Annotated in this window: 52 protein-coding genes, 1 tRNA gene, 1 other RNA gene and 1 pseudogene; 29 read left to right on the top strand and 26 right to left on the bottom strand. The window is 70.0% G+C overall.

Translation table 11 applies throughout. The features are described from left to right. The coding region (locus ACV530_RS34090) for an AbfB domain-containing protein (RefSeq protein WP_494336579.1) at nucleotides 1-194 on the top strand (194 nt) is incomplete at its 5' end. Nucleotides 195-206: 12 nt separating this feature from the next. Here the strand turns inward: ACV530_RS34090 and ACV530_RS34085 are convergent. The 3 genes from ACV530_RS34085 to ACV530_RS34075 all read right to left on the bottom strand — a co-directional run bounded on the left by ACV530_RS34085 (nucleotide 207) and on the right by ACV530_RS34075 (nucleotide 2017). After that, nucleotides 207-836, bottom strand: coding sequence for a hypothetical protein (locus tag ACV530_RS34085; RefSeq protein WP_494336578.1), 630 nt, complete (start codon nucleotides 834-836; stop codon nucleotides 207-209). Between the two features lie 114 nt (nucleotides 837-950). Beyond that, the gene (locus ACV530_RS34080) at nucleotides 951-1205 is read right to left on the bottom strand and encodes a DUF397 domain-containing protein (RefSeq protein ID WP_494336577.1); all 255 of its coding nucleotides are present in this window, start codon (nucleotides 1203-1205) and stop codon (nucleotides 951-953) included. After that, nucleotides 1202-2017, bottom strand: a complete 816-nt coding sequence (locus ACV530_RS34075; protein ID WP_494336576.1) for a helix-turn-helix domain-containing protein — start codon at nucleotides 2015-2017, stop codon at nucleotides 1202-1204. Before ACV530_RS34075 ends, ACV530_RS34080 begins: the two co-directional genes overlap by 4 nt. 192 nt (nucleotides 2018-2209) lie before the next feature. Here ACV530_RS34075 and ACV530_RS34070 point away from each other — a divergent pair, with 192 nt between their 5' ends. Then, the gene (locus tag ACV530_RS34070) at nucleotides 2210-2638 is read left to right on the top strand and encodes a hypothetical protein (protein WP_494336575.1); all 429 of its coding nucleotides are present in this window, start codon (nucleotides 2210-2212) and stop codon (nucleotides 2636-2638) included. An 8-nt stretch (nucleotides 2639-2646) separates the two neighbouring features. Here ACV530_RS34070 and ACV530_RS34065 read toward each other — a convergent pair whose 3' ends face one another. Continuing rightward, a complete protein-coding gene (locus tag ACV530_RS34065; protein ID WP_494336574.1) occupies nucleotides 2647-3051 on the bottom strand; it encodes a MerR family transcriptional regulator in 405 nt (134 codons plus the stop codon). Between the two features lie 72 nt (nucleotides 3052-3123). On the opposite strand from ACV530_RS34065, the gene ACV530_RS34060 reads away from it, so the two are divergent. Then, entirely contained in the window at nucleotides 3124-4047 is a 924-nt protein-coding gene (locus ACV530_RS34060) for an LLM class flavin-dependent oxidoreductase (RefSeq protein WP_494336573.1), read from the top strand. A 27-nt stretch (nucleotides 4048-4074) separates the two neighbouring features. Here the strand turns inward: ACV530_RS34060 and ACV530_RS34055 are convergent, their stop codons facing one another. Both ACV530_RS34055 and ACV530_RS34050 read right to left on the bottom strand, forming a co-directional pair. Then, nucleotides 4075-4653: a Uma2 family endonuclease gene (locus ACV530_RS34055; protein WP_494336572.1), complete on the bottom strand. Its 579-nt coding sequence runs from the start codon at nucleotides 4651-4653 to the stop codon at nucleotides 4075-4077. 25 nt (nucleotides 4654-4678) lie between these two features. Next, complete coding sequence (locus ACV530_RS34050) at nucleotides 4679-5539, bottom strand: hypothetical protein (protein ID WP_494336571.1); 861 nt, start codon at nucleotides 5537-5539, stop codon at nucleotides 4679-4681. A 461-nt stretch (nucleotides 5540-6000) separates the two neighbouring features. Here ACV530_RS34050 and ACV530_RS34045 point away from each other — a divergent pair, with 461 nt between their 5' ends. Then, nucleotides 6001-6999, top strand: coding sequence for a PLL family lectin (locus ACV530_RS34045; RefSeq protein ID WP_494336570.1), 999 nt, complete (start codon nucleotides 6001-6003; stop codon nucleotides 6997-6999). Nucleotides 7000-7063: 64 nt separating this feature from the next. Here the strand turns inward: ACV530_RS34045 and ACV530_RS34040 are convergent, their stop codons facing one another. Further along, nucleotides 7064-7807, bottom strand: a complete 744-nt coding sequence (locus ACV530_RS34040; protein ID WP_494336569.1) for an alpha/beta hydrolase family protein — start codon at nucleotides 7805-7807, stop codon at nucleotides 7064-7066. Between the two features lie 152 nt (nucleotides 7808-7959). Beyond that, nucleotides 7960-9102, bottom strand: coding sequence for a Gfo/Idh/MocA family protein (locus ACV530_RS34035; RefSeq protein WP_494336568.1), 1143 nt, complete (start codon nucleotides 9100-9102; stop codon nucleotides 7960-7962). Nucleotides 9103-9213: 111 nt separating this feature from the next. Between ACV530_RS34035 and ACV530_RS34030 the strand changes: the two genes are divergently transcribed. Then, a complete protein-coding gene (locus ACV530_RS34030; protein WP_494336567.1) occupies nucleotides 9214-9852 on the top strand; it encodes a TetR/AcrR family transcriptional regulator in 639 nt (212 codons plus the stop codon). On the opposite strand, the gene ACV530_RS34025 is transcribed toward ACV530_RS34030, so the two are convergent. From ACV530_RS34025 to ffs, 6 genes are all read right to left on the bottom strand, one after another. Next, entirely contained in the window at nucleotides 9834-10631 is a 798-nt protein-coding gene (locus ACV530_RS34025) for an aminotransferase class IV (RefSeq protein WP_494336566.1), read from the bottom strand. The genes ACV530_RS34030 and ACV530_RS34025 overlap by 19 nt on opposite strands. A 25-nt stretch (nucleotides 10632-10656) precedes the next feature. After that, on the bottom strand, nucleotides 10657-11313 hold the full coding sequence (locus tag ACV530_RS34020; RefSeq protein WP_494336565.1) for a DUF5063 domain-containing protein: 657 nt from the start codon (nucleotides 11311-11313) through the stop codon (nucleotides 10657-10659). Beyond that, nucleotides 11306-11905, bottom strand: a complete 600-nt coding sequence (gene recR / locus ACV530_RS34015) for a recombination mediator RecR (protein ID WP_494336564.1) — start codon at nucleotides 11903-11905, stop codon at nucleotides 11306-11308. The genes ACV530_RS34020 and recR overlap by 8 nt, the downstream gene beginning before the upstream one ends. A 55-nt stretch (nucleotides 11906-11960) precedes the next feature. Continuing rightward, on the bottom strand, nucleotides 11961-12308 hold the full coding sequence (locus ACV530_RS34010; RefSeq protein WP_494336563.1) for a YbaB/EbfC family nucleoid-associated protein: 348 nt from the start codon (nucleotides 12306-12308) through the stop codon (nucleotides 11961-11963). A gap of 144 nt (nucleotides 12309-12452) precedes the next feature. Next, nucleotides 12453-14723 carry a DNA polymerase III subunit gamma and tau gene (locus ACV530_RS34005; protein ID WP_494336562.1) on the bottom strand — a complete coding sequence of 757 codons (2271 nt, stop codon included), beginning with the start codon at nucleotides 14721-14723 and terminating at the stop codon, nucleotides 12453-12455. A gap of 75 nt (nucleotides 14724-14798) precedes the next feature. Beyond that, nucleotides 14799-14893: signal recognition particle sRNA small type (gene ffs / locus ACV530_RS34000), an RNA gene on the bottom strand. A gap of 110 nt (nucleotides 14894-15003) precedes the next feature. On the opposite strand from ffs, the gene ACV530_RS33995 reads away from it, so the two are divergent. After that, nucleotides 15004-15091, top strand: a tRNA-Ser gene (locus ACV530_RS33995). A gap of 96 nt (nucleotides 15092-15187) precedes the next feature. Here the strand turns inward: ACV530_RS33995 and ACV530_RS33990 are convergent. Next, on the bottom strand, nucleotides 15188-15781 hold the full coding sequence (locus ACV530_RS33990; protein WP_494336561.1) for an NAD(P)H oxidoreductase: 594 nt from the start codon (nucleotides 15779-15781) through the stop codon (nucleotides 15188-15190). Nucleotides 15782-15786: 5 nt separating this feature from the next. Beyond that, on the bottom strand, nucleotides 15787-16827 hold the full coding sequence (locus ACV530_RS33985; RefSeq protein ID WP_494336560.1) for an NADP-dependent oxidoreductase: 1041 nt from the start codon (nucleotides 16825-16827) through the stop codon (nucleotides 15787-15789). Between the two features lie 136 nt (nucleotides 16828-16963). Here ACV530_RS33985 and ACV530_RS33980 point away from each other — a divergent pair, with 136 nt between their 5' ends. Beyond that, nucleotides 16964-20269: an AfsR/SARP family transcriptional regulator gene (locus ACV530_RS33980; protein WP_494336559.1), complete on the top strand. Its 3306-nt coding sequence runs from the start codon at nucleotides 16964-16966 to the stop codon at nucleotides 20267-20269. Nucleotides 20270-20304: 35 nt separating this feature from the next. Next, on the top strand, nucleotides 20305-20793 hold the full coding sequence (locus ACV530_RS33975) for a carboxymuconolactone decarboxylase family protein (protein WP_494336558.1): 489 nt from the start codon (nucleotides 20305-20307) through the stop codon (nucleotides 20791-20793). Here ACV530_RS33975 and ACV530_RS33970 read toward each other — a convergent pair. The 4 genes from ACV530_RS33970 to ACV530_RS33955 form a co-directional block, all read right to left on the bottom strand. Further along, the gene (locus ACV530_RS33970) at nucleotides 20771-22144 is read right to left on the bottom strand and encodes an MFS transporter (protein ID WP_494336557.1); all 1374 of its coding nucleotides are present in this window, start codon (nucleotides 22142-22144) and stop codon (nucleotides 20771-20773) included. The genes ACV530_RS33975 and ACV530_RS33970 overlap by 23 nt on opposite strands. Before the next feature lie 118 nt (nucleotides 22145-22262). After that, the gene (locus ACV530_RS33965; protein WP_494336556.1) at nucleotides 22263-22619 is read right to left on the bottom strand and encodes an ArsR/SmtB family transcription factor; all 357 of its coding nucleotides are present in this window, start codon (nucleotides 22617-22619) and stop codon (nucleotides 22263-22265) included. A gap of 74 nt (nucleotides 22620-22693) precedes the next feature. Then, entirely contained in the window at nucleotides 22694-24082 is a 1389-nt protein-coding gene (locus ACV530_RS33960; RefSeq protein ID WP_494336555.1) for an MFS transporter, read from the bottom strand. A 49-nt stretch (nucleotides 24083-24131) separates the two neighbouring features. After that, nucleotides 24132-25094: an NADP-dependent oxidoreductase gene (locus ACV530_RS33955; RefSeq protein WP_494336554.1), complete on the bottom strand. Its 963-nt coding sequence runs from the start codon at nucleotides 25092-25094 to the stop codon at nucleotides 24132-24134. Nucleotides 25095-25209: 115 nt separating this feature from the next. Between ACV530_RS33955 and ACV530_RS33950 the strand changes: the two genes are divergently transcribed. After that, nucleotides 25210-26217 (top strand): GlxA family transcriptional regulator, encoded by a 1008-nt coding sequence (locus tag ACV530_RS33950; protein WP_494336553.1) that lies wholly within the window; start codon nucleotides 25210-25212, stop codon nucleotides 26215-26217. Between the two features lie 22 nt (nucleotides 26218-26239). On the opposite strand, the gene ACV530_RS33945 is transcribed toward ACV530_RS33950, so the two are convergent. Then, on the bottom strand, nucleotides 26240-27334 hold the full coding sequence (locus tag ACV530_RS33945; RefSeq protein WP_494336552.1) for an alpha/beta hydrolase: 1095 nt from the start codon (nucleotides 27332-27334) through the stop codon (nucleotides 26240-26242). Nucleotides 27335-28010: 676 nt separating this feature from the next. Between ACV530_RS33945 and ACV530_RS33940 the strand changes: the two genes are divergently transcribed. The 10 genes from ACV530_RS33940 (at nucleotide 28011) to ACV530_RS33895 (ending at nucleotide 37532) form a co-directional block, all read left to right on the top strand. Beyond that, complete coding sequence (locus tag ACV530_RS33940; RefSeq protein WP_359365886.1) at nucleotides 28011-28145, top strand: hypothetical protein; 135 nt, start codon at nucleotides 28011-28013, stop codon at nucleotides 28143-28145. A 112-nt stretch (nucleotides 28146-28257) separates the two neighbouring features. Beyond that, entirely contained in the window at nucleotides 28258-29181 is a 924-nt protein-coding gene (locus ACV530_RS33935; protein ID WP_494336551.1) for a SagB/ThcOx family dehydrogenase, read from the top strand. A gap of 47 nt (nucleotides 29182-29228) precedes the next feature. Further along, nucleotides 29229-30278 carry a TOMM precursor leader peptide-binding protein gene (locus tag ACV530_RS33930; RefSeq protein WP_494336550.1) on the top strand — a complete coding sequence of 350 codons (1050 nt, stop codon included), beginning with the start codon at nucleotides 29229-29231 and terminating at the stop codon, nucleotides 30276-30278. Beyond that, the gene (locus tag ACV530_RS33925) at nucleotides 30271-31641 is read left to right on the top strand and encodes a YcaO-like family protein (RefSeq protein WP_494336549.1); all 1371 of its coding nucleotides are present in this window, start codon (nucleotides 30271-30273) and stop codon (nucleotides 31639-31641) included. The genes ACV530_RS33930 and ACV530_RS33925 overlap by 8 nt, the downstream gene beginning before the upstream one ends. A 3-nt stretch (nucleotides 31642-31644) precedes the next feature. Further along, nucleotides 31645-32466 carry a CPBP family intramembrane glutamic endopeptidase gene (locus ACV530_RS33920; RefSeq protein WP_494336548.1) on the top strand — a complete coding sequence of 274 codons (822 nt, stop codon included), beginning with the start codon at nucleotides 31645-31647 and terminating at the stop codon, nucleotides 32464-32466. A gap of 7 nt (nucleotides 32467-32473) precedes the next feature. Continuing rightward, a complete protein-coding gene (locus tag ACV530_RS33915) occupies nucleotides 32474-33115 on the top strand; it encodes a hypothetical protein (RefSeq protein WP_494336547.1) in 642 nt (213 codons plus the stop codon). A 28-nt stretch (nucleotides 33116-33143) separates the two neighbouring features. After that, on the top strand, nucleotides 33144-34202 hold the full coding sequence (locus ACV530_RS33910) for an LLM class flavin-dependent oxidoreductase (RefSeq protein ID WP_494336546.1): 1059 nt from the start codon (nucleotides 33144-33146) through the stop codon (nucleotides 34200-34202). Between the two features lie 51 nt (nucleotides 34203-34253). Then, nucleotides 34254-35042 (top strand): TetR/AcrR family transcriptional regulator C-terminal domain-containing protein, encoded by a 789-nt coding sequence (locus tag ACV530_RS33905; protein ID WP_494336545.1) that lies wholly within the window; start codon nucleotides 34254-34256, stop codon nucleotides 35040-35042. 141 nt (nucleotides 35043-35183) lie between these two features. Then, the gene (locus ACV530_RS33900; RefSeq protein ID WP_494336544.1) at nucleotides 35184-36413 is read left to right on the top strand and encodes a cytochrome P450 family protein; all 1230 of its coding nucleotides are present in this window, start codon (nucleotides 35184-35186) and stop codon (nucleotides 36411-36413) included. A 120-nt stretch (nucleotides 36414-36533) separates the two neighbouring features. Then, nucleotides 36534-37532: a methyltransferase gene (locus ACV530_RS33895; protein WP_494336543.1), complete on the top strand. Its 999-nt coding sequence runs from the start codon at nucleotides 36534-36536 to the stop codon at nucleotides 37530-37532. A gap of 79 nt (nucleotides 37533-37611) precedes the next feature. Here ACV530_RS33895 and ACV530_RS33890 read toward each other — a convergent pair whose 3' ends face one another. Continuing rightward, entirely contained in the window at nucleotides 37612-38373 is a 762-nt protein-coding gene (locus ACV530_RS33890; RefSeq protein WP_494336542.1) for a class I SAM-dependent methyltransferase, read from the bottom strand. A 110-nt stretch (nucleotides 38374-38483) separates the two neighbouring features. Between ACV530_RS33890 and ACV530_RS33885 the strand changes: the two genes are divergently transcribed. The 5 genes from ACV530_RS33885 to ACV530_RS33865 all read left to right on the top strand — a co-directional run bounded on the left by ACV530_RS33885 (nucleotide 38484) and on the right by ACV530_RS33865 (nucleotide 43354). Continuing rightward, entirely contained in the window at nucleotides 38484-40211 is a 1728-nt protein-coding gene (locus ACV530_RS33885; protein WP_494336541.1) for an MFS transporter, read from the top strand. Nucleotides 40212-40345: 134 nt separating this feature from the next. After that, nucleotides 40346-41263, top strand: coding sequence for a replication-relaxation family protein (locus tag ACV530_RS33880; RefSeq protein ID WP_494336540.1), 918 nt, complete (start codon nucleotides 40346-40348; stop codon nucleotides 41261-41263). A gap of 11 nt (nucleotides 41264-41274) precedes the next feature. Further along, nucleotides 41275-41928: a class I SAM-dependent methyltransferase gene (locus ACV530_RS33875; RefSeq protein WP_494336539.1), complete on the top strand. Its 654-nt coding sequence runs from the start codon at nucleotides 41275-41277 to the stop codon at nucleotides 41926-41928. Between the two features lie 74 nt (nucleotides 41929-42002). Continuing rightward, nucleotides 42003-42173 carry a 50S ribosomal protein L32 gene (rpmF, locus tag ACV530_RS33870; protein ID WP_494336538.1) on the top strand — a complete coding sequence of 57 codons (171 nt, stop codon included), beginning with the start codon at nucleotides 42003-42005 and terminating at the stop codon, nucleotides 42171-42173. Nucleotides 42174-42178: 5 nt separating this feature from the next. Then, nucleotides 42179-43354 carry a GTP-binding protein gene (locus ACV530_RS33865; RefSeq protein WP_494336537.1) on the top strand — a complete coding sequence of 392 codons (1176 nt, stop codon included), beginning with the start codon at nucleotides 42179-42181 and terminating at the stop codon, nucleotides 43352-43354. On the opposite strand, the gene ACV530_RS33860 is transcribed toward ACV530_RS33865, so the two are convergent. From ACV530_RS33860 to ACV530_RS33845, 4 genes are read right to left on the bottom strand one after another with little or no spacing between them, the layout of a single operon-like run. Further along, a complete protein-coding gene (locus ACV530_RS33860) occupies nucleotides 43323-44147 on the bottom strand; it encodes a metal ABC transporter permease (RefSeq protein WP_494336536.1) in 825 nt (274 codons plus the stop codon). The two genes, ACV530_RS33865 and ACV530_RS33860, sit on opposite strands and share 32 nt — an antisense overlap. Next, nucleotides 44144-45040 (bottom strand): metal ABC transporter permease, encoded by an 897-nt coding sequence (locus tag ACV530_RS33855; protein WP_494336535.1) that lies wholly within the window; start codon nucleotides 45038-45040, stop codon nucleotides 44144-44146. Before ACV530_RS33855 ends, ACV530_RS33860 begins: the two co-directional genes overlap by 4 nt. Continuing rightward, nucleotides 45027-45851 carry a metal ABC transporter ATP-binding protein gene (locus ACV530_RS33850; protein ID WP_494336534.1) on the bottom strand — a complete coding sequence of 275 codons (825 nt, stop codon included), beginning with the start codon at nucleotides 45849-45851 and terminating at the stop codon, nucleotides 45027-45029. Before ACV530_RS33850 ends, ACV530_RS33855 begins: the two co-directional genes overlap by 14 nt. Beyond that, the gene (locus ACV530_RS33845; protein WP_494336533.1) at nucleotides 45848-46822 is read right to left on the bottom strand and encodes a metal ABC transporter solute-binding protein, Zn/Mn family; all 975 of its coding nucleotides are present in this window, start codon (nucleotides 46820-46822) and stop codon (nucleotides 45848-45850) included. The genes ACV530_RS33850 and ACV530_RS33845 overlap by 4 nt, the downstream gene beginning before the upstream one ends. A gap of 188 nt (nucleotides 46823-47010) precedes the next feature. Here ACV530_RS33845 and ACV530_RS33840 point away from each other — a divergent pair, with 188 nt between their 5' ends. From ACV530_RS33840 to ACV530_RS33820, 5 genes and pseudogenes are all read left to right on the top strand, one after another. Continuing rightward, the gene (locus tag ACV530_RS33840) at nucleotides 47011-47973 is read left to right on the top strand and encodes a GDSL-type esterase/lipase family protein (protein ID WP_494336532.1); all 963 of its coding nucleotides are present in this window, start codon (nucleotides 47011-47013) and stop codon (nucleotides 47971-47973) included. 86 nt (nucleotides 47974-48059) lie between these two features. Further along, nucleotides 48060-49220 carry a macrolide family glycosyltransferase gene (locus ACV530_RS33835; protein ID WP_494336531.1) on the top strand — a complete coding sequence of 387 codons (1161 nt, stop codon included), beginning with the start codon at nucleotides 48060-48062 and terminating at the stop codon, nucleotides 49218-49220. An 82-nt stretch (nucleotides 49221-49302) separates the two neighbouring features. Continuing rightward, nucleotides 49303-50427 (top strand): NADH:flavin oxidoreductase, encoded by a 1125-nt coding sequence (locus tag ACV530_RS33830; RefSeq protein ID WP_494336530.1) that lies wholly within the window; start codon nucleotides 49303-49305, stop codon nucleotides 50425-50427. Nucleotides 50428-50473: 46 nt separating this feature from the next. Further along, a pseudogene (locus tag ACV530_RS33825) lies at nucleotides 50474-50569 on the top strand (heme-binding protein); the annotation flags it as partial. Between the two features lie 73 nt (nucleotides 50570-50642). After that, nucleotides 50643-51524 carry an NAD(P)-dependent oxidoreductase gene (locus ACV530_RS33820; protein ID WP_494336529.1) on the top strand — a complete coding sequence of 294 codons (882 nt, stop codon included), beginning with the start codon at nucleotides 50643-50645 and terminating at the stop codon, nucleotides 51522-51524. Nucleotides 51525-51833: the final 309 nt, after the last annotated feature.

Here is a 51833-nt window from a genome sequence, read left to right as displayed (position 1 = left end):
ACGCCACGTTCTGCCCGCAAGCGGGTAAGAACGGCCAGGGCCTCTCCCTCCAGTCCTACAACTACCCGGACCATTTCATCCGTCACTACTACTACGGCGCCTACATCGCCAGCGAGGGCGGACCGAATGCCTGGGACACCCCGACTCTGTGGCGGGATGACGTGAGCTGGGACCTCGCCGGGCCCTGGGCCTAGCGTCCTGCGCCACTAGGCGACAGCCGTCAGGCTCCCGGCCGGCCGGGGGGCGGCAAGGGCGCGGGCCAGCGGGGAGAGGGCCGCGCAGAAAAGGACGGCACCGAGCGGTATCAGATCGAGGCTGACGGCCATGGTGGCAGTGCCGAGCACCACCATGACGGGACGCCAGGGGCTGATACGGCGCTGGACGGCGAGCTGGACCACGATCCAGATCAAGCCGACGTAGAAAAGCATCGGTCCGACGGTGTAGACGGCGGGCATCACGCCGGGGTGGCTCTGGATCTGCTCGAAGAGCCGGTTCATGGCCGGGCGGTCGGCCGAGCGGAAGCCGACGATGAGGTCGATGGTCGCCTGGGCGACGACGGCCAGCGTGCCGGCCAGGCCGAGGAAGGTCGCGGCGCCAGCGCTCAGCCGCCCCGCGCTGGTGGCCGGCTCGGCCAGACGATGCAGGCCCGAGAAAACCGCACCGAAGAGCACCACCCCAGCGATCAGGGCGAGATGGCCGGAGGTCCAGGCGAGGCCCGGACCGTGACCCGGGTCAGAGAGTCGGATGGCCCCGTATGCCAGCATGCACAGTGGTGCGGTGATGAAGGCGGTCCGCGTAAGAGCGGTCCAGCCGGGCCCCCAAGGTCGGTTGGTCATGGCTCGATCCTGCCCGCCGCAACCGCATCCCGGCACCCGGGATCACCCCGAGTGCACCCCGACCTACCCCTGACTATCCATATGGGGACCGCCCACCCTCGATGAACGGGCGTCTCACGAGCCAACGGCGAAGTTGACGAACTCCGCCCATACGGCAACGGTGACTTGGAGCTTCGGGCCTTCCTTGCGCTTGGAGTCCCGGACGTAGACGCCTTCGGGGAGGCAGGCGGCGACTTCGACACAGTCGCCGCCTTCGTCACTGCTGTAGCTGGACTTGCGCCAGGCGAAGGCGACTTCGATGCATGCCCCGCCTTCGTCACTGCTGTAGCTGGACTTGAACCAGTCCGTTATTTCGCAATCTCTGTTCACAGCTCCCCCAGCATCTTTCCCAGCAGACTCACCGTGTCCTCGGGCGTGAGCGCCTGCGAGCGCAGAACGCCGAAGCGCATGTTCAGCTCCGAGACGTCCTTGGCATCGGAGAGCAACACGCTGCCCTTCTGCCCTTCGAAATAGACCAGCCGCTGCTGCTCCGGGGTCTCCACCAGCCACATGGGCCCAGCGAGCCCTGCATGGGTTTCCCGCCGAGTCGGCATGACCTGGATGTCGACGTTGCGCAGCTCGGTCAACTCCAGCAGATGCCGTAGCTGTCCACGCATGACCTCCCTGCCGCCGATCCACCGTTCGAGGACGACCTGTTCAATCACGGCACTGATCAGTGCGGGCGGGTTGCGCCGCAACAACTGCTGGCGCTCCAGGCGATTTGCGACCCGGTTCTCGATCTCGTTGTCGTCGAGCAGCGGTCGGCCGCTCCGGAACACCGCCCGCGCATAGTCCTCGGTCTGGAAAAGGCCTGGCAACACGTGAGTCTCATAGATGCCAAGCGCAGCGCACTCAGCCTCGTATCGGGCGAACTCCTCGAACCAATTGGGGTATTTGACGCCACCAATATGCTTGGCTGCCTCCCGCAGCATCCCGCACGCACCACACAACTCCTCGGCGATGTCGATCAACTTGACCGACGGCTTCCGTCTCCCCTGCTCCACCGAGGACACCGTGTCTACCGAATACCCCGAGGCATCCGCCAGTTGCTCACGGCTGATACCCGCGATCCTGCGCCAGCCCTGCAACACACCACCGAACATCCGCATCGTCGCCGACCTGGATTGCCTGCCACCGGACATATGTTCCCCTCCCCGGCTTTCCCCGACAGTCGCGCCTCACACCCATCGGTCAGCGTATGCAGGCTCACACATCGCGTTCGGCGTAAAGCCGGAAATCCCTCCACGGCGTGGATCTACCCGGGTCGTACCCGAGCGGAGAGTACGACCCCGGTCGCTTCCCGCACCCCACAACACCCGCGCATCGTGTGCATCGTGAGAGACGACAACCCCCCGTACCGCTCCGACTGGATCCCCCGGTCCGGCCACCATCTCTGGCGCTGCGGCGTGTACTTCGACGCGCTGCGTCTGCACGGGGTACGCGGCGCGGCGGTGGCCGAGTGTCTGGCCACGGTCGCGGGGCCCGACGCCGGGCCGGTCGTGTGCGAGCTGACCGGATTCCGGCCGGTGTACTTCCTGTTCCGCCCTGGCGTCGTGCGCGAGCACCAATGGCCCGCTGACGTACAGCAGTTGACGGGTCCGTACGCAATCGCGTACGTCGGCATCCCCGCCCTCACGGGCAACACGTGGCCGCTGTACTGGCACACGCCTCCGACACGCACCGCTCCGTACATCGGGCCGGAGGCGATGCGCCAAGCGCTCGAAACGTGCCCCGTTCCGGCACCTGCGTTGCCGTCTTTATGAGCGGCGTGTCACTGGTGGTCCTTCGCCGGGAGGGCGACCTGGGCGCGGAAACCTTCGCAGAGCTCATGCACATCGTCGTTGGGGCATGCGAGCAGGTCGCGCAGGTAGCTGCGTGCAGTGTCCAGCTGGGTCATCTGGGCTTCGATGGCGGAGATTCGAGCGGTGACGGTGTCGCGCCAGTCGGGGATTTTCGCCTGCCCGGAAAGGACCGCGGCGATCTCGTTGAGGGACATCTGTCCGGTGGTTCGCCACAGACGGATCAGCGCGATCCGGTAGATCTGATCGGCGCTGTAGTAGCGATGGCCGAAGCGTCGGTGGGGCGCGATGAGTCCGCGGCGCTCCCAGTAGTGCAGCGTCGAGATGGGCAGATCGAAATGGTCGGCGACTCGCCGGATCGAAGTCAGATCGTCCATAGGGCCAGTTGAGCTCAACCCCGGTTGAGCGGGCAAGGTCGACCTCACCAACCCCCTCGGGAAAGGATCGACATGCCGGTGAATATTGGTGTCAGTCTTCCGACCTACGTCGAGCGTGGCGATGAGGGCATGAGGGAGATCCCCTTGTTGGCCCGGCATATCGAGCAGGTCGGGCTGGACATGGTGTGGGCAGGCGACCGCCTGTGTGCGCGCACCCCGTTCCTGGAGAGCGTGGTCGCGCTGAGCGCGGCCGCCGCGGTCACCGAGCGCGTGCGGATCGGCTTCGGGGTCATGCAGCTGGCACTGCGGGAACAGGCGTGGGCGGCAAAGCAGTTGTCGTCGTTGCAGTACCTCTCCGGCAACCGCGTGGTCCTCGGGATCGGCGCGGGCGTACACCCGGAGGACTGGCTGGTGGGCGGGGTTCCGTTCTCCGGGCGGGGCCGCCGGACCGAGGTGATGCTGCGAGCGTTGCCCGATCTGTTCGCGGGCCGGCCGACGACATTGCTGACCGTGCCGGGTGAGCCGGTCATGACGCTCGAACCCGCCGTTCCCGCGCCACCGGTGTGGGTGGGCGGCATGTCCGACCGCGCGTTGCGGCGCGTCCTCGACCACGGCGTCGGATGGCTTGCCTCGCTGCTCGAACCCGCACAACTGGGCGAGCGGGCTGCCGAACTGGCGGCGATGGCAGCCGAAGCGGGCACGCAGACACCCGAGGTCGGCACCACGGTGTTCGCCGCGCTGAGCACCGATCCCGAGGAGAGCCGCCAGGGTCACCGGCGCCTGGTTCGTTTTCTGCGCTCGCTGACCGGTGAACAGGGGCTGTCCGAGCAGCAGGCGACCCGCCTGGTGGTCAGCGGACCTCCCGAGAAGCTGGCCGAACGGCTTGACCAATACGTTCAAGCGGGTGCAAGCACGTTCGTCATCAACCTCTCGGGCAACGGCCTGCGCCGACAGTACGACCTGCTCGCTCGTACCCGCGAACTACTGCTCGGCTGAGTCACCGCAAACGAGCCGCGCCCGTGATCAGTGGACGTAGTTCTTCAGCCGCTCTGTTTCCAGGGTGATGCCGACCGGGTCGGGGATCTTGACCGTTTCTCCGTACGGGTGCGAGGCGCGGCTCAGGTACTTGCCGTTCCGGGGCTCGCTGTAGACGGTGACCATGCACTCGTCACGATCGACGAGGAGATACACCGGGATGGCGACAGCAGCATAGCCGTCACGCTTGTCCTTGCGGTCGCGGCGGTCGATGCCGTTGTCGTGCGAGGTCACCTCCACAGCCATCAGGACGCCATCGGGCTCAGCCCACTCCCCTTGCCCGACAAAGTGCTCCTCGGGTACGAGCGCTCCATCCGGACGGGCCCGGCCCTTGCAGTGGCTTTCGACCTTCAGCCCTTGATACGGATACAGCGCGAGCTCTGAACGTTGCTGCATGCACTGCTTGATGAGCCACATGACAATCGCTCCGTGATCCCCATCCAGCACCGGCTTGACCTCAAGCTTTCCGTTGATGAATTCCAGCCACACGGTCTCCGGTGCGGTGCGGGCAATCTGCTCGAACTCTTCGACGCTCATCTGGAACAGGCGGGGATCACTGGGTGTCATGGTTTCACCTCCTCGGCTCCCTCAACTAGCCGTGCTTCAGAGGCAATCCTGCCGCTCGCCGCAGCTCCTCGCAGCGACGGATCACGTTCTCGTCGGGCGAAGGCGGTCCTGGGCGGAACGTGTCCGAGAGTGACAGCTCTTGTTCGCATCGCTTGCAGAATCCCCTGGGCATGGCCGCCGAACTGCCAGGCCGTTCACAGCGGTAGCACTCGATGAGCCGCTGGACGACGATCTCCGATTCGCGCACGGGCGGCATCTTGTCCTCAAGTCGGCTGCGTACGAACGCTGCTGGGCTGTGCACCTGCGGCGGCAGTCCCGCCGTGAGCGTCGCGCGCATGCGCTCGGCGCTGGCGTCGCGTTCCAGCCATTGCCTGGCCAGCGGCTCCAGGGCCTTGCAGTCGGCGGCCGACAGGGTCAGGCGGGGGTCGGTGCAGCCCAGCGAGGCGAGGGTCCGATGGGCGAGCGAGGGCTGCGGGTCGGGCTCGGGTACGGGCTGGTCGCCGCGCTCGAAGCGCTGCCACCACTCCTCGTCGCGGGCGGTACGGGAGAAGTACGTACGGGTCACCCACCGGGCGCCGTCCTCGTTGATCACGTTCACCCGGGTACGGCGCAAGTGGCCTGCGGCGACAAGGTTGTTGAGGGCGGTGCGGCAGGCTGCCTGGCCGTAGTCCGGCAGCACAGCAGCCAGCGTCTTCGCGTCCATCGCGGCGCCTTCCGGCAGCCGGTCGACGAAGGCGGCGATGGATGCCTCGCGCCGGGGGAGGTGCCCGAAATCGTGTGCGGTACGCGGCAGCTCGTCAGGCGCACGGCGCTTGCCGAAACCCGGGTTGGCCATGGGATGAGCTGCGGGAGCAGGCAGGACGGCGGTAGCCTTGGCGTCAGCCACGGATCGACTCACTTCGATCTTGTAGGTCAGACCCCGGTTTGGTGTTCTAGCACCGCCGGGGTCGTTTGCTGTTCCGGACGCTAAAGGGCCAGTACGGGCCGTCGCAACCTGATCGCGAATAGTCATATCGGTTGTGATGTACGAGACTTGGAGGAACGGCCAAGGCGGGTGGGTGGGCGGGAAAAGACCCTCCACCCATTCCTTGAAAAGAGCGCTCGGACATCGAGTCTCGAAGCTCAAGGTCGCAACACCAGTGCCCCACCTGCAGAGTTGAACACCTCCGCCCCTGGGCCGAGGGAACTTCGAGCTTCGGGTCGTCCATGCGCTTCGAGCCCCGGACCGGCCGGAAAGAACCCCGTGGGGTGCACGGGCCTGTGCGGGGGCACAGGGGCGGCTGTAGCGTGCTCAGCGTTTCACACCGGCATGGCACCGTTCCTTAGCAGGAAAGGACAGTCGAGTCGATGAAAATGCTGAGAACACAGGGGAGTTCGAGAAGGCGGCACAGACGCCTCGGCCGGCTGGTCGGCACCGTGGTGGCGATCGTCACGGCCCTGGCGGTCGTGGGCGCCGCGCCGGGCCCCGCGGCCGCAGGGAACAAGACCCGTACCGTCGCCTTCGGTTCCTCCATAGCCGCCGCCCGCAATTACGACGGCCGCCTGGAACTCTTCGGTACCAACAGCGGGGACGCGGTCTTCCACCGCTTCCAGGGCCGCCCCGGGGCCGACTGGTCGCAGTGGTACCAGTTCGACGGCGGACTGCGCGCCGTGGCCGCCGAGACCAACGCCGACGGGCGCATGGAGCTGTTCGGCGTCAACGGCGCCGGGTACGTCTACCACCGCTGGCAGACCTTCACCGCGGGCAAGCCCTGGTCGGACTGGGAGCAGTTGGACGGCTCCCTGACCTCGATCGCCGCCGCCCGCAACGCGGACGGCCGACTGGAGATCTTCGGCACGAACAGCGATGGCAGGGTGTTCCACAAGTGGCAGACCGTCCTCGGCGGACTGTGGTCGCCCTGGGAACAGCTGGACGGCCTGGCCACCCAGATCGCCGCAGAGACCAACGCCGACGGCCGCATCGAGATCTTCGGCGTCGACAGCAACGGCGGGGTGTCCCACAAGTGGCAGACCGTCCTGGGCGGACTGTGGTCGCCCTGGGAGCCGATGGGCAGCACCCTGACCTCGATCGCCGCCGCCCGCAACGCCAACGGCCGACTGGAGATCTTCGGCACGAACAGCGCCAACCAGATCTTCCACCGCGCGCAGGCCGGGATCGGCGGCCCATGGGCCGGGTGGGAACAGCTGGACGGCCAGCTCACCCAGGTCGCGGCCGAGACCAACGCCGACGGCCGCGTCGAACTCTTCGGCGTCACCAGCAGCGGCTCCCCGTATCACCGCTGGCAGACAGCCATCGGCGGCCCGTGGTCGGGCTGGGAGCAGTTCGACGGACTGCTGCGGCCCTGACACCGGTGACAGCACGTGCGTGCCGTCGGGGCTTTCCGTCCCGACGGCACGCGTCCAGCGGCGTCTACCTCAGATGCCGGACGAAGAACCTGACCGCGCTGTCGGCCTCGAACCTGGGCAGGTCCATATGCCTGCCCGCATTCGCGTGCAACGTCTTCTCCTTCGAGGCGAAGGCGTCGAACAACGCGAGACCGGATTCGCGCGGGATGTGCTCGTCGTCCCACTGGAGCGCGAACTCGACCGGGATGGTGATCTGCCGTGCCGTCTCGGCCAGGCGATCGGGCCAGTGCTGGCCGAAGACCGCGGCGGTGATCCTGGGTTCGGCCGCCACCAACGGCACGCCGATCGCGGTGCCCAGGTTCAGGCCGAAGTAACCGACCGGCCCTTCGGCACCGATCTCCGGCAACTGCTGGAGCGCGTCCAGGGCCGCCTGCCACTCCGGCACGGCGCGCTCCGCCAGTTCGGCGTTGTACCGGACGACGATCGGGCCGAGCGGTTCGCGCGCCTGCTGCGCCTGCCGCAGTGCGGCGACCTCCTGCTCGTCGTACGCCGTGCGCGGCCGGTCGCCGTGACCGGGTGCGTCGATGACGACGACGTGGAAACCGCCGTCGTGCACGAGGCGTTGGGCCCGGCCCACCATTCCGGGCCACTTCTTGTGCGTACCGCCGCCGTGGCCCATCAGTACCAGGGGCGCGCGCTCGGCGCCGGAAGCCGGCGACCAGAGCACGCCGGGGACCTCACCCACGGTGAAGTCGCGTTCGCGGATACCGTTCGCCGATGTCTCCGCAGTGAAATGCACAGAATTCATAGGAATTGCCTCTCGGGAGTGCCTTGTTGTCGAGGCGCTCCCGGCGACACCTATGTCAATCGCCCGACCGTGGCGGAGAGGGGAGCACCCATACGGATACAGCGTTCACGGGTCTCACCTCCTGGTTCGGCTTCACGGTCGCCCGCACACTATCAGGCGCTCAGGGGCCGGCGGACGCCCGTCTCCGCGGACCGCCTGATCACGTCCAGGAGCCGGTGCAGCCGCACGCCCGTGGCGAAGTCGGGGACGGTGCGGGAGCCGGTACGCAGGTCCGACGCCAGACCGGCGTACAGCCCGGCCACGTTGAAGCCCTCGGCGGCGGGGGCGAGGCCGGACTCGTTCACGGGTAGGGGGAGCTCGCGGAAGGCGCCGCCCGGAGACTGCGCGCCGAGGAGGCGCAGGTCGTCGATCTGGATGCCCGCCGGGCCGAGCTCGGCGGGCTGGTCGCCCGCGCCTCCGGAGAGGATGACCAGGTCGCCTCGCGTACCGGAAATCTCGATCCTCGTACGGGGGTTGGTGACCTTGGCGTCGTGGATGTGGGCCGACACCGGTGCGCCGGTGTCGGCGAGCGTCGCGTGGAGGACGAGGTGGTCGGGGCTGGTCGCCTCGAACTTCGCGCCGGTTTCGGCGATGACGTAGTCGGGGTGCCGGACGGACAGACCGGCCGACACGTCGGCGATGTCGCCGAGGAGGTGCTGGAGCGCGTCGAGGGTGTGGCCACCGGCCACCTCGAGCATGCCCGCGCCGTTGTCCCGGTCGAGGGTGTAGGACGCCCAGCCGGGTATCCGGCCCCCAACTCCCTTGCCGCGCGCGGCGTACACCGTCGCGGAGACGACGTCCCCCACGTACCCGTCGGCGATCAGCTCGCGGGCGTGGGCGACGGCGGGGGCGTAGCGAGCCTGGAGACCGAGCGCGTGGTGGACGCCGGCCGCGTCGGCCGCCTTCGCCAGCGCCGCGGCTTCGCCGGTGGTCCGGGCCAGCGGCCACTCGCAGTACACGTGCTTGCCGGCGGCCAGCGCCGCCCCGACCAGCTCGGCGTGGGCCGGCACCTTGACGGTGACGACCACCAGGTCCACGTCGGGGTGCTCGGCGAGCTGCCGCGGATCGGTGAACGCGTGCTGGGCGCCGAAGCGTTGGGCGGCTGCCCGGGCGCTCTCCTCGCGGCTGGTGGCCACCGCCGTGAGGGTGTAGTCCGGCAGGGTCGACAGTGCCGGTACGTGCGCCCGGACCGCCCAGCCGCGGTCGGGGTTCGCGCCGATGATGCCTACGCGGATCTTCTTCGTGTTCGTGTCCATGTGTCCCGCCCCTTGTCGACCGTAACCGGACAGCAGCTGTCCGGTTGGCTGATGTCCGGGACCCTAGGCCAACCGGACAGATCTTGTCCACTTATTGCTAGGGTCGGTTCCATGAGTTCCACGAGTTCCACGAGTTCCACGAACGGAGATGCAGTCGACCAGCTCCTGGCCGACGCCTCGGGGCGACGACCCCGGGCGGATGCGCGGCGCAACGTCGAGCGCCTGGTCACGGCGGCCCGGGCCGCCGTGGCGGAGGTGGGCGTCGGGGCGGCGTCCGCGCATGAGATCGCACGGCGGGCCGGCGTGGGCGTGGGCACCTTCTACCGGCGCATCTCCTCGCGCGAGGCGCTGCTGGAGGCCGTGCTCAGGGAGGTGCTCGACGAGATCGCCGAGGCGGCCGATCGAGCCTTGGAGGATCCCGACCCCTGGGGCGGTTTCCGTGAATTCGCCGCCGCCTATGTGCGGTTGCGTACCGAAAGCTGCGGTATCAGCGAGGCGTTGGGAGGCCAGTGCGGCCTCGCCGTCGACCAGCCGGTGGCCGCGCTCCGGGAGCGCATCCGCAGACTGGTCGAACGGGCCCAGGCCGCCGGTGCCATGCGGGCCGACGTCGCATGGCAGGACATACCGTTCCTGCTCGCCGCCGTGGCGACGGTCGACCGCACCCTCAACTTGCAGGCGGACGACCGGCAATGGGAACGCAACCTGCGGATCGTCCTCGACGGGCTACGGGGTCAGACGGCATCCCACTGAGCGTCCGCGTACAGCCGCTCCAACACCCCCAGCAGCTCCGCCCCCTGCGGCAGCGGCGTCTCGTCGATGCGCGCGATCGGCGCGATGCCCAGGGAGTTGGAGACGAACGCGCCGTCGAAGCGCGTCACGTCGTCGAGCCGTACCGGCCGCTCCTGCCACGGCACTCCCGCCCGCTCCAACTCCCGCCGGAGCAGCAGCATCGTGATGCCGGGCAGGACGGGGGCCTCGGGCCAGACCACCGTGCCGCCTTCGACGAAGCCGACGTTGGTGATGGCGCCCTCGACCACCATGCCGTCGGCGTCCACGAGCAGCGCCTCGTCGAACCCCTCGGCCTGTACGCGCCGCAGGTAGTGGCTCTGCCCGAACACGCCCACGTGCTTGAGGTGCGCGAAGGGCCGCACGTAGCGGACGCTGCGCAGGGCCTGCGCGGTGTCCGGCTCAGGGACGGGGGGCCGTACGACGACCATCGGCACCGGGCGGTTGTCCGGCGCCGGTGCGTACACGTACACGCGCAGCGACGCGTCGCGGACGCCCGCGCCGTCCAGGGCCTGCCGTATGCGGTCGCGGACGAGCGCTCCGTCCATGCCCTCGTCTTCGCCGAACAACTCCCGCGTGGCCGCGTCCAGTCGAGCCAGGTGGAGGTCGAGACCGCGCACGCGGCCGTCCCTGATCTGCATGGCGGTCATATGGCCGTAACCGCCCATCATCGCCAGGAACATCGGGTCGGCGTCGACGGTGTGCCCGTCGACCTGGATGTGCGGCGAGGAAAGATCGTTCATGCGCGCCACTCTAGGAGGACGAGCCTCAGACCGACCGCAGTCCCATCGGGCCGCCGATCTCCGCTGCCATGACCTTCCCGGCCTCCTCGGCGAGTTGGTCCTCCGGCGTGACGGCGTCCGTGTCGAGGCCGTCCAGCTCGTCCAGCGGCTGGTCCAGGCGGACGTGCGCGACCAGCGACTGGAGCGCGCGCAGGGCGGCGGAGGCGGTGGGGCCCCAGTTCGTCAGGTAGGAGAACTGCCACCACCACAGGGCCTCGCTGACCCGGCCGTCGCGGTAGTGCGCCATGCCGTGCCGCAGGTCGGTGATGACGTCGGCGAGGTCGTCGGAGATCCGGCAGGCGACGGGCGCGCTGCGCGGCACGTACGGGTCGAAGACCTCGGAGTAGACGTCGACCGGGTCCAGCATCGTGGCGAACCGCTCGCGCAGCTCGTCGACGTCCGGCTCGGGGCCGACGTCCGGCTCGTACCGCTCGTCCGGCACGAAGTCCTCGTGTGCGCCCAGCCGACCGCCGGTCAGCAGGAGCTGGGAGACCTCCAGCAGCAGGAAGGGAACGGCGCTGTCGGGCTCGTCACCACGGGACACCTCGGCGACGGCGACGATGAAGCTCTCGATCGAGTCGGCGACCGAAACGGCGAAATCGTCCGGATCGCGCTTGGCGTCATGAAGCGTTGCGTCAGACATCGAGGAGTCGTCTCCCTTCGAAGGCACGCCCGAGCGTGACCTCGTCGGCGTATTCCAAGTCTCCGCCCACAGGCAGCCCACTGGCCAGCCTGGTTACTTTGAGTCCCATGTGCTTCACCATGCGCGCCAGGTAGGTGGCCGTGGCCTCGCCCTCGAGGTTCGGGTCCGTGGCCAGGATCAGCTCGGTGACCGAGCCGTCCGCGAGCCGGGCCAGCAGCTCGCGGATCCGCAGGTCGTCCGGACCGACGCCCTCGATGGGGCTGATCGCCCCGCCGAGCACGTGGTAGCGGCCCCGGAACTCCCGCGTCCGCTCGATCGCGACGACGTCCTTGGACTCCTCCACGACGCAGATCACCGCGGGGTCGCGGCGCGGGTCCTGGCAGACCCGGCACCGCTCCTCCTGCGCCACATTGCCGCAGAGGGCACAGAACCGGACCTTCGCCTTGACCTCGAGCAGCGCGTGCGCGAGCCGGCGGACGTCGGCCGGCTCCGACTGGAGGACGTGGAAGGCGATCCGCTGGGCGCTCTTGGGACCGACGCCGGGCAGCCTGCCCAGCTCGTCGATGAGGTCCTGGACCACGCCTTCATACACGGATCGGGTTCTCCTTCTGCGGTTGTCGGCTTGTTACGGGTTACGCCTGGTTACGTCAGAACGGCAGGCCGGGGATGCCGCTGCCGCCGCCACCCAGGCCCTGGGCCAGCGGGCCGAGCTTCTGCTGCTGGAGCTGCTGGGCGGTCGCGTTGGCGTCGCGCACGGCGGCCACGACGAGGTCCGCGAGGGTCTCGGTGTCCTCCGGGTCCACGGCCTTGGGGTCGATGACCAGGGCCTGGAGCTCACCGGCACCGGTGACCGTGGCCTTCACCAGGCCACCGCCCGCCGAGCCCTCGACCGGGGTGCGCGCCAGCTCCTCCTGGGCCGCGGCGAGTTCCTGCTGCATCTTCTGGGCCTGCTGCAGCAGCTGCTGCATGTTGGGCTGCCCACCACCGGAAATCACGGGTTCGCTCCTGTGCTGTCGGCGACAACGGGTCGGTCAGCCCGAGCCTACGTGGTCCCCGGGCAGTGCGCCCCATGCCGGTGAAAGAAGCGCAGAAGCGCTTGCGGGGGCGGGCAGGAGCGCAGGACTCCGCCCGCCGGCGCACTACTCGTTGGTGATCTCTTCGATGACCGTGGCGCCCAGCTCGCGGACGATCAGGTCGTGGCCGCTCAGGGCGGTGTCGACGAGATCCGGGTCGTCCTCGGCGGGCACGTCGTCCTCGGGGGCGACCGGCGGCGGGGGCGGAGGCTCGGGCTCGCGGTACGCGGGCGCGGGCTGCGGCGCGGGTGCCGCCTGGGCGGCGGGCGCCTGCTGCTGTGCTTGCGGGGCGGGTGCGGGCGGAGCGGCCTGCGGCACCGGCGGACGGTACGCCGGGGCGGCCGGGGCGGCGGCGAAGCCGCCCGGCGCGGGGGCACCGCCGCTGGTGTCGACGACCAGCTCGACCTTCCACTGCACGCCGAGTGCGTCGCTCAGCGCCTGGCGCAGGACGTCCTCGCTGCCGCTGTTGGCGAAGCTGTCGCGCGCACCGGGGTTGGAGAAGCCGACCTGGAGGGTGGTGCCGTCGAAGCCGGTGACCTGGGCGTTCTGGCTGAGCAGGATCCAGGTGAAGCGGCGCCGGTTCTTGACCGCGTCCAGGATCTGCGGCCACATCTGCCGCGCCTGAGTCGCGTCGCCGCCGCGGACCTGCGGTGTCGCCTGCGGCTGTGCTTGCGGGGCGGGGGCGGGCGCCTGCGCGGGGGTGGCGGCGGACGGCCACGCACCGGCCTGCGGCGCGGCGCCCTGACCGGGGGCGGCGGCGGAGGGCCACGCACCGGCGGGCGGCGCACCCTGGCCGGGGGCGGCGGCCGAAGGCCATGCGCCGGGCTGCGGGGCAGGAGCGGCACCCTGACCGGGGGCAGCCGCAGAGGGCCACGCACCGGGCGCGGCCGCGGGCGGCGAGGGCTGCGGCGCGGGAGCGGGCGGCGCGGCCGGAGGCTGCGCCGGAGCGGCGCCCTGGTCGGGGGCGGCCGCCGAAGGCCACGCGCCGGACGTGGCCGCGGGCTGGGCAGGCTGCGGCGCGGGAGCGGGCACGGCCGGAGCCGGTGAAGGCACTGGCGCCGGGGCCGGGGCCGGGGCCTGTGCACCGGTGACCGCCGCACGCGCGGCGGCCGGGCCGGAGAGACCGGGGGTCGCCGCAGGGGCATGCCCCTGCGGCCCCGGCACGTACCCCGCCGCCACGCCACCGCGCTCGAGCCTGTCGAGCCGGGCCCGCACGGAACGTTCGTCGTCGAAAGCCGCGGGCAGCAGCACCCGCGCACAGATCAGCTCGAGCTGCAGCCGCGGGGAGGTGGCCCCGCGCATCTCGGTCAGCCCCTCGTTGACCAGGTCGGCGGCACGGCTCAGCTCGCCGGCGCCGAACACGGACGCCTGGGCCTGCATGCGCTCCACGACATCGGCCGGGGCGTCGATCAGCCCCTTCTCCGCGGCATCCGGCACCGCGGCGAGGATCACGAGGTCGCGCAGCCGCTCCAGCAGGTCCGCGACGAACCGGCGGGGATCGTTGCCGCCCTCGATGACCCGGTCGACGACCTCGAACGCCGCGGCGCCGTCGCCCGAGGCAAAGGCCTCCACGACACCGTCGAGCAGCGAGCCCTCCGTGTACCCGAGGAGCGACGTGGCCATGGCATACGTCACACCCTTCTCGTCCGCACCGGCGAGGAGCTGGTCCATCACGGACATCGAGTCACGCACGGACCCGGCGCCCGCCCGCACGACCAGCGGCAGCACACCCTCCTCGACCGGGATCGCCTCGCGCTCGCACACCTCGCCCAGGTAGTCGCGCAGCGTGCCCGGCGGCACGAGCCGGAACGGATAGTGGTGCGTACGCGACCGGATCGTGCCGATGACCTTCTCCGGCTCGGTGGTCGCGAAGATGAACTTGAGGTGCTCCGGCGGCTCCTCGACCACCTTCAGCAGGGCGTTGAAGCCCGCCGAGGTGACCATGTGCGCCTCGTCGATGATGTAGATCTTGTACCGGCTGGCGGCGGGGCCGAAGAACGCCTTCTCTCTCAGCTCACGCGCATCGTCCACACCACCGTGCGACGCGGCGTCGATCTCGATCACATCGATCGACCCGCGCCCGTTGCGCGCGAGGTCCTGGCACGACTGGCACTCCCCGCACGGCGTCGGCGTCGGCCCCTGCTCGCAGTTCAGACAGCGCGCGAGGATGCGCGCACTGGTCGTCTTGCCGCAGCCGCGCGGCCCGCTGAACAGATAGGCGTGATTGACCCGGTTGTTCCGCAGCGCCTGCTGCAACGGGGTGGTGACATGCTCCTGCCCGATGACCTCGGCGAAGGACTCGGGGCGGTAGCGGCGGTAGAGCGCGAGGGACGACACACCTACGACGATATCGGGCCCCACTGACAAGTGGCCTCGCTCACAGAACCCCGCAGACTCGGAAGCCCCCACAACGCAAGGGCCCCTCACGCACCCGCCAGAGCCCACCTACCCTTGCTGCCTTCCGGCCCTGGGGGAGTTCGGTGAGATAGCGCCACGTGAGGGGCTTGCCTCCACAGTAGCGGATCGCACGGAGTGCTCAGCACCCTCCGTCCGAAGTGATCTAGGTCGCGCGGAACGGGTTCGCGAGCACTCCTTCGCGTCTTGTATTGTTTGCGGCGGAGGATTCGCCTAGTGGCCTAGGGCGCACGCTTGGAAAGCGTGTTGGGGGCAACCCCTCACGAGTTCGAATCTCGTATCCTCCGCCAGTGCCTCACCGGGCACGATGTCGAAGGGTCCCGCTGCTTGCAGCGGGGCCCTTCTTCGTTGTCCGTCTCAGTGTGGTGTTTCCATCCGGAGCGGGATCACCTCACAGGTTCGACAGGTGCGCCGAGGAACGCGGCGAGCGCGGCGTCCGCTGTGGCGAGTCCCAGGGGGCCGGCGCTCAGGGAGTCGTGGACGAACTCCACCGAAGCGTCCTTGATGCCGCAGAACTCGGATATTCCGACGCGGAGCTGGCGGTCGACCAGAGCGTCCCAGCCGAGCTCGGCGAACTGTTCGCGCGGGTAACTGGACAGCCCGAGCCAGAGCATCCGCTTGGTGCCCAGGCGGGGGCGGCTGCGGCCGTACGCGAAACCGTAGTTCCAGACCCGGTCGATCCAGCCCTTGAGGATGGCCGGGAGCCCGAACCACCAGACCGGGAAGACCACGATGATGGCGTCGGCAGCGTCGATCCGGTCCATGTGGGCCCGGACCTCGGGCGAGTACTCCTTGTCACGATCCGCCCAGTCCGGCTCGTCCTCGGGGCCGGTGCGGGGATCGAAACCCTCGGCGTACAGGTCGAGCAGGTCGACGGTGTACCCGCCGGCCGCCAGACGTTCGCGGGTGCGGTGGGCGATCTGCGCGGTGAGGGAGTCGCCGCGCGGGTGGGCGAGGACCAGCAAGGCGCTCTGTGCCACGGCCGTCAGCCGTCCAGCCGGACGAGCATCTTGCCGGTGTTGGCGCCGCGCATCACGCCGAGGAAGGCGGCCGGGGCCTGGTCGATGCCCTCGAAGACGGTCTCTTCGGTGCGCAACGTGCCGTCGGCGAGCCAGCCCGCAGCACGCCCGGTCCACTCCGGGAACAGGTCGAAGTGGTTGCTGACGAACATGCCCCGCAGGGTCAGCTCCTTGGAGACCGCCACGAACAGGTTGCCGGGGCCGGGGGCCGGTGCGGTGGCGTTGTAGCCGCTGATCGCGCCGACCAGCGCGATCCGGCCGCCGCTGCGCATCGCGCCGATCGCCGCCTGCAGGTGGTCGCCGCCGACGCTGTCGAGGTACACGTCGACGCCGTCCGGCGCGGCCTCGGCCAGTTGCTCGTCCAGCGAGCCCGCGCGGTAGTCGATGGCGGCGTCGTACCCGAAGTCCGTCACCAGCTTCTTCGCCTTCTCCGGACCACCGGCCGAGCCGATCACCCGGGACGCCCCGAGCTTGCGGGCCAGCTGACCCGCGACGCTGCCCACGGCGCCGGCCGCGGCGGAGACGAACACCACGTCGCCCTCGCGCACCGGGGCGGTCACGGTCAGCGCCGCGTAGGCGCTCAGACCGGTGGTGCCCAGCACACCCAGGTACGCCTGCGCCGGGGCGAGGCCGGTGTCGACGACGGTCGCGGCGGCGGCGTCCAGTACGGCGTACTCACGCCAGCCCAGCCAGTGGGAAACGGTCGCGCCGACCGGCACGGTGCCGGACCGCGAGGCGACCACTACGCCGACCGCACTGCCCTCCAGCGCGGCGCCGAGCCGGAACGGCGGGAGGTACGACGGCACGTCGTCCATCCGGCCGCGCATGTACGGGTCCACCGACATCCAGGTGTTGCGGACGACGATCTCGCCCTCGGCCGGCTCCGGCAGTTCGGTGCGGACCAGCTCGAAGGCGTCCGCGGTGGGCTCGCCGACCGGGCGCGCGGCGAGCCGGATCTCGCCGGAGACGATGGTGGTCAGGTCGGTCGGGTCGGTCGGGTTCGACATGGCGGGCTTCCTCTTTCGTTCGGTGGGGCCGTTCTCGTTCACGGGGATGACTCTGCCGAGGGCCGCGCACGATCGGCTGACGGTCCACGCACGGGCACGCACGATGGCCGTCTCCGGGCGGCACTAACGTGACGTCATGCGTTTCGAAGTGCTGGGTCCGCTGCAGGTTCGTACCGACGAGGGGGCCTTGGTCACCGTCCGCGAGCCGAAGGTCCGCGCCCTGCTGGCCGATCTGCTGGCGCACCACGGGCAGCCGGTCCCGACGGACCGCCTGGTCGACGACCTGTGGGGCGAGGCGGTCCCCAAAAACGCGGCCAACACGCTTCAGACCAAGGTCTCGCAGCTGCGCCGGACGCTGGAGCTGGCCGAGCCCGGGGGCCGGGGGCTGGTCGTCCACCGGCCGGCCGGCTACCTGCTGCAGGTGCCGGATGACGCGGTGGACTCCGGCCGGTTCGCCGCGCTGACGGCGCAGGCACGCCGGACCGAGGACCCGCGCGGCCGGGTGCCGTTGCTGTCGGACGCCCTGGCGCTTTGGCGTGGGCCGGCCTTCACCGAGTTCCGCGACGACGCCTTCGCCCGGGCGGCCGGCACCAGGCTGGACGAACAGCGGCTGACCGCGTTGGAGGAACTGGCCGGGATACGTCTGGAACTCGGCGAACACCACTCGCTCGCCGACGAGTTGGGCGACCTCGTACGGCAGCACCCGCTGCGCGACCGGCTGCGGGCCGTGCACATGCGGTCGCTCTACCGCTCCGGCCGACAGGCGGAGGCGCTGGACAGCTACCGCGAGTTGACGGAGCATCTGGCCGAGGAACTGGGGCTCGACCCCGGCCCCGAGCTGGTCGCCCTTCACCGGGCGATACTTCGGCAGGACCCGGCGCTGGCGCCCGCCCCGGCACCCTCGGCCCCGCCCCCGGCCGCCGCCACCGCTCCGCCCCGCACCAGCCTCCCGGCCACGTCGACCGAGCTGGTCGGGCGGCGCCAGGACGTCGCCCGGGTCCGCGCCCTGCTCGAATCGGGCCGGCTGGTCACCCTCACCGGGCCGGGCGGCGTCGGCAAGACCCGGCTCGCCCTGGAAGCCGCCGCGTCGGCGGCCGACGCCTTCCCCGACGGGGTCCGGCTGGTCGAACTCGCCGCCGAGCCCGCCGAGACCGCCGAGACCGGCGGTACCGGCGACGGCACCGGCGGGGTGACCTCGGCGGTGGCCACCGCGCTGGGCATCCGCGATCACGCCGCCGACGGCCTGCCCGCCGCGCGGGCGGCGGACCGGCTCGCCCACGCGCTCGGCCCACGGCGCCTGCTGCTCGTCCTGGACAACTGCGAGCACCTGATCCAGCCGGTCGCCGCACTGGCCGGGCAACTGCTGCGCCACGCACCCGGCCTGCGCATCCTGGCCACCAGCCGGGAGCCACTGGCGATCTCCGGCGAGACACTGCACGCGGTCGAGCCGCTGCGCGAGTCCGACGCCGTGCGGCTCTTCGCCGCGCGGGCAGCAGCGGCCTCTCCGGGATTCGCCCTCGGCCCCGCCAACGCCGACGCCGTGGCACTCGTCTGCGAACGCCTCGACGGGATCCCGCTGGCACTGGAGCTCGCCGCCGCCCGGGTACGGGCCCTGGGCGTCCACGAGCTCGCCGAGCGCCTGAGCGACCGCTTCCGCCTGCTGAACGCGGGGCGCCGGGACGCGCCCGCCCGGCAGCGGACCCTGCGCGCGGTGATCGACTGGAGCTGGGGGCTGCTGACCGGCCCCGAACGCGCCGTTCTGCGCCGGCTGGCCGTCTTCGCCGGCGGATGCACCCTGGACGCCGCCGAGGAGGTCTGCGCCGGACCGGACGTACCCGCCGACGCTGTCCTCGACGTGGTCACCCGCCTGGTGGACCGCTCGCTGGTCACCGTGCTGGACGGCGAGGACGGCCCCCGGTACCGGATGCTGGAGTCGGTGGCCGCCTACAGCCTCGAACGGCTCGACGAAGCAGGCGAGTTGCGGCCGACCCGTCGGCGCCACCGGGCCCACTACACCGAACTGGCCGAACGGGCGGAGCCATGGCTGTACGGCCCCGACCAGCGCCGGTGGCTGCGGCGGCTCGACAGCGACAGCGCCAACCTGCGCTGCGCACTCGCCGACGCCGCAGCCGATGGCGATGTCGACCTGGCGGTGCGCCAGGTCAACGCGCTGGCCTGGTACTGGTTCCTGCGTGGCCGCCTCGGCGAGGCCCGGCGCTCGTTCGACCTGGCGCTGGGCTCCGGCCACCTCGGCGACGACGGGCCGGCCTCCGGCCGGGGCTCCGATTCCGCCCGGAGCAGCGCGCTGGCGAGGCAGGCCGCGTTCGCGCTGCTGGCGGGCGACGGCACACAACCGGAGCAGCCGGTCGACGACGCCGACGCCAGGGCCCGGTGGTTCCTGGCCCTCGCCCGTTGCGGCTTCGGCGGCTCGCCCGAGAATGACCGAACCGCCGGCCTGCTGGTCGAGTTCCGCGCCCGCGACGACCGCTGGGGCATGGCCGCGACGCAGAGCACCCGCGCCACCCAGGCCATGTACCGGGGCGACCTCGCCGACCTCAGGCGGCACGCCGTCGACAGTGCGGCCCGCTTCGCCGAGCTCGGCGACCGGTGGGGCCAACTGCAGGCCGCCGAACAGCTGGGTGTGCTGGCCGAGATCGCCGGTGACTACGACGAGGCCGTTCGCCTGCATCGCGACGGCGTGCGCATCGCGGAGGAACTCCAGCTCTGGACGGATGTCTCGTTCCGGCTGTCCAGGCTGGGCAGGATCGCGCTGCTCACCGGCGCGTACACGTCCGCCGCCGAGCTCCACGAGCGGGCCCGGCGACTGGCCGCCGAGCAATCCCACAGACCTGCCGAACAGTTCGCCGCGACCGGGCTCGCCCTCGGGGCCCGCAGGCAGGGCGACCTCGACGCCGCCGAAGCGCATCTGCGTCCTTGGCTGGACTGGAACCGCAGGCTGGGAGTGGATTCCGGAACGGCCCTGATCCTCTCGGAGCTCGGCTTCGTCGCCGAGCAGCACGGCGATGCCCTCCAGGCGCAGGCGCTGCACCTAGAGGGTCTGACCGCGGCACGCAGAACAGGCGACCCCCGGGCGGTCGCGCTCGCGCTCGAAGGGCTGGCCGGCGCGCAGGCGCTCGCGAGGCGGCCCGGCCACGCCGCCCGGCTGCTCGGCACAGCCGCCGCCGTCCGGGAGTCGGTCGGCGCACCGCTTCCCCGGGCCGAACGCGGCGACGTCGACCGCGTCACCGCGCGCGCGACCGGGGCCCTGGGCGAGGACGCCTTCGCCACCGCTTTTCAGCAGGGCCGCGACCTGGAACCCGACGACCATCTGCGGCACTTGCCCCCACTTCCCGCGGGTGACCCGGGCGCCGGGACGACACACCGACCTGATCACCGGCCCATTCCTGTCACATCCGCGTGCGCCGATCCGTCAGTGCTGTGAAGACGCCGACCAGGCCGAAGCGAAAGAGAGCAGCCATGACGAAGACATCCATCTCCCGGATGCCCAACCCGGCCGAGTTCGTGCCCGAGTTGAACGACATCAGCGCCGCACTCTTCCGGGCCACGGGCAACCACTCGGTGCCGCGCACCACGATCAATCTCGTCCACCTGCGCGCCGGGCAGATCGCCGGCAACACCTACCTGACGGTCCTGAACACCGGCTTCCTGCGCAAGGCCGGGGAGTCCGAGGAGCGCATCACCGCCGTCTCCTCCTGGCAGGACGCCCCGTACTTCACCGACACCGAGCGCGCCGCCCTCGCCCTGGCGGAGGCCACCCTCCAGCCCGCCCCGCACGGCAAGGAGCGCGTCTCCGACGAGCTGTACGCCGAGGCGGCGAAGCACTACGACGAGAAGGCGCTGGCCACCCTGACCATCGCGATCGGCCAGATCAACTTCTTCATCGCCATAGCCGTCATCGGCAAGCCGCAGCCGGTCAGCTCCCTCACGGACGAGCAGTGGGACTGACCTGTCCGCCGACGCGGGGCCAGGTGTGGTGGTGCCGGTCGATCACGTAGTGGTGACCGTGGCGCCAGCCGTCGCCGGAGGGGCGGGCACCGGCGAGGTGGGGGTGGCCGGGCGGCAGGTCGGCGTGGACGTGGTCGAGCCGGGCGGGGTCGCCGGCGGGCCAGATCGCGGTGGCCGTGGCGGTGGCGGCAAGGGCGATGACGGCCAGGACCACGGCGGTGATCGGCATCCCGGCACCGGCGGCGAGCCACCCCGCGAGGGGATAGGTCAGCAGCCAGCAGCTGTGGGAGAGCGAGAACTGGGCGGCGAAGGCGGCTGGCAGGTCCGCGTCGGCGGCGGAGCGGCGGATCACCCGCCCGCCGGGGGTGAGGACCGCCGAGCAGGCGGCGCCGATCGCGGCCCAGGCCGCGAGAAGCGCGGCCCACGACCAGGCGCCCGGTGCGATGGCGGTGAGCACGGCGACGGCGGCCAGCATCGCCGGCAGGGCGTAGGCGGCGGTGAGCATCACGGCGCGGTCGCCGACCCGCCGCAGCAGGCGGGGCAGCAGCAGGGCGGTGAGCATGGATCCCGCACCGTAGGCGCCCAGGGCGAGGGAGACGGCACCGGCAGGCTGGCGGAAGTGCTCGCGGACCACGACGACGGTGTTGACGAAGACGATGGCACCGGCGGCGGCGACCGCGAGGTCCAGGGCGAGCAGGGACCGCAGGCGGGGAGTGGCCCAGAACAGACGGGTGCCGAAGGTGGCCTTGGCGTAGACGCCGCCGGTCCGCTCGGCGGGAGCGGGCTTGGGCAGAACCACGGAGACGACCAGAGCGGCGGAGGCGAGGAAGCCGGCCGTGGTGCCGGCGAACAGCCAGTTGTAAGAGACCAGCGTCAGCAGACCGGCGGCCAGCGCGGGGCTGAACAGGCTCTCCAGGTCGTAGGCGATCCGGGACATCGACAGCGCCTGGGTGTAGTCGCGTTCGGCGGGCAGCACCTCGGGGATGGTGGCCTGGAAGGTCGGGGTGAACGCGGCCGACGCCGCCTGCAGCAGGAAGATCAGGACGTAGATCTGCCAGACCTGGGTGACGAACGGCAGGGCGAGCGCGACACCGGCCCGGGTGAGGTCCGTCCCCACCATCAGGGCCCTGCGCGGTATTCGGTCGGCGACGGCACCGACGAACGGGGCGATGCCGACATAGGCGGCCATCTTGATCGCCAGCGCGGTGCCCAGAACCGCGGAAGCGTTGTTACCGGCGAGGTCGTACGCCAGCAGGCTCAGCGCCACTGTGGCCAGCCCGGTGCCCACCAGGGCGACGACCTGGGCGGTGAACAGGTGACGGTAGGTGCGGTTGCGCAGTACGGACAGCATGGGCCCCGTCCCGGATCGATCGGCGGCTTGGCTCTACCCCTCCACCATAAACAACAAGTGCATACGTATGCACATATTGATTCGGGAACGGTCCGGCAGCAGCACGCGGTGCCTGTGATCAGTCGTGGGGCGGCAGGGCGCCGATCTGGTGGTCGGCGACGCTCAACGCCTCGTCCACGAGACGGCGCAGATGGCCATGGCGCAGGAAGTAGACGATGCGACGGCCCTCCTTGCGCGTACCGACCAGACCGGCCAGACGCAGCTTGGCCAGGTGCTGGCTCACGGAGGGCCGGGCGGCACCGCACGCCTCGGTGAGGGTGGTCACGTCCGCCTCGCCCTGCCCGAGCCGCTGCATCAGGGCCAGGCGAGTGCGGTCCGCGAGCAGAGCCAGGACCGAAGCGGCGATATCCAGCCGCTCCCCCTCGTCCCGCTCTTGCACATCATGCGTATCTGCCAGGTGCGGGCTTACGGTCATAGCGCCCATCGTAGGACGACAGGTGCACGCGTGCGTTCCCTCGCACTCAGTCCTGCGCGCTCAGTCCTGCGCGCTCAGTCCTGGGTCGTCGGCTGCTTCGGCAGAAGGAAGACGACAACGCCCGCGATGACAGCGATGACGAACACCCCGAAGGACGCGACGGCAAAGGCGTGGCCGGCGGCGGCAACCCTGCCGGCTGCCTCCGGATGGAACGAGCCGAAGAAGACCGCTCCGACAACGGCGACGCCCAGCGCTCCGCCGCACTGCTGGGCCGTGGACAGGACCCCTGACGCGACACCGGCCGACTCCGGCCTGACGCGGCTCAGCACCGTGTTGAGCGCCTGCGTGATGACCAGCCCGCCACCGACGCTCTGCAGGATGAGGGTGGGGATCACGAGCAGCGGAGTGATCCGCGGGCCGGACACCAGCAGGAGGCCGGTCGCCAGATAGCCGCTCGCCAGCAGGACCGCCCCGGCCTCGAGGACACGTCGTCCGTATTTCGGGATGATCCGGCTCGCCACCAGGCTGAACACGAAGAACGCCGTGGCCGCCGGCGCCTGGACCAGGCCCGCGCCGAGCGCCGACATGCCGAGGCCTTGCTGCATCGTCACCGACAAGGCCAGGTAGTACGAGTAGATCAGCGCGTACAGGGCGAGGACGAGCACGATCCCGAGCGAGAACGAGCGCTGCCTGAACAGCGTCAGCGGTACCAGCGGCTCCCCGCCCCGCCGCTCCAGGCCTCGCTCGATCGCGACGAACAGGCCGAACGCGGCCGCGCTGCCCGCGAAGCAGGCCCAGACCCACCACGGCCAGCCGGCGTCCTGCCCCTGGATCAGCGGGAGCACCAGGAGGAAGAGGGCCGCGCTGAGCACCAGGACGCCGGGCATGTCCAGCTTGCGGGTGGCGGCTGGGCCTGCCTTCGGCACGTAGCGCACGGCGAGCAGGAACAGGGCGACTCCGATCGGAATGTTCACCCAGAACACCAGGCGCCAGCCGGAGTCGAACAAGCCAGCACCGATCAGCAGTCCGCCGATGACCTGTCCGCCGATGGTGGCCATACCCATGACGATGCCGAGCACGCCGTACACGCTGTGCCGCCTCGCCGCCGGTACCAACACCGTGACGTACGCGAACACTTGGGGAACCATCAAGGCGGCACCCAGGCCCTGGACGACACGCGCGGCGATGAGGCTGCCCGCGTTCGGCGACAGCGCGCAGGCGACCGACGACAGCGTGAACAGGGCTGTTCCGAGAAGGAAGATCCGCTTGCGGCCGTACAGGTCGGCCAGGCGGGTAGCGGTGATGATGAAGACCGCGTAACTCAGCTGGTAACCCGCCAGAACCCACTGGACGTCGCCGGCGGACGCGTGCAGGTCCGCCACGATCGAGGGGCCGGCGACCACGACGATGAAGGAGTCGAGGACCGCCATGAACAGGGCGGCCAGGACCACCGACATCGTCATCCACGGAATGGCGTCAGCTTTCGCGGCCGCTACCGGCGATCGGCTGACGTCAGTCAACGGTGAGCACCAACTTCCCCGTGGTCCTCCCGATTTCACCGAGCTCGTGGGCCTTGGCGGCGTCGGCCAGCGGGAAGACGGCGTCGACGTGCGCCGCCAGCTTGCCGGTCTCGACCAGCTCCGTGATGGCCAGCAGCGCCCGCCGGTCGGGCTCGACCATCATGAAGCCCGAGCGGACGGAACGCGCGGCCGCGGCCGAGGCGAGCTCCTCGGTCTCCTGGCTCGGGAGGGTGATCAACGTGCCGCCGTTCCGCAGCACCGACAGCGAGCGCTCCTGGTAGTCCCCGGCGATCGGGTCGATCACCACATCCACGTCGGAGACCACCGAGGCGAAGTCGACCGCCGTGTAGTCGATCACCTCGTCCGCGCCCAGCCCCCGCACGAACTCGTGCTTGCCCGCGCTGGCCGTGCCGATGACGTACGCGCCGTACGCCTTGGCGATCTGCACCGCCAGGTGCCCCACGCCACCTGCCGCGGCGTGCACCAGGACCCGCTGCCCCTCCCGCAGGGCCGCCATGTCCACCAGGGCCTGCCAGGCCGTGAGCGCGGCGAGCGGCAGGGCCGCCGCCCGCACATGGTCGAGTCCGGCCGGCTTGGGGGCGAAGTGGCGTGCCGGAGCGGCCACATACTGCGCGTAGCCGCCGACCATCCGCGGGAAGCCCGGCATGCCGTACACCTCGTCACCCGGCCGGAAGAGCGTCACGCCGAGGCCGACGGCCTCCACCACGCCCGAGACGTCCCACCCCACGATGCCGTCGCCGGGGACGAGCAGGACACTGCCCGACCGGGTCTTCCAGTCCACCGGGTTGACGCCGGCCGCGTGCACCCGGACCAGGATCTCCCCCGGAACGGGTACCGGCCGCTCCCGTTCCACGACCTTCAGGACCTCCGGCCCGCCCGGCTCCTCGAAGGCCACGGCCGTCATCTTCTCCGTCTTGTCCGTCTTATCCGTCATCCGGATCCACTCCCCGTCTCGATCACCGCATCTCGTTTGCGGTCGATCAACAGCCTGGCTCCGCCCGGCAACCGAAACGAGTGGCCAGATTGCCAACAAGTGAGAGAATCTGGCCATGCAGCAGGCCAAGCACCGCGTCGTCGTCCTCGCCCTCCCCGGCGTCGTCCCCTTCGAGCTCGGCATCCCCGGCAAGGCCTTCGGGCTCGCCCGCAGCCCGGACGGCGGCCGGCTCTACGAGGTGCTCACCTGCACCCCGGACGGCCGGCCGGTGCGCACCAGCGAGGACTTCTCGATCGCCGTCGAGCACGACGCGAGCGTGATCGCCACCGCAGACACCCTGATCGTGGCGGCCATCGACGACCCGATCAGCGGCAGCGACCCGCTCCCCGAGCCGGTCGCCGCCGCTCTGGACCGGCTCCGGCCCGGTGCCCGCCTGGTGTCGATCTGCACGGCGTCCTTCGTCCTCGCCGCCGCCGGGCTGCTCGACGGCCGGCCCGCCACCACGCACTGGGGACACACCGAGCGCTTCCGCGAGCTGTACCCGCGGACCCCGCTCGATCCCGACGTGCTCTACGTGGACGACGACGACGTACTCACCTCGGCCGGCGCCGCCGCCGGGATGGACCTCTGCCTGTACCTGATCCGCCGCGACCACGGGAGCGAGATCGCCAACCAGGTCGCCCGAGTGTGCGTCGTCCCGCCATGGCGCGACGGCGGACAGGCCCAGTACATCGCCCGGCCCGTCCCCGAGGTGACCGGCAGCGACACCGCCGGGGCCCGCGAGTGGGCCCTCCGGCAGCTCCATCAGCCCATCAAACTCGCCCAGTTGGCCGACCGGGCGGGCATGAGCGTGCGCACCTTCAGCCGTCGCTTCCTCGCCGAGACCGGCCAGACCCCCGGCCAGTGGCTCACCGTCCAGCGGCTCCAACTCGCCCGCAGGCTGCTGGAGTCCAGCGATCTGCCGGTGGACCGGGTCGCCGAGCAGGCCGGGTTCGGCAGCGCCTCCTCGCTGCGCCAGCACCTGGCCGCCGCGATCGGCGTCTCACCCGCCGCGTACCGCCGTACCTTCCAGGGCCGGGGCCACGATCCGGCCGGCCGTCAGCCGGTCGACGCCGCCAACTGACCCTGACTCCCCGGCTGTTGGATCAACCACCATGCTTCTGGCCGGCGACGCGGGAAACCCACTCCGACGCCTCCCGGAACCAGAGCTCGGAATTCCGGTGGAGGTTGATTGCGTGACCGGCGTGAGGCAGCACGAACGTTTTCAGCTCGGCGGCACTGCCATAAAACCCTTTTTCGAAATTCTGCACGTTCGCGGAGCTGTCGCACTTGAGTTGCCCGCCGCACAGGAGTTCGTCGTTCTCCCCCACAGCCAAGAGGACCGGGACCTTGACTCCCCGGGTGGTTTCCGGACTGCTCTGGACGGCTGCGATATCACGGCCTTCCGCCGACGTCTCGGTCGACTTTGTGGACTCGTCCGCCTTCTGGGTCTCAGGGGCGGCATCCGCCTTGTTGTAGAACAGGTCGCTGCGAGCTCCCGGCTGTGTCGTCAGGTAATCCTGAGGGGGGTTGAAGTGCGAGGTCACGGGATCCTGCGCGGCCGGATAGAGGCTCTTGCCGAAATCCCCGATCCGGGGCCCGATGGCGTGCAGGAACTCGGAGGCGATGACCCCGTCGACGTCCTCCTCCCGGTCCGCCTCCGCCATGGCCACACTCGACCCGAACGAGTGCCCGACGCTGATGACGTGCGAGTAGGCTCTGCCGCCGACCTTCCCGGCCCGAACGGACTTGACCACCTCGTGGAGCGCGTCCACGTTGGTCTTCAGCCCCACGCTTTCGGCAGAGGGATGTCCGCTGCTTCCCGTCCCGATTCGGTCGAGTGCCAATGTGGCGTATCCACTCGCAGTCGCCTCCTCCACGTAGGACGACTTTCCCGGAGCCGAGCGCAGGGTCCAATAATTTCGATCGTAAGTGACTCCGCTGAGGAGAATCTGCAGTGTGCGCGCTCCACCCTTGGGAGTGCAGAGAGTTCCTCCAATTGTCTGGGCACCCATGTCGGGCAGCGTCACAGAAATGCCCACATCGCCGCATGAGGCGGCTTCGCGCTTGTTCTCGGCAAACGCCAGGCCGCCGCCGCTCGATCCAACGACCAGAAGAGCGGCCGAGGCAACGACAGCACCCTTCATCGTCACGCGCCACTTCTGGAGCGGATTGTCCGCAGGTGAGGAGAATATGGTCACCGTAGATCCTTCCTAGGATTTGGCAGCTGAGGCCGGATCCGCACACCACCGGCCTTCCGCGCCCCCGCCATGCCCACTACCGGGCATGCTGAGCCAGCTCCGGGTGTTTGCGCAGTTCAGTGGCTGTTTCTGCCGCTCGGACGAGGCCAACTACCGTGGCCTGTACCGGTAGTCACACCGATGAGCGACAAGGCCCGTGCCACTCAGGGCCCAACGCGCAGGCGGCGCCGCCTACATGGCGGCAGCCCTCTCGCATGGAACAAGCCAGATGGCGCATCTTGCCCTGCCGCTACGACACGCTGCCACAACCGACTCCCGTTCGGCCAGCGGCATTTGCCGACACACCTCCGGCCTCGCGGTGCCGACGCAAGTACCGCCCTCGTGACGTGGATCACTGCTCCGTCGTTCCGCATCCTTCACCCGACCCCTCGGAACGGGCTGGTGAGAGATCCAAACCAACTGGTTGGTGCGCGTTCCCTCCATCCGGCGTCGCATGGGTCATCGAGACGAGAAGGCGTTGACCTTCCCTAACGGCGGACGTTAGATGATCTCCGCAGTCGATCGCCCGTTCGAGGCGAGAGGTCGGGATGCGCATCCAACTCGCCAGTCATCCCTGGAGAGTTGGGCACCCCGCCCTCAAGGCTGCTAAGTCGGACAAAGGAGGGAGGTGAAGAATATGCAGCTCCGTTCCACGGTTACCGCCGAGCACCGGAACCAGACCCAGCAGGTGGCGCTCTCCGACGCCAACCGCACCGAGGCCGTTCTGGTCCCCGGCGCATCCTGCTGCACCGCCGCCATCGCGCGCCGGTAATTCAGGAAGCATGGACACCGAATTCCATGCATGAGTTGGGGCGGTCGGTCCCGAACGGGCCCGGCCGCCCCAGCCTCAGTGCCGCTACCACAAGTGAGGAATCTGCACTGTCATGACGGAGAGTCAGCCGATAGCGCTGGACGAAGCTCGGCAGGCGCTGGTCACCACCGAATGCCGCAGTCTGGCCACCAGTTTCGGGGCGCTGGGCCTCCGGACGCACGAGGCACGGTTCGACAATCTGGGGCAGGCTCCCCTTCCGCGCGTCGCCGAAGAGTTCCTGCTGGCCAGCCGTAATCGACGCTACGACCGGGACACGCAACTGTCCGTTGCGCATTACTTCACCGATCCGGTAGCGGTTGCCCTCTCCCAGGTGGGCAAGGAGGCACCCGAGGCGCCACGCGTCGCGCTGCCGCAAGGGCGCGAACCGGAAGCCACCCTCGGGGATGCCGTCGCCGGCCGCCGCAGCATCCGTGACTTCGCGGACACCCCCGTCGACCTCGACGATCTCGCCACCGTGCTGCGCTACGCCAACTCCGAGACCGCCGAGGTCGACGCCGATCTGGAGTCCGGTAACCAGGCGACGCTCCGGCTGCGTACGGTGCCCAGCGGTGGCGGCCTGTACCCCGTGGAAGTGTGGCTCGGAGCACGGTCCGTGCCGGATCTGGCGCCCGGTGTCTACCGGTATCTGCCGCATGAGGACGCGCTCGCCGCGCACAGTGGCCCGGACGCGCTGGCCGCCGCGACGGCGGCGGGCATGGCGGGCGGTGGCGTCGACATGCACCGCGCCGGCGCCTTTCTCCTGCTCGTCGCCCAGCCCTGGCGGTCCATGCGCAAATACGGCCCCCGTGGCATGCGATTCGTCTTCCATGAGGCCGGAGGCATCAGCCAGAACATCCACCTGGCAGCCACCGGACTCGGCCTGGGAAGTCTCGACAGTTCCAGCTTCTACGACGACGACATGGACAGCGCATTGGGCCTCGACGGACTTTTCCGCACGGCTGTCCACCTCATCGCGGTAGGACATGCGCTTCACTGAGGCCGTATCCGAGGCACGCCCTCGGATGCTCGAACGAGGATCCTTTTATGCCTGCTGAACACAAGAACTCCAATGAGCCCCGCCTCAAGCGGTCTTACTCCGTGATCGGTCACAGCCCGGATGTGGTGGAAATCCGGACCGGTGTCTGGAACCACCGTTCCTTCACCCTCACCGATGACCGCGGCACCGGAAAGCTCCTGTCCGTCGTCCAAGGTCTCGACGGTTCGGTGTCGAACCGGGAACTGGCGGCTCGTCTGGGGGTGCCGCGGGCCGAAGTCGAGGCCGTCGTCGACCATTTGGCCACGCTGGACGCCCTGGAGTGGGAACCGCGCAGTGCGCTGGACGCCTACCTCGACACACTGGGCCCGCTCCGTGTCGCCGACCACGGTGCGCCGGCGTACGAGCGGGTGTCCGTACTCGGCGACCCCGTCCTGGCCGATCAACTGGCGGCAGCGGTCTCGGACGCCGGGAACGTCAAGGCCGAGGTACTGGCTCCGCAGAGCCCTGTTGTCCGTGCGCTGGCCGAGGCCGGTCCCGAGGCCCTCCACGACGGCCTCAAACTGGCCGAGCTGACACAGCGGGTGGAAGAACTGCGCGGGTCCGTTCTGCTGACCGTCGACGCGGTGGTGAACCCGTTCAAGAGCCAGATGATCAACCGTGTCGTCCAGCAACTCGGCATCCCCTGGCTGCCCGCCGCGGTCGACGGCCCGTTCCTCTTCGTCGGTCCGACCGTGGTGCCCGGACGCTCGGCGTGCTACGAGTGCTTCGAGACCCGCGTCGCGATGAACATACGCGAGAGCGCCTCCTACCAGCGCTACAAGCAGGCACTGGCGGCCGGCCAGGTCAAGACCGGTGAGCCGGCGATGCTCAGCGCACTGCGCACGACACTCGTCGGCCACACGGCCCTGGAAGCCGTCAACTTCCTCGCCGCCGGAAGCACGTTCAGCGTGGGCAAGGTCCTGGGCATCTACGTCCCCACGATGGAAATCGCCTGGAGCGACGTACTGCAGCTGCCCGGCTGCCGCGGCTGCTCCCCGCTGGCCGGGCGCGACGACAGCAACCTGTACTTCGACGCCAGGACGTGGGTCAATGAGTGAGACGACCGGCTTTCACGGAACTGCCGTACGGGTCCTGGGAGATGAGGACGCCCGGGCCGAGGTGATCCACCGCCGGATGCAGAGCGCTCTGTGCGGGATCATGACGTCCTCCGGAAGCCTCAACAAGGCGCCTTCCTACCCCCGGCTGTTCGTGGAGGGGGCTGAACTCACGGGCGTCCACCAATGGTTCGACCGTGAGGCGGCGAAGCCCGGCGCCTACCACATCGGCGGGTACGGCACGGTGCCGTTCGAGGCGCGGATCAGGATTCTCGGCGAGACCCTGGAGCGATACGCGGGGTTCACCGCCTGTGTCGAGGGACGGTTCCCGGTCGTCCATGCCTCCTACCAGGATCTGGTCTCCCGGGGCGAATCCGTGGTCGACCAAGATGTCTTCCGGCTGTTCCTGCCCGAACAGCTGGCCGCCGAAGGGTTCCCCTTCCAGGCTTTCGATCCCGCCGTGCCCACGGGGTGGGTGAAGGTCCCCTCATTGCTCGACGAGAGGGACGACTACGTACCCGCTCATCACTTCCTGCTCGGGCATCTGCCGGGCCCGGAGGAGCCGTGGACCCTGCCCGCGGTGACCACCGGCACTGCCGCCCACACCGCGCCGGAGCCGGCGTTCCTGTCCGCGCTGCACGAAATCGTCCAGGTGGATGCCGCGGTGGGCCACTGGCACAGCGCGACGGAGAGTGTGCTGATCGAACCCGATGCGCGCACCGCTCTGTTGCAGGACCTGATCACCCAGAGGCTCGGCGGCGGTATCGAGCCGGAATTCCACCTGCTGCCCAGCCCCGACCTGCCGGGCTTCAACGTGGCGTGCATCCTGCGCAAGCCCGCCGGGGTCATCCCGGCGGTGAGCGTGGGCCTCGGCAGCGGCCCCTCGCTGGTGCGCTCGATGTACAGGGCGCTCCTGGAGACTGTCGGTGTCCAGACCCTCGCGGGCTGGTCTGCGGTGGAGGACCAGCTCGGCACGGGTGCACAAGTGCCGCTGCGGGAACGGCTGGACGCCATTTTCGACCTCGATCAGAACGTCGCCTACTACGCGGGCACCGAGGGAGCCGAGACGGTCGAGGAGCGGTTCGCGCGGCACACCACCGCCCGCGCCGGTGACCTGCCCCCGGACGACGACCGTCCCGCACGCGACGTGGCGCGCACCTTGGTCGGTGCTTTCCGGGAGAGCGGCAAGCGGCTCTACGGTGCCGACTTCACCTCGGTGGACATCCGTGAGCTCGGCTTCTCCGTGATGCGTGTCTGGTCCCCGGACACGCTGAGCCTTCCGTTGCCGAGCGCCCCGCCAGGTGCCCATCCCCGGTTCGCCGCGTACGGCGGCTTCACCAACCGGCTTCCGCACCCCTACCCGTGAGCCATGCACCACTATCTGGTCGTCGCGCTGGCGGTGTGGGCACTGGCCCCGATGCCGCTGGCCACCCGAGTACACGGCCGCTGGCTGGAGGACCGCTGGCCTGCGCTGTCCACTCTCCATGTCTATCTGGTGATCCTGGGCCTTCTCGTCATCGTCGGCACGGTGTTGTTCGGCATCGGCGTCTTCCACGACGGTTCATGGCCGGGGCTGGCCGCGGGAGTTCCGCTGGGACTCGCCCTGGGACAGGTCGCCCTGTACGCGGACCGGAAGATCAGCCGCGCGTTCGTCGCACGAGCACGCGCTGCTGCGGCTCGGCCGGTGCCGAGGCAGCCGGGCCCGGCACCGGCCCGCGGCAATGCCGCCCGGCCGGTGGGGCTCGCTGCCCGAGCCTCCCGGCCGGTGGGGCTCGCCGCCCGTGGCGCGGCGGCCCAGAGCGTCCGTCCGAGCACCACCGCGTCGACGGAGACGCGGGGCAACCGCTGGACGGCACGCGAGCGGGACCGGGAGACCCGTGTCGGCCTGGAAGTCCTCCTGGCCGGCGCGGTGTTGGAAGAGGTCGTCTTCCGGGGTGTGCTCGGCCGTATGGCTCTGGAGGCCCCGGCAGTCGCGGGCACGGTACTCGGCGTGCTCGCCGTGGCCGCCTTCTGCCTCTCCCATTTGCCGTTCGGCTGGCCCCAGGTGCTCGCCAAGCTGCCGCTGTCCCTCCTCGCCATGGCGACGGTGCTGATCACCGGTGGCATCGCCGCCGCCGTGGTGGGCCACGTCCTGTTCAACTGGAACTACTGGCGCTACCAACGTGCCCTCGGCACCACGGGAAGAGGGTGAGGTGGTCGTGACCGTCCTCCCCTGGGCCGTGCGTGCCGGGACGGCCGTGGCAGCCGTCGTCGTGTGCGGCAGGTTCCTGCCGCAAGGTGGTGGCCGCCCGTGGCGGCGTCCGCTGCTCCTGTTCCTGCCGCTGCCCGTGGTGCTCCTCGTGACGTGGTCGGTGCCCTCGCTCGGGGGTACGGACGAGCTCGCGCTGATTCCTCCCGGCGCTCTGCTCGGGGTCGGGGAGGCGGCGCTGGCCGGCCTGCTGAGCACGGTGAGCGTGAGCGTTCTCGAGCGCGTGCAGGTTTCGCAGCGCATCTGGCTCCCCCTGGCCGACGGCCCGGTCCTCTCCGCGTTCCGGCCCTCGCCAGGTGCCACCCGAGCGACATGGCTGACCGCGGCCGTGAGTGCCGTGGTGACCGAGGCAGTACGCGCCACGCTCGTGGACAGTGCTCGCGCGGCCGGCTGGGGCGCCCTTGCCGCAGTCGTCCTGGGCGCGGTCACGTCTCTCGCTCTCCTCCCCCTTCGCTCACGCAGGGCCGCAGCCGACGCCGTGGTTCTGGCCTTGGTGCTCGGTGTCGCGCACTCCTGGCTCTACTGGTCCTCCGCCGCGCTACCGCCGCTCATCGCGGCCCACTTCGCCTTTCTCCTGGTCACGCTGGCGTGAGCACACAACCTATGAATGTGGAGAATCCATGAAATTCGGCATCTCACTGCTTCCGGACTGCCGGCCCGAACAGACCTCTCCGACCCGCTACTACCAGGACGTACTGGAGGTATCCCGGCTCGCGGACGAACTCGGCTTCGACTACGTCAAGATGACCGAGCACTACCTGAAGGACTACGGAGGCTACTGTCCGAACCCGCTGACCTTCCTCACCGCCGTGGCGGCGCAGACGCGGCGGATCCGGCTCATGACGGGCGGCATCCAGGCCTCCTTCCACCACCCGATACAACTGGCCGCCCACGCGGCGATGGTGGACGCGATCAGCGACGGCCGACTGGACGTCGGGTTCGCCCGGGCCTGGCTCCCGTACGAGTTCGACGCCCTCGGCATCCCCCTGGACGAGAGCCGTGAACGCTTCACCGCGACCATCGAGGCCGTCCTGCGGTTGTGGACCCAGAAGGAGGCGTCCGAGGACACGCCCTTCTTCCGCTACCAGGACGCGCACTCGCTTCCCGCCGTCACCCAGCACCCGCACCCTCCTGTATGGGTGGCGGCGGTGCGCTCACGCCAGAGCTTCGCCTGGATCGGGGAGAAGGGTTTCGGACTGCTCATCGCCTCACCGCCGCGCAAGGGCGAACTGCCGCACATGCAGGACATGTTGCGGGTGTACATCGAGACCCATCAGGAATACCACCCCGGCCGGCAGCCGCGCATCGCGCTGTCCATTCCGCTGATGGTGGCGGACAACGACGCCGAGGCGTACGCGACGGCCGAGCCGCTGCTGGGGTCCTACCTCGACGTCTGGGGAGAAGCAGCTGCTTCCTGGGACGGAGTGCAGTCCTCCGCGTACCCGGGATACTCCAATGCCGGCACGACATTCCGGTCGCTGACCGAAGAAGACCTGCGCAGCACCTCCACCGCGGTGATCGGCGGCCCGGACACCGTGACCGAGAAGATTCACGAGCTGACCGACGCCCTGACCCTGGACACCTTGCTGCTGCAGATCGACTACGGCAGCCCGAGCGCGGCGGTCATGAGCCGCAACCTGCGGATGTTCCACTCCGAAGTGCTGCCGAGACTGGGCTGACCCATGCTTTCCCTTCTCGCGCGGGCTCCGGCTCAGGTAGGGTGCGACCACATGCTGGCACGGATGGATGGAGAGGTCGTCTTGCCTGCTCCCGGCCAGCTCCCGCCAGGGCGGAAACTCCGGCCGCACAAGAAAGCGGCCACCCGAACGCCCCGTGCTCCCCTGACGCTGGAGAACGTCGCCGAGGCCGCTTTTCAGGTGATCGAGCGCGAGGGTCTGGATTCCCTCACCATGCGAAAGCTCGCGGACGAACTCGGCATCCAGGCCGCATCGCTCTACTGGCACGTCAAGGACAAGCTCGATCTCATCGACCTCCTCGCCGAGGCGCTCTTCGCGGGCTTCGTTCCGGAACAGTGGGCCGAAGACGTCCCGACGGCCGAGGGGGAGGAGTGGCGTGCGCATCTGTTCCAGTTCGCGCGTGGTTTCCGCCGCTACCTGCTCAGCCGCCGGGACGCTGCCCGCATCCTGACCAACAAGTTCGTCATGGGCCCGAGCCTGTTGCGTCACCTCGACGAACAACTGGGCTGGTTCCGGGAAGCCGGAGTCGACGACCAGGCCGCCGCGTACGGCTTCTACACCACTCTCGTGTTCGTCCACGGCTTCGTGCTCTGGGAAACCTCCCCGCTGTCGGCCGCCGTGGCACGCGGAGTGGAACCGCGGCAGTATCTCGACGAGATGCGGGCGGAACTCGACGACCTCGATCCCGACGAGTTCCCCCATGCCCACGCGCTCGCGGATGCGCTGACCCGTCCCGGAATGGACGAGCGTTTCACGTTCGGCCTGACCTGCCTGCTCGACGGCTTCGTCCAGCACCCCAGCCTGTCCCCCGGCCAGGCGTAGGCAGTACGGATCCCCGGGTCCCCGCAACCGTCACCCCCCTCTCCTCTTTTTTTCGCACTCGCCGATTGAGGCATTTCCGTCTCCCACCCCTGCGTCACCTTGCGCAGACGCATCGGCCCATGCCCGTTCCGGGAGGTTTCTGTGACACCCAAGACCGCCCTACCGCAGCCGTTCGCCGAACAGCACACCGTCGATCCCTACCCCGCCTACCGTGCCCTGCTGGACCAGGGCGGCATGCACCGCATGACCCTGCGCCCCGGCCTCGAGGCGTGGCTGGTGGTCGGTCACGGCCTGGTCCGGGAGGCACTCACCCACCCGGCCATCAGCCTCGAAGCACGTCATGCCATGCCGGACGCGCGCAAAGCGATCATGGCTGGTTACACAGAGGAGAAGCAGTCCTTCTTCGGTCAGCACCTCCTCGCCGTCGACGGGGCCGATCACACCCGCATGAGACGTGTGATGTCGCGGGCCCTCACGGCTCGCCGCTTCCAGGCCATGGCCCCCGAGGTCGAGACCATCGCCCATGACCTGCTGAACGACCTGCCCGCGCCCGGACACGCCGACCTGACCGGTGACCTGGTCGTGCCCTTCACGATCAGCGTGCTCGCCCGCCTCATGGGCGTGCCGGAGCCGGGCCGGGAACTGCTGACGGACCTGGCGAACAGAGTGGTGCAGGGCCAGGCCGAGGAAGACGCCGGGTTCGGGCAGGTCATCGCCGAGCTCACCGGCTACTTCAACGGCCTGCTCGACAGCCCCGGCGAGGTGCCGGCGGAGAGCTTGCTGGCCATGCTCATCGAGGCGAGGGCCGCCGGAACCCTCACGACCGCGGAAACCCTCTCGCTGGTCTACCAGTTGTTCTTCGCGGGGCACGAGAGCAGCGCGTACCTCATGACGAACGCGATAGCCGTGCTGCTCAGCCGCCCGGACACCGCCGCCGAACTCCGCTCCCGCCCCGATCTCCTCGACGGTGCGGTCGAAGAACTGCTGCGCTGGGAAGGGTCGATCAAGGTCGGCAGCTGGCGCTTCGCCACAGAACCCCTCGAGCTGGGCGGACATCGCCTGCAGACCGGTGACCCGGTCCTCGTCGTCCTCGCCGCGGCGAACCGCGACCCCGAGAAGTTCGCGGCGCCCGACGATCTCGACATCCACCGCCAGAACATCCCGCACCTCGCCTTCGGACACGGTCCCCACCACTGTCTCGGCGCGGCCCTGGGCCGGCTGGAAGTCCGGACACTGCTCTCCGCCCTGCTCACGCGGTTCCCCGACCTGGCGTTGGACGTCCCGTACGAAGACCTCGAATGGCGCCACAACCTGATCATGCGCGGGCCGTGCCATCTTCCCGTCACGCTCGGCGAGGACCGGCGCCGGTGAACCAGCCGGCCCCCAAGTGACCGCACGACAAGGGACATCGCAATGACGACGAAGCCATCCGATTCTCCCCCGCCTTTTCCGCAGGCCTTTCCGCCGCCTCTTCCGTCGGCCGCGGAGCAATTGCCCCCGCATCTGCGCCTGATGGGCATAGCGGCCGCCAAGTGGATCGCGCAGCCGGTCTATGTGCTGGCGAAGCTCGGGGTCGCCGATCACCTCGCGAAGGAGGAGCTCAGCACCGCGACACTCGCCGACCGCCTCGGGGTTCGCCCCGATCCCTTGCGACGCTGCCTGAGGGCGGCGGCGTCGGTCGGCGTGTTCCGCGAGACGGAGCAGGACCACTGGGCCCTCACCGACGCGGCCGAACACCTGTGTACCGACGCGCAGATGAGCCTGCGCGACTTCACGGTGCTCCTGGGCGAGGCGCCCATGTGGGCTCCGTTCGGCCGCATCATGGACGTGATGGGACAGGACGCCCCGGCGTTCGACGTGGTGCACGGCCGGAGCATGTACGCCCATCTCGCCGAGGACGGCGAACTCGCCCGCACGTACCACGGCGCGTGGTCCTCGCTCACCGAAGGCGTGATGCGAGCGCTCACCGCCGCGTACGACTTCTCCCGCTTCGCCACGATCGCCGACCTCGGCGGGGGCGACGGCACTGCCCTGCGGATCCTTCTCGCGGCACAGCCCGGGCTGAGGGGCATCCTCATGGATCTCTCCCACTCCGGCGAGATCCCCCAAGGGGCCGACCCCGCGGTCGAGGAAAGGCTGCGAACCGTATCCGGGTGGCTCCCCGAAGACGTGCCGGCCGGCGCCGACGCCTACTTCCTGAAGAACACCTTGCACTGCCTGAGCCCCGACCTGGTCCTCCGGACACTGCGTCGCATCCGTACGGAGATGACGCGTCCCGAACAGCGGTTGCTGATCGTGGAGGGCGTCGTGCAGCAGGGCAACGGGTTCGACTGGAGCAAGCTCATGGACATCGAGGTCATGGTGAACAACGGCGGCCGGGAGCACTCCCTGGAGGAATGGCGAACCCTGCTGGACCAGTCGGGCTTCCGGCTCACCTCCGCTCGCGAGGTGCTGCACCCTCAGTGGCTTCTGGAAGCGGAGGCTGCCTGAGCCAACGGGGCTCCCGTGCCGACGGGTTGGGACTTCGCACACCTCCCTCGACGGCACGGGAGCGCCACGTCGCAAGAACTCAGCGAGCCGCACGCGTCGCGGTCACCACGCGGGTCCCCCACCACGGGCCGCCCCACCACATGCGCCAGCCCGCCGGGCGGATGCCGGCCTCGGTGACCGGCAGCGTGCCCAGGGCGCGTTCGTACAGGACTGGGGAGCTGCCGATGTCGGCGAGCACCAGTCGTCCTCCGGGGCGAAGCACGCGTACCGCTTCGGCGACGGCCTGACGCCGCTCCTCCGCGTCCTTGATGTTGTGGATGGCCAGACTCGACAGCACGACGTCGAACTCGCCGTCGCCGAACGGCAGATGCCGCAGGTCACCCGTGTGCAGATCGACCCGCTCTCCGACACCCTCGGCCCGCGCGTTGCGCAGAGTGGTGTTCTGGGCGTTGCCCGACTGGTCGACGCTCCGCCACAGGTCGACACCCACGGCCCGCCCCTGCGGTAAGCGCCGGGCCGCCGCCAGTAAGACGGCACCGCGCCCGCACCCGAGATCCAGAAGCCGCTCGTTCCCCTGCAGGCCCAGCTCGTCCAGAAGCTCTTCCCACACCCGGAACTTCCCGCGGCGCGTGGCGTGCACGTACAGGACGGCGGCGGCGAGCAATACCGCCGCCAACGCGAACAGCAGCCAGGCCACCGCCCCTTCGGCCGCCGAGGCCGTCACGATCCCCAGCGCCACCGACGCCACGGCTCCACCGCTCAGGCCGAGCAGTACGTAGGGGGCGTCGAAGCCGTACTCCCCTCGCCGCCCCGTCTGTCCCTGGTTGATCCCACTTGCCACGGACCATCTCCCATCACTAACAACAGTAGATAGAGCCTAACGTTGATAGGTGAAGCCTAACTTTGGTAGGTTGCCATGCGCCAGATGCACTGCGGTCACTCGGAGGGGTCGTGCTCGAGGTCGATGAGAAGCTGAAGCAGCAGGTGGCGGCGAGAGCGCCGGGGCCCCGTCACCCCTGGCTCGTCCTGCTGATCGTCTTAGCCGCGGCGTTCATGCAACTCGTGGACGTGAGCATCGTGAACGTCGCCGTCGCGTCCATCCAGAAGGGACTGGACGCCAGCTACACCCAGGTCCAGTGGGTCCTGGCGGGCTACACGCTGGCATTCGCCGTACTGCTGGTGACCGGCGGCAAGTTGGGCGACCGTGTCGGACGCAAGCGCATGTTCATCATCGGCATGGCGGGCTTCACCGTCGCCTCCCTCCTGTGCGGGACCGCCGGCAGCGCCGACATGCTCATCGCGGCGAGAGTGGTCCAGGGGCTGTCGGCGGCGCTGATGTATCCCCAGGTGTACTCCGTCATCCAGGTCACGTTTCCCCCGGAGCGACGGGGGATGGCGCTCGGGGTCCTGGGCGGCGTGATCGGGCTGGCCGCCATCACCGGCCCTCTCGTGGGCGGACTGCTCATCCAGGCGGACCTGTTCGGCTGGGCATGGCGGCCCATCTTCCTGGTCAACATCCCCGTGGGCATCATCGCCATCGCGCTGGCAGCGTGGTTCATCCCCGAATCGCGTGCCGAGGACGCCGGGCGGCTTGACCTGCCGGGCGTCGTGCTGGTGACCACAGGACTCGCGCTGCTCGTCTTTCCCATGGTGCAAGGCCGCGAACTGGGCTGGCCCGGCTACCTCTTCGCCATGATGGCGGCGGGCGCGGTGGTGTTGCTCCTCTTCGGCGCGTACGAGTGGCGCCGGGCCCGGACCGGGCGTACGCCTCTCATCCGCATGAGCCTGTTCCGCAGCCGGGGATTCACCAGCGGCCTCTTGCTGATCGTCATCTTCTACGGGGCGTTCCTGCCGTTCTTCCTCATCTTCAGCGTCTATCTGCAGTCGGGGCTCTCCTACACGGCACTGGAGGCCGGCGTCGCGCTCGTCCCCTACGCGCTGGGCGCGGGACTCGGATCCGGCGCTTCCATCGCCCTCGCGCCCAAGCTGGGGCGGCTGATCCTGCAGATCGGCCTGACCGTCCTCATCCTCGGCACCCTCGGACTCGCCTGGGTCGTGCACCGGTGGGGCAGCGACCTGCACACCCAGCACATGCTGGCCCCGCTGGTCGTCGCGGGTCTGGGATTCGGGCTCACCGTCACGCCGCTGGTCAACCTGATCCTGGCCAAGATCCCTGTCGCGGAAGCGGGTTCGGCGTCCGGCACGCTGACGACAGCGCAACAGGTCGGCAGCTCCATAGGGGTGGCCATCGTGGGCGCGTTCTTCTTCGGGCTGCTCGGCTCTCAGGCCAACTCCGTCACGGCCGACCAACTGCCCCGGATCCGTACGGAACTGGCAGCCGTACACATCGACCGCAACACCTCTGAGCGCATCGTCGACGCGTACCGGACCTGCTTCCACGACCGGGCGGGCGCGGCTGACCCGAACGCCCTCCCGGCCAGTTGCCGGCAGCCGCACCAGCCGAACTCTTCCAACGCTTCCAAGGTGCAGAAGATCATGCAGGAGGCGGCACAACGGTCGCTGCACGCCGACTTCGCCCGGGCGGCACAGCAAACCCTCGTCCTTCAGACCGCTCTGTTCGGAGGATGTCTCCTTCTGGTGTTCGCTCTGCCCAGAGTCCGGGGCAGGGATCTCAGCGATTTCGAGGAGAAGTCCCAGGACGCCGTGATCATCGGGTAGCCCTGCGAACGCGAGATTCACGCCCACACCCATACCCCCCGCTCTCGCGCTGACTACCTATCCCCCGCGAGTCGCGCGAGAGCGGGGCCTCTCCCGCAACGTTCCTGGATGTTCTGGATGTTCTGGATGTTCACGTGAGTGGGAAGCGACGGTTATATCCGTACGGCTCGAGCGCCGGTCTGCGACAGGATGTGCTGTGTGTCCTGGGCGTACTCAAAGTCGCCACCGCAGATCAGATCCGACGCTTGACGCGCCCGGAGGCGAAAAGCAACAAGTCGCATCGGAATGCCGCACTGGACCTCCAGAGGCACGGCCTGACGCTCTCGGAAGGCAACACGTCCCATGGCCACAAGCTATGGGGGTTGACGCCGTTGGGCCTTGAGTCCGCGGCCTCCTCCCTCGGCAGGAGCATGGAGGAGATGGGCGGCATCGCCCGCGGTGCCGCCCGCCATGGTGCGGCGCATGCGATGGCGGTGAACGAGACGATCGTCGCTTTCGGTTCTCTCTCTTCATGGGCGACCGAGGTCGGCCTTCCCGTGAGCGGGCCGTGGAGCAAGGCCGGCGCGGGCAGTCCACGTGCCGACGCGGTTCTCCAGGCTCCTGAGGCCGGACTGCCACTGCTGCTGGTGGAGGTCGACTGCGGCACCGAGACCACAGCCGTGATAGCCGCGAAATTCGACAAGTACCGGCGGTTCTTCCGTCGCAAGGTGCAGGACACCGACGGCCGGGACATTCCCATGTGGCAGACCCGATGGGGCATTTCCGGGCAGGAAGAACACCGGGGACATCCGCCGGTGGCTCTTGTGTTCACGGGCGTCGGCCCCAGAGGTCTTCGGCAGAGGATGGAAGCAGTGCGCCGCCTGAGCCGTGCCTACTGGCACTACGACCGCAGTGATGCCATACCGATCCTGGCCACCACGCTGGAGCGATTACAGACCCACGGCCCGTCAGGGCCGGCCTGGTGGCGATACGGGCATGCCGAATGGGAGCCGCTCCACCTGGCGTTGGGGAGCTGCCACCCCGCACCCGACGGACCGGGGCGCGAGGTCTAGGCTCGCCCCCCATGACCGACCTCTCCTCCTCTCTCTCCTCCCCCTTCCTCCGTGCCACAGCGGACGCCTACGACGGCGTCGCCGTCCGATATGCCGGTCTCGTCCGCGACTCACTCGGCGTCCTCCCGCTGGACCGCACCTTCCTCGCCGCCTTCGCCGATTCCGTACGGGCCGCGGAGGGCGGGCCCGTCGCCGAGCTGGGCTGCGGCCCCGGATACGTGACGGCACACCTGCGGGACCTGGGCCTCGACGTCTTCGGCGTCGACCTGTCGCCGGTGATGATCGACCTGGCCCGCGAGGCATACCCGGACCTGCGGTTCGAGGTCGGCTCCATGGACGCCCTGGACCTGGCCGACGGCGAACTGGGCGGCATCGTCTCCTGGTACTCGGTCATCCACACCCCACCGGAGGAAATGGCCTCGTACTTCGCCGAGTTCGCGCGCGTACTGGCCCCGGGAGGACACCTCCTGCTCGCCTTCTTCGAATCCGAGGGCGGGCCGGTGACGGCCTTCGACCACAAGGTGACGACGGCCTACCGATGGCCGCTCGACGACCTCGCCGCGCTGGCCCGCGAGGCCGGTTTCGCCGAAGTCGGCCGGATGCTGCGCGAGCCCCTCGAGGGGGAACGGTTCCGCCGGGGCCACCTGCTCATGCGACAGCAGTGACCACCTCTACGTGGTAACGGTTTCCGTTTTCATGTAGCGTGGCGGCACGCACCGACACCGGAGGTCCCGTTCCCATGGCCGTGCCCAAGCGGAAGATGTCCCGCTCCAACACCCGCCACCGCCGCGCCCAGTGGAAGGCGAGCACGCCCCGGCTGGTCCCGATCACCGTCGACGGCTCCGTGTACCTGGTGCCGCAGCGGCTGGTGAAGGCGTACGAGCGCGGGCTGCTGCGCCCGGAGGGCTGACGGCCATGACTGATCACCGGCTGCCGGTGACCGTCCTCTCCGGCTTCCTCGGGGCGGGCAAGACGACCCTGCTCAACCACGTCCTCGCCAACCGCGACGGGCTGCGCGCCGCCGTGATCGTCAACGACATGAGCGAGATCAACATCGACGCCGCGCTGGTGCGGGGCGGGCAGGGCGCGCTGTCCCGGACCGAGGAGCGCCTGGTCGAGATGACCAACGGCTGCATCTGCTGCACCCTGCGGGACGATCTCCTCGAGGAAGTGGACCGGCTGGCCCGCGAAGGCCGCTTCGACCACCTGCTCATCGAGTCCAGCGGTATCTCCGAGCCCATGCCCGTCGCCGCCACCTTCGCCTTCCCCCGGGACGACGGCGCGACACTCGGCGACCTCGCCCGGCTCGACACCATGGTCACCGTCGTCGACGCCGCGAACTTCCTCCCCGAACTGGCGGGCGGCGACGGCCTGGTGGAGCGCGGTCTCGACCAGTACGAGGACGACGAGCGGACGGTGAGCGATCTCCTCATGGACCAGGTCGAGTTCGCCGACGTCATCGTGCTCAACAAGCTCGACCTGGTGGGCGAGGCGGATGCCGCCCGGCTGCGGGCGGCACTCGCCCGTCTCAATCCGGCCGCCCGCGTCGTGCCGGCCGAGCACGGCCGGGTGGACCCGTCGGCGATCCTCGGCACCGGCCTCTTCGACCTCGACCGCGCCCAGCAGGCGCCCGGCTGGGTCAGGGAGCTCAACGGCGACCACACCCCCGAGACCGAGGAGTACGGCATCTCCTCGACGGTCTTCCGTGCCGAGCGGGCCTTCCATCCCGAGCGGCTGTGGACGTTCGTCACCGAGGAGCTCGACTCGGGAGCCTACGGCCAAGTGCTGCGCTCCAAGGGGTTCTTCCGGCTGGCCGGGCGTGACCGGGTGACCGGGCTCTGGTCGCAGGCCGGATCCGTGGCCCGGTTCGAACCCGCGGGCGTTCGCGAGCACGACGCGCAGGCCCAGGAACTCGCCTTCATCGGCACCGGGTTGCGCCCCGAGGCACTGCACCGGGCCCTGTCCGCCTGCCTCGTACGGCCGGACGAGGCACGGACGTCATGGGCCGACCCCTTCCCCGCCTGGGACGTCCACGGTCCGGACGACGTCCGCCCGGCCTTCAGCCGGTACGCGGGACAGGGCGCCGTATGAGGAAGGTGGCGGCGTAGACGGCGGTGGCGGCGGCCATGATGGCGAAGCTCGGCGGCATCGTCGGCACCGCGTACGAGGCGAACAGTCCCGCCCACATCTCCGCCACCGCCAGGCCGGCGGAGAGGGCGAGCGCCCGGTACGGGCGGCCGGTGAGCCGGATCGCGGCTCCGGCGGGTGCGGCGAGCAGGCCGAGCAGCAGCAGGGAGCCGACCGCCTGGGTGGCCTCGGCGGCACTGGCCCCGGCCACGGCGAGGAAGCCGTGGCCGAGCAGCCGGACCGGCACACCACGGGCCGCGGCCACGGCTTCGTCCACCGTGGCGAACAACAGCGGGCGGGCGGCGATCAGCATCACCAGGCAGACACCTGCGGCGAGCAGGGCGGCGGTGGCCGCGTGCGCAGCGGAGATACCGAAGATCGAGCCGAACAGGACGCTGATGCCCGCGGTGCCGTCGGCCGTACTGCGGGAGGTGGTGTAGAGGGTGACGAAGAACGCGCCCAGGCCGAGCACCCAGGAGAAGACGCTCCCTATGACGACGTCGTCCGGCCGGGCCCGGCGGCCGAGCGCGCCGAAGAGCAGCGCGATGCCGATCGTCGCGGCGAACAGCCCCAGCCGCAGGTCGTAGCCGATGGCGAGCGCGGCCATGGCACCGGTGAACGCGACATGGCTGAGCGCGTCGGCGGTGAAGACCTGGGCGCGCAGCACGAGGAAGTAGCCGACCATGCCGCACGCGGCCGCGATCAACGTCCCGGCAAGGAAGGCGTGTTGGAAGAAGGGATGCGACAGTGCGGTCATCCGGCGGCCTCCCCGGCCGGCAGGGCCCGGCGGCCTTGCAAGGCCGCGCGCAGCGCACGTCCTCCCAGGGCGAGGACGTATCCGGCGAAGGCGAACGAGGTCACGAAGAATCCCAGCGGATAGGGCGAGTAGTACGCGGCGACCAGTCCCGACCAGGTGGCCGCGAGGGCCAGCGCCACGGCCAGCGGCAGACTCGCCGCCGGGCGGGCGGTGAGAATCTGCGCGGTGGCGGCGGGGATCACCATCAGGGCGAACACCAGCAGCGTGCCCGTGATCTGGCTCGCCTCGGCGGTCGCCGCCCCGAGCAGTACGAGGAACGCGACGGACAGCGCCCGCACCGGGACTCCGCGCCCGGCGGCGGCCCGCGGGTCGACGGAGGCGAACAGCAGCGGCCGGCCGATGAGCGCCATTGCCGCGAGCACGGCGATGCCCACGCCGAGCAGGACGGTCACCTGGGTGGCGGTGATGCCGAGGAACGTGCCGAAGAGGATCGTCTGCGGCCCCTCCAGCAGTCCCTTGTAGAGGGCGACGAAGAGATATCCGCAGGCGAGGAGGAAGGCCTGGACGGTTCCGGTCAGCGCGGATTCCTCACGGTCGTCGCCGGTGCCGCGCAACGCCGCGATGACCAGGGCCGCGGCGAGGCAGAGCGTGAAGTAGCCGTAGACCGCGCCGACTCCGAGGAGCACGGCCCCGGCGGCGCCCGGGAACGCGACGGTGGAGACGGTGTGCGCGGCGAACGTCTGCCGCCGCAGCACCACGAACCATCCGACGACCGCGGAGACCACGGACACGATCGCGCCCGCGCGGAAGGCGTTGACCATGAACGGGTACGCCCACATCGCCCGCACGTCGGCGATCAGGTTCCACGACCGGAGCGGATCAGCCGGTGCCATGGCCGCCCCCGGTGGATTCGGGCCGTCCCACCACGACCAGCCGCCCGTCGGAGGCCCGCAGCACCTCGACCGGCGTGTCGTACAGGCCTGTCAGGGTCTCGGAGGTGATCACTTCTTGTGGGGAGCCGGTGGCGGAGCCGCCGTGGGCGAGGTACACGACCCGGTCCAGGTGGTGCAGTATCGGGTTGACGTCGTGGGCCACCATGACCACGGCCACGCCCTCCTGGTGACAGATGCGTCCGGTCAACGCGGCCACCCCGCCCTGGTGGGACAGGTCGAGGCTGTCCAACGGCTCGTCCAGCAACAGCAGTCGCGGGCGTCGGACGAGGGCCTGGGCGATGAGGAGCCGCTGCTGTTCACCGCCGGAGCACTGGCCGATGGGCCGGTGGGCGTAGGCGGTGGCCCCCACCAACTCGACGACCTCGGCCACGCGTTCACGGGCGGCCCGGCGGCGGGGGCCGGGAACGGGCAGGGGCACCCCCCAGCGGTCGCCGTCCAGGCCCATGCGGACCACGTCGATGCCGCGGATGCGCATCGAGGCGTCGAAGCTGCGGCGCTGCGGCAGGTACCCCACGCGGGACCCGGCCCGGCCGGGACGGGTCCCCAGCACACGCACCTCGCCCTCGGCGAGGGGGTGCGCCCCGAGCACCGCCTTGACGAGGGTGGACTTCCCGACGCCGTTCGGACCGAGGACGGCCGTGAACTCCCCTGCCCCGACAGTGAGGTTCACGCCCGACCACAAGGTGCGGCCGCCCACACGCACCGCGGCGTCGCGCAGCTCGAGCACGGGGCCGCCGGTGGCCCCGGTCATCGCCCGGTGGCCTTGGCCAGGGCCTGCTCGATGCCCTGGAGCTGGGCGGTCTGCCACTGCTGGAAGGTGGCACCCGCGGGGGCCAGGGTCTCGGTCACGGTGGTCACCGGGATGCCCGCGTCCTTGGCCTCCTTGACCTGGGCCTGCACGTCCGGGTTGGAGTTCTGGGTGTTGAAGACGTAGACCTTGATCTTCTTGTTCTTGATCTGGTCGTCGATGGCGGCCTTGTCCTTGGCGGTCGGGTCCGTGCCCTCGCTCATCGCGTCGAGGAAGCTCTCGGGGGTGAGCATCTTCAGCCCGAGCCCCTCGGCGAGCGGGGTGACGATGGACTCCGACGCGCCGATGGGCGTGCCCGCGTACTTGCTCTTCATCTCCGCTATGAGCTTGCTGTACGAGGCCAGGTCCTCGGTCTCGTAGGCGGCCTTCCGCCGGTCGAAGTAGGCGGCGTCGGCGGGGTCGGCCTTCTTGTAGCCCTCGGTGATCTTCTCGATGACCTGGTGGACGTTCTCCGGCGAGTACCAGCGGTGCGGGTTGCCGCCCTCCTTGACGCCGACGACGTCGCCGACCTTCAACTCGGTACGCCCGCTCGCGGGGTTGCCGGCGAGGAGCTTGTCGGCCCAGGCGTCGTAGCCGATGCCGTTGACGATCGCGTACTGGGCGCCGGCCACGGTACGGGCGTCGGCGGCCTTGGGCTCGTAGTCGTGGGGGTCGGTGTCGGGGTTGGTGATGATGCTGGTGACATGGGCGTGGTCGCCGCCGAGCTGGGCGGCGATGCTGCCCCAGAAGTTCTCCGCGGCCACCACCTGGATCTTCTTGCCGCCGCTCGCCTTCGCGTCGGATGAGGAGGAGGGCGAGGACGAGGACGAGGTCGAGCAGGCCGTGGCCGTCACAGCCGTCAGCACCGCCACGGCGGTGACGAGGACGGTCCGTGCGGCCGGTCGCGGAAATCGGGACGTGGCGGTGGTGGGCATGGGGGGCTCCTTCGGGCGGTGCCGATGACGCTGGGGCTCACCCCGGAACGTAAGTGGAAACGATTTTCATATCAACGGTAAATGAAAACCATTGCCGTCTTTTGACTGGAATGCCACCATCCGGGCCAGACCAAGGGCCGGTCCTGATCACCTGGCTAGGGTGGGCCGATCGATCCGGAAGAAAGGCCATGGCCCCCGCAGTGAGCGAGTCGCGCCCCCACACCCTGTTCTCCTTCGGCACGCTGCTGGACGAGCGCGTCCAGACCGCGCTCTTCGGCGGTCCCGTGCCCAGCACCGCGGCGGCGCTGGCCGGTTACGCGACCAGGCCCCTGCCCATCACCGACCCGTCCGTGATCGCCACCAGCGGCCTCGATGTGCACCTCACCCTGGAGCGCAGGTTCGGCGCCGAGGTCGAGGGTGCCGTCCTGCACCTCACCGACGAGGACCTCGCCGCGGCCGACGACTACGAGGTGGACGACTACGTCCGCCGACGGGTGCTCCTCTCCTCCGGGGAGAGCGCCTGGGCCTACCTGAACGCGAACCCGCTGCGCTCGGCGGCGCGCATCGTGATCGTGGGCGACAGCATCGCCTACGGGCGCTGCGATCCCCGGGGAGGATGGGCAGGCCGCCTGGCGGCTGACCACATCGCCCGGAACGAGGCCGAGCACCGGGTCTTCAACCTGGCCATTCCCGGCAGCACCCTGGCCGAGGTCAGCGAGCAAACGCCCGCGCTCCTGGGCCCCCGCCACCCCGACACCGTCCTCGTCGCCGCCGGCATCAACGACTCCGCCCTGCCGCTGACCCACTCCGACAGGCCGGCGCACATCGCGGACAACCTCGCCTCGCTGGCCGCCACCGCCCAGCGCCACAACGCGCGGCTCGTCGTCATGGGACCGACGTGGATCGACGAAGCACGCACCGGCGACTACGAGGGCCTGCGGTTCACCCGGGCCCGGGCGCTGGCCCTGCGCGAGTCCGTACGGGCCTGGTGCGCCGGGAACCATGTCGACCACCTCGACATGTGGGAGCCGCTGTGCGACAGGGCCGATCTGCTCGTCGACGGTCTGCACCCCGGTCCCGAAGGGCATCAAGTGCTCCACCAGCACCTGATGTCACTGTCCCCGGAGTCCGAACTTATGTCGGCCTTCTAGGGATTGAGCTAGGGATTCAGCGGATCTGCCGCTCTATGGTCGACCTATATTGGTTTAAGTAGCTCTGTCCAGCGCATACTTCAGCCATGAACGGTCGCCACGTGCTCGTGGTGAACGCACCCGAGCACGGCCATGTGAACCCGACTCTCGGTCTGGTCGCCGAACTCGTGGCCAGAGGCTGCCGGGTGAGCTATGCCGTCGCCGGAGAATTCGCGCCGCAGGTCCTTACGGCCGGTGCGCGGCCGGTCGCCCTGCCCGTGCCGCCCTGGGGCCATGGGCCGCCGACGGGGCATCTGGCGGACGGGGTCGGGATGTTCGTCGGCCAGGCCGAGGCCGCGCTGCCCGCGCTGGCGGAGGCATGCGCGGCCGACCGCCCGGACGTGGTGCTGTGCGACGCGTACGCGTTCGCGGGCAAGGCACTGGCCCGCACCCTCGGTCTCCCCACGGTCGAACTCCACACGACGCACGCCCCGTTCCCCGGCTGGGAACGGGCCTTCTTCGGGCTCGACGGACTGGGCCGGCTCCCCTGCCACGCACGATTCCAGCGCTTCCTGGACGCGAGCGGCGTGGGCCAGCCCGTCGAGGAGTTCGTCCACAGCCCGGGCCCGAAGGTGGTCTTCGTACCGAGGTCCTTCCAGCTGCACGCCGGTCTGCTGAGCCTGGAGCACCACTTCGTCGGCCCGGTGATCGGTGACCGGTCGTCCTTCCAGGGCACTTGGCAGAGCACCGGCGCCGAAGGGCGCCCCGTGCTCCTGGTGTCGCTCGGGTCGGTCTTCACCTGGCAGACGGCTTGCTACCGATCCTGTGTGGCCGCGGCCGCCGAACTCGACGACTGGCACACGGTCATCGCGCTCGGATGGCACGTCGACCCCGCGGAGCTCGGCCCCCTCCCCCGCCATGTCGAGATCCACAGGACCGTGCCCCAGCTCGATGTGCTGGCCGCCGCGACGGCGTTCATCACCCACGCCGGGATGGGCGGCCTCCTCGAGTCCCTGCACCACGGCGTCCCCATGGTCGCCGTCCCGTACATCGCCGAGCAGCGCGTCAACGCCGAGCAGCTCGCGCGGCTCCGGCTCGGCGTGCATCTGCCCGGCGCGCAGGCCGACGCCCGCTCGCTGGCCACGGCCGTCCGGCTGGTGACCACCGATCCGGGCATCGCCGCCGCGGTGGCCGCCATGCGCGCCGAAGTACGCTCCTGCGGCGGTGCCCGCGCGGCTGCCGACGTCGTCGAGGCCGTCGCGGGCTGAGACCCCGCCACGTGTCCGGGATCACAGGACGGCTCGTTCCATGGGCGAAATGCCCTGACCGTCCGGGCGGTTGACGCTGCACATGACTGCCACCGCATCCTCCGCATCCCGCGCGGCCGGGATACTGTCCCGGCCCGTCGCACTGAACGGCCTGACCGTACCCAACCGGATCGCCATGGCGCCGATGACGCGCATGTTCTCCCCGGGCGGTGTCCCCGGTGAGGACGTACGGGCGTACTACGCCCGTCGCGCCGCCGCGGGCGTGGGGCTGATCATCACCGAGGGGACCTACGTCGGGCACGAGTCGGCCGGGAACAGCGACCGGGTGCCGCGGTTCCACGGCGAGGAGCAGCTGGCCGGGTGGGCGAAGGTCGCCGAGGCCGTTCACGCGGAGGGCGGCACGATCGTGCCGCAGCTGTGGCACATCGGCATGGCACGCAACCAGGGCGACCAGCCCTTCCCCGACGCCCCCGCCGTCGGCCCCTCCGGCATCCGCCTCGACGGCACCGAGGGCACGGGCAAGGCGATGACCCGGAGCGACCTCGACGACGTCATCGGGGCCTTCGCCGAGGCCGCCGCGGCCGCCGAGCGCACCGGCTTCGACGGCGTCGAACTGCACGGCGCCCACGGCTACCTCATCGACCAGTTCCTGTGGGCGCGAACCAACCGCCGTACGGACGCCTACGGCGGCGACCCCGTGGCCCGTACGAAGTTCGCGGCCGAGATCGTGGCCGCGATCCGCGAAGCCGTCTCGCCCGGATTCCCGGTGATCTTCCGCTACTCGCAGTGGAAGGCGGCTGTCTACGACGCGCGGCTCGCCGAAAGCCCGGAGGAGCTGGAGGCCATCCTGGCCCCGCTCGCCACGGCCGGCGTCGACGCCTTCCACGCCTCCACCCGCCGCTACTGGCAGCCGGAGTTCGAGGGTTCGGACCTGAACCTGGCGGGCTGGACCAAGAAGCTCACCGGCAGGACCGCCATCACCGTCGGCTCGGTCGGACTCGACGGCGAGTTCAGCGGCCGCACGGCAGAGCGCGCCGGTGTCGAGGGGATCGACAACCTCCTCGACCGCCTGGAGCGCGACGAGTTCGACCTGGTCGCCGTCGGCCGCTCCCTGCTCCAGGACCCCGAGTGGGCGGCGAAGGTCCTGGGAGGCCGGTTCGAGGAGCTGCGGCCGTACAGCCCGGAGGCGTTGAAGACGCTCAGCTGACCGCTCAAGGCAGCAGGCGCTGTTCCTTCGCCACCGCGACGGCACCGGCTCTCGTGTCGCCGCCATCGGCGTGGCCGGTGCGCCCAGCGGCGACCTCGACGAGAAGTTCGCCCGGGCCGGGGTGGCCGCGCTCGGCAAGTGATGCGTGACGGTTGGCGATCCGGGAAGCCTCAACCCACGCCATTACTGCCGCAGTTGACTGATTCGGGGGAATCATGGACGCCGATGTGACCGTTCTCGGCCTCGGGCAGATGGGTTCGGCGCTGGCCGCAGCGTTCGTGGCCGCGGGACACCGGACGACGGTGTGGAACCGTACGCCGGAGAAGACGAAGCCGCTGTCCGACAAGGGTGCCGTGGTGGCGGCGGCGGCCGGTAAGGCGGTGGCAGCGGGGCCGTTGACCGTGGTGTGCCTGTCGACATACGACGCCGTCCGGGAGGTGCTCCACCCCTTGGCCGGCGAGGTCGCGGGCCGGACGCTGGTCAATCTCACGTCGGGATCGCCGCCGCGTGCGCGGGAGTTGGCCACATGGGCCGAGGACAGCGGTGCCGCCTACCTCGACGGGATCGTCCTCACGACTCCGTCCGGCATCGGCAACCGGACGTTCCTCCAGCTCTATGCCGGTTCGGCGGCGGCCTTCGAGGGGCATCGGCGGATACTCGCCGCCTTGGGCGACCCGGTGTACGTGGGCGCCGACGCGGGCCTGGCCTCCGTGTACGACACGGCTCTGCTGTGCCAGTTGTGGGCCTCGCTCACCGGCTGGCTGCACAGCGTGGCGCTCGTCGGTGCGGACGGTCCCGGCGGGGGTGTGACGGCAGTGCGGTACACGGAGGTGGCGGAGCGGTGGATGGAGACCGTGCGTTTCCATATGAGCGCGTACGCACGGCAGGTCGACGCGGGGCAGTATGCGGATGGTGAACTCCCCCTGGATCTCCACCACATGCAGATGAAGATCCTCGCCCACGCGAGTGAGCTGCGCGGTGCGGATACCGGGCTGCCGGAACTCTTCACGGCGCTTGCGGGGCGGGCGATCGCGGCCGGTCACGGCGGGGACAGCTTCGCGCGGCTCGTGGAGTTCGTACGGGGTGGGGTGGGCTGAGGGGGTGTGGGGGTTGTGCCCCGGTCCCGCCCTTTCACCGTTTCCTCCGGGGGCGAAGCCCCCGGGCCCCGAACCGCGCTCCGCGCGGTTGTCCTCAATCGCCGGACGGGCTGGAATGTCGGGGCCGCCCTGGATTGTTGCGCCCGCGCTGAAAATCAAGCCCGGCCCGGCACTATCAAGCCCGTCCGGCGATTGAGGACGAGCGGCGAAGCCGCGACAGCGGGGTCTGGGGCGCAGCCCCAGGACCGGGGTCCGGGGGCTGCGCCCCGGGAAACGGAGAAAGGGCGGGACCGGGGCACAGGCACACCC

The sequence above is a fragment of the Streptomyces sp. SX-6 genome, assembly GCF_059089585.1.
Note: the sequence above shows the minus strand (reverse complement) of the source record. Positions and strands in the feature narration are given on the sequence as shown.

Excerpts from the sequence above, each read along its gene's own strand:
- ACV530_RS34085 (WP_494336578.1), bottom strand. The coding sequence starts at position 836 with ATGACCAACCGACCTTGGGGGCCCGGCTGGACCGCTCTTACGCGGACC.
- ACV530_RS34075 (WP_494336576.1), bottom strand. The coding sequence starts at position 2,017 with ATGTCCGGTGGCAGGCAATCCAGGTCGGCGACGATGCGGATGTTCGGT.
- ACV530_RS34065 (WP_494336574.1), bottom strand. The coding sequence starts at position 3,051 with ATGGACGATCTGACTTCGATCCGGCGAGTCGCCGACCATTTCGATCTG.
- ACV530_RS34060 (WP_494336573.1), top strand. The coding sequence starts at position 3,124 with ATGCCGGTGAATATTGGTGTCAGTCTTCCGACCTACGTCGAGCGTGGC.
- ACV530_RS34055 (WP_494336572.1), bottom strand. The coding sequence starts at position 4,653 with ATGACACCCAGTGATCCCCGCCTGTTCCAGATGAGCGTCGAAGAGTTC.
- ACV530_RS34045 (WP_494336570.1), top strand. The coding sequence starts at position 6,001 with ATGAAAATGCTGAGAACACAGGGGAGTTCGAGAAGGCGGCACAGACGC.
- ACV530_RS34040 (WP_494336569.1), bottom strand. The coding sequence starts at position 7,807 with ATGAATTCTGTGCATTTCACTGCGGAGACATCGGCGAACGGTATCCGC.
- ACV530_RS34035 (WP_494336568.1), bottom strand. The coding sequence starts at position 9,102 with ATGGACACGAACACGAAGAAGATCCGCGTAGGCATCATCGGCGCGAAC.
- ACV530_RS34030 (WP_494336567.1), top strand. The coding sequence starts at position 9,214 with ATGAGTTCCACGAGTTCCACGAGTTCCACGAACGGAGATGCAGTCGAC.
- ACV530_RS34025 (WP_494336566.1), bottom strand. The coding sequence starts at position 10,631 with ATGAACGATCTTTCCTCGCCGCACATCCAGGTCGACGGGCACACCGTC.
- ACV530_RS34020 (WP_494336565.1), bottom strand. The coding sequence starts at position 11,313 with ATGTCTGACGCAACGCTTCATGACGCCAAGCGCGATCCGGACGATTTC.
- ACV530_RS33985 (WP_494336560.1), bottom strand. The coding sequence starts at position 16,827 with ATGTCGAACCCGACCGACCCGACCGACCTGACCACCATCGTCTCCGGC.
- ACV530_RS33980 (WP_494336559.1), top strand. The coding sequence starts at position 16,964 with ATGCGTTTCGAAGTGCTGGGTCCGCTGCAGGTTCGTACCGACGAGGGG.
- ACV530_RS33975 (WP_494336558.1), top strand. The coding sequence starts at position 20,305 with ATGACGAAGACATCCATCTCCCGGATGCCCAACCCGGCCGAGTTCGTG.
- ACV530_RS33970 (WP_494336557.1), bottom strand. The coding sequence starts at position 22,144 with ATGCTGTCCGTACTGCGCAACCGCACCTACCGTCACCTGTTCACCGCC.
- ACV530_RS33965 (WP_494336556.1), bottom strand. The coding sequence starts at position 22,619 with ATGACCGTAAGCCCGCACCTGGCAGATACGCATGATGTGCAAGAGCGG.
- ACV530_RS33960 (WP_494336555.1), bottom strand. The coding sequence starts at position 24,082 with ATGACGATGTCGGTGGTCCTGGCCGCCCTGTTCATGGCGGTCCTCGAC.
- ACV530_RS33955 (WP_494336554.1), bottom strand. The coding sequence starts at position 25,094 with ATGACGGATAAGACGGACAAGACGGAGAAGATGACGGCCGTGGCCTTC.
- ACV530_RS33950 (WP_494336553.1), top strand. The coding sequence starts at position 25,210 with ATGCAGCAGGCCAAGCACCGCGTCGTCGTCCTCGCCCTCCCCGGCGTC.
- ACV530_RS33940 (WP_359365886.1), top strand. The coding sequence starts at position 28,011 with ATGCAGCTCCGTTCCACGGTTACCGCCGAGCACCGGAACCAGACCCAG.
- ACV530_RS33935 (WP_494336551.1), top strand. The coding sequence starts at position 28,258 with ATGACGGAGAGTCAGCCGATAGCGCTGGACGAAGCTCGGCAGGCGCTG.
- ACV530_RS33930 (WP_494336550.1), top strand. The coding sequence starts at position 29,229 with ATGCCTGCTGAACACAAGAACTCCAATGAGCCCCGCCTCAAGCGGTCT.
- ACV530_RS33925 (WP_494336549.1), top strand. The coding sequence starts at position 30,271 with ATGAGTGAGACGACCGGCTTTCACGGAACTGCCGTACGGGTCCTGGGA.
- ACV530_RS33920 (WP_494336548.1), top strand. The coding sequence starts at position 31,645 with ATGCACCACTATCTGGTCGTCGCGCTGGCGGTGTGGGCACTGGCCCCG.
- ACV530_RS33910 (WP_494336546.1), top strand. The coding sequence starts at position 33,144 with ATGAAATTCGGCATCTCACTGCTTCCGGACTGCCGGCCCGAACAGACC.
- ACV530_RS33905 (WP_494336545.1), top strand. The coding sequence starts at position 34,254 with ATGCTGGCACGGATGGATGGAGAGGTCGTCTTGCCTGCTCCCGGCCAG.
- ACV530_RS33875 (WP_494336539.1), top strand. The coding sequence starts at position 41,275 with ATGACCGACCTCTCCTCCTCTCTCTCCTCCCCCTTCCTCCGTGCCACA.
- rpmF (WP_494336538.1), top strand. The coding sequence starts at position 42,003 with ATGGCCGTGCCCAAGCGGAAGATGTCCCGCTCCAACACCCGCCACCGC.
- ACV530_RS33865 (WP_494336537.1), top strand. The coding sequence starts at position 42,179 with ATGACTGATCACCGGCTGCCGGTGACCGTCCTCTCCGGCTTCCTCGGG.
- ACV530_RS33860 (WP_494336536.1), bottom strand. The coding sequence starts at position 44,147 with ATGACCGCACTGTCGCATCCCTTCTTCCAACACGCCTTCCTTGCCGGG.
- ACV530_RS33855 (WP_494336535.1), bottom strand. The coding sequence starts at position 45,040 with ATGGCACCGGCTGATCCGCTCCGGTCGTGGAACCTGATCGCCGACGTG.
- ACV530_RS33850 (WP_494336534.1), bottom strand. The coding sequence starts at position 45,851 with ATGACCGGGGCCACCGGCGGCCCCGTGCTCGAGCTGCGCGACGCCGCG.
- ACV530_RS33845 (WP_494336533.1), bottom strand. The coding sequence starts at position 46,822 with ATGCCCACCACCGCCACGTCCCGATTTCCGCGACCGGCCGCACGGACC.
- ACV530_RS33840 (WP_494336532.1), top strand. The coding sequence starts at position 47,011 with ATGGCCCCCGCAGTGAGCGAGTCGCGCCCCCACACCCTGTTCTCCTTC.
- ACV530_RS33835 (WP_494336531.1), top strand. The coding sequence starts at position 48,060 with ATGAACGGTCGCCACGTGCTCGTGGTGAACGCACCCGAGCACGGCCAT.
- ACV530_RS33830 (WP_494336530.1), top strand. The coding sequence starts at position 49,303 with ATGACTGCCACCGCATCCTCCGCATCCCGCGCGGCCGGGATACTGTCC.
- ACV530_RS33820 (WP_494336529.1), top strand. The coding sequence starts at position 50,643 with ATGGACGCCGATGTGACCGTTCTCGGCCTCGGGCAGATGGGTTCGGCG.